Origin of the sequence: Saccharothrix sp. S26 (assembly GCF_021390395.1) — a bacterium.
Lineage (GTDB): Bacteria > Actinomycetota > Actinomycetes > Mycobacteriales > Pseudonocardiaceae > Actinosynnema.
Window position 1 is genome coordinate 1 of the sequence record NZ_JAJUWT010000012.1, and the last position, 56,484, is coordinate 56,484.

Genomic DNA, 56,484 nt, shown 5'->3' on the forward strand with positions numbered 1-56,484 from the left:
ACCCAGCCGCCGCCGCGGGTCGGCCAGGCACCCAACGGCCAGCCGCCGGGCGGAGACGCCCTCCTGGTCGCGCCGCAGGCCGACCGCCGTCCCCCTCCCAGTCCCCCGTATCCGGAGAGGCATCCCATGGCACAACCCGTAGACCGGCGAGCGTTCCTGCGCGCCACGGCCCTGGCGGCGACGGCTCCCCTCATCGTGTCCACCGCCACGGGACGGGCGGTGGCGGCCGAGCCCGCGCCGTCCGCCACGCCGCCACCGCCCGCGTGGCGGGTCCGACCGTTCGGGCTGGACGAGGTGGTGCTGGGCGACGGCGTGTTCGCCGCCAAGCGCGACCTGGTGCTGGACTACGCGCGCGGGTACGACGTGGACCGGTTGTTGCAGGTCTTCCGCGCCAACGCGGGTCTGTCCACGCGTGGCGCGGTGGCACCCGGCGGGTGGGAGGGGCTGGACGGCGAGGCGAACGGCAACCTGCGCGGCCACTACACCGGGCACTTCCTCACCATGCTGTCCCAGGCGTACGCGGGCACCGGCGACGAGGTCTACGCCGAGAAGATCCGCTACGTGGTCGGCGCGCTGGTCGAGGTGCGCGAGGCGTTGCGGCGCGACCCGGTCGTGCTGTCCACGCCGGGCCGGTTCGGCACGGCGGTGGAGAACCCGCGCGGCTCGTACCAGTACGTCGACCTGCCGCCCACCGTGCTCGGCGACTCCGCCGCGATCACCCTCTCGGCGTGGGTCAAGCCGGGGCACGACGCGAACTGGGCGCGGGTGTTCGACTTCGGCAACGACACCACCCGCTACCTCTACCTGGCCGTGCGCAACCAGAACGGCGTGCCGCGGTTCGCCATCACCACCAACGGGCCGGGCGCGGAGCAGGGCATCAACGGCGTCGCGCCGCTGCCGCTGGACCGGTGGAGCCACGTGGCGGTGACCATCGCGGGCACCACGGGCACCCTGTACGTCGACGGCACGCCGGTGGGCGTGAACACGGCGATGACGCTCAACCCGGCCGTGCTCGGCCGGCTGCGCAACAACTGGCTCGGCCGGTCCAACTACCCGGACCCGGTGTTCGCGGGCGCGCTGGACCAGGTCGACGTGTGGTCGCGGGCGCTGAGCGCGGACGAGGTGCGGCGGCTGCTCGACACCCCCGCCCGGGGCGACCTGGCGTCGTACAGCTTCGACGAGACCACCGGCGCGACGTTCGCCGACGCGTCCGGGCGAGGCCGGCACGCCACGCTGCGGCGCACGTGGGGCCTGCTGAGCCACCCCGGTTTCCTCGCCGCCTACCCCGAGACCCAGTTCATCACGCTGGAGTCGATGACCAGCGGCAACTACACCGTCGTGTGGGCGCCCTACTACACCGCGCACAAGATCCTGCGCGGACTGCTCGACGCCTACCTCAACACCGGTGACGAGCGCGCGCTGGACCTGGCGAGCGGCATGTGCGACTGGATGCACTCGCGGCTGTCGAAGCTGCCCAAGGCGACGTTGCAGCGGATGTGGGGCATCTTCTCCAGCGGTGAGTTCGGCGGCATCGTGGAGACCATCTGCGACCTGCACGCCATCACCGGCAAGGCCGAGCACCTGGCGCTGGCCAAGCTGTTCGACCTGGACCGGCTCATCGACTCGTGCGCGGCGGGCACCGACATCCTCGACGGCCTGCACGCCAACCAGCACATCCCGATCCTCACCGGCATGGTGCGGCTGCACGACGAGACCGGCGAGCAGCGGTACCTGGCCGCGGCGCGCAACTTCTGGGACATGGTCGTGCCGACCCGCATGTACAGCATCGGCGGCACGAGCACGGCGGAGTTCTGGCGGGCGCGCGGCAGCATCGTCGGGACGTTGAGCGAGACGAACGCCGAGACGTGCTGCGCCTACAACATGCTCAAGCTGAGCCGGGTGCTGTTCTTCCACGAACAGGACCCGAAGTACATGGACTACTACGAGCGGGCGCTGTACAACCAGGTCCTGGGGTCCAAACAGGACCGGGCGGACGCGGAGAAGCCGCTGGTCACGTACTTCATCGGCCTGACGCCCGGTCACGTCCGCGACTACACCCCCAAGGCCGGCACCACGTGCTGCGAGGGCACGGGCATGGAGAGCGCGACCAAGTACCAGGACTCGGTGTACTTCGCGAAGGCCGACGGGAGCGCGCTGTACGTCAACCTCTACAGCGCGTCGACCCTGAAGTGGGCGGAGAAGGGCGTCACGGTCACGCAGACCACGGACTACCCGGTGGAGCAGGGCTCCACGATCAGCGTGCACGGCGGTGGGCGGTTCGACCTGCACCTGCGCGTGCCGTCCTGGGCGACCGGGTTCCGGGTCGAGGTCAACGGCGAGCGCGTGCCGCGCGAAGCCGTGCCGGGCACGTACTTCACCGTGTCCCGGGCGTGGCGCGGCGGCGACACCGTGCGGGTGTCGATGCCGTTCCGGCTGCGGGTGGAGCGGGCGTTGGACGACCCGGCCACGCAGGCGTTGTTCCTCGGTCCGGTCAACCTGGTCGCGCGGGACGCCCGCCGCACGTTCCTGGAGTTCGGGCTGTACCGCAACGCGGGCCTGTCCGGCGACCTGCTGCCCAGCCTCACGCCGGTGCCCGGCAAGCCGCTGCACCACGTGCTCGACGGCGTGGAGTTCGCGCCGTTCTTCGAGGGCACCGAGGACCCGACGCACGTCTACTTCCGCCGCCGCGAGCCGCGCATCGCGTTCGGCGGCCGGGACAGCGGCGTGGCCAACCCGAGCCGGGCCGACGGGACCACGTTCCTGGACGAGGTGTGGGCCGCCGCGCCGTTCCGGGCCAAGGGCCACCTGGTCCGGCACGTCAAGGCGACCGCGGCCACGTGGGTGTCCGCCGGTCTGCTGACCGAGGCCGACGCGCGGACGGTGGTGGGCACGGCGCAGGACGCCACCTACGCACCGTGAGCCGACGCGGGGCCGGACGGCGGGGATCGCGGCACGCGCCGGCCGCGATCCCCACCGCGCTCAGGCCCTGAGCCGGTAGGCCCGCAGGACGGTCTGGTCGACCGTGTTGCCGTCCGTGTCGGAGGCGACGACCCGCAGCGAGACGTACCCGCCCGGCTTGCCGCGCGCCGGGACGAGCCGCGTCACGGGCACCCAGGTCGCGCCGTCGTCGAACGACGCGAACGCCTTCACCTCGCGCACGGTGGCCTTGCCCGCGCCGGCCTGCCGCGACGCGGTGAACCGGACCGGCAGCGGCAGCGCCGCCCGCGCGCTGTTGCGCAGGTCGAGCGGGATCTCGTAGCCCACCTGCAACAGCGGCAGCTTGCCCTGCGCCGTGCCCGCGCTGGTGAAGCCCCACGTGGTGCGCACGGCGGTGGACAGCTCCAGCTGCGGCGCGCCGCGGGCGGCGTCGAGGGACAGCTCGTAGCGGCCCGGTTCGGCGGGCACCTGCCACCGACCCCGGCGGGGGTCGCCGGTGGAGCCGAGCGAGACGCCGTCCCGCTTGAGCTCCAGGCCGCCGTACCCGGTGGCGGCCCAGGACTCGACGGCCGTGGCGGTCGCGAACGGCGAGACCTCCGCCTCGATGCCGTCGCCGGTCCGCGTCACGCCCCCACCGGCCGCCCACCGCACGAGCGACGCCCCGTCCAGCCGCGGCCCGGCGACCGCCGCGTTCCAGTCACGCCGGTACTGCCGGCCCGGTCGGAAGGCAACGGGTTCGAGGTCCGACCAGATGCCGACCAGCGGGTCGCGCGCGTCCACGCCGAACATGCGGCCGATGAACCCCTCCTGGTACCAGCCGACGCCGTTGCCGGCGCTGTAGTACTCGGTGCGGGCCACCGGCGCGACCAGCGCCTCGTCCAGCAGGACCCCGAGGCTCTTCACCGCCGCGCCGTCGAGCACCGGGTACAGGCGCTGGCGCACCAGCCCGTCACCCCCGGAGGACCGGTAGCGGGCCTTCACCTCGGCGAGATCCCGCCGCTCGACCCGGTACGCCTTGCCCGCGGGCAGCGCGCCCCGCTCCGGGAAGAACAGGTTGTAGCTGACCGGTGAGGAGTCGATCGCGCGCACCTCGACCTCGCCGCCGATCCGGGACAGCAGGTCCTGCGCGCCGTGGTCGGACGCCGACAGCACCGGCAGCGCGGTCTGCTCCTGGTTCGGGAACGGCAACGGGCCGAGCAGCAGCACGGCGGACGCGCCCGAGTCCTTCAGCTCCCGCACCATCGGGTAGAGGTCCTCGCCGGTGCTCTCCACGACGACCAGTGCGCCTTTGACGTCGCCGTCGCGCCGGGCCGTGCGGAACCGGTGCGTGCCCGGGGCGAAGTACGGGCTCGCGTCGGCGTACCGCACCGGCAGGTCGAACCCGCCCAACGCCACCCGCGGCCGCGCGGCCTTGAGCGTGGTCGAGTAGGTCAACTGCGGCAACGGCTCGCCGAACGACAAACCGTACACGGGCGTGGAGCCCTCGACCGGCCCCGTGACGCCGGAGCTCTTGCCCGGCTCCATGGGCACGCTCAGGTCGACGTCGCGGTGCAGCGGTCGCACGCTGTCGTCGTCGAGGTCGACGGTGATCGGCTTGCCGTCGGCGGCGTTCAGCTCGACGGTCACGGCGGCGTTCACCGTGACCTTGCCCGCGACCTCGGTGACCGACACCGGGGTGTACCAGCCCGCCAACGCGGAGTGCTGCTCGATGCGGCCCAGCACGGCGTAGTCGGAGACCGGCAGCTCGACCGTGCCGCGGCCCTCGGCGTCGAGCAGGAGCGTGCTGGACTTCCCCGACTTCAGGTCGACCAGCAGCAGGAACTCGTTCGACGGCGCCTTGCCGTCACGCCCGGTCACCGCGACGGTGAGCGGGTGGCGCTCCTCCTGCACGTACGCGCCGACCGAGGTGGTGAGCTCGACACCCTCCGCGGTCGCGCGGACGTGCCCGAAGAACGTGCCGACGCCCTTGCGCGGGTCGAGTCGCACGACCATCGGCGCGCTGCCGTGCGCGGGCACCGTGACGCTCGACGGCACGGTGAAGTCGTCGCCCAGGTCGTGCCGCACGGCCAGCGTCACGGGCCGGTCGCCGTCGTTGTGGTAGGTGACCGACTTCTCGACGACCGCCGTGTGCGGCCATTCGAGCAGCCCGAACGAGAGGCTGCCCACGTCCGCGCGGACCGGCTGCCCGACCGCGCGCCCCACGTCCAGCAGCCCGGTGCCGACGTGGTCGGGCGAGTCGGCGACCGGCTCGGCCGACGCCATCAACTGGGCCTTGAGCTGCGGCGCGGTCCAGGCGGGGTGGCGCTGCGCCAGGATCGCGGCGGCGCCGGCCACGTGCGGCGCGGCCATCGACGTGCCGGTCAGCCGCGCGTGCAGGTCACCGACCGCCTCGTCCGGCAACGTGCCGCTCGCCCGGGCCGCCACGATGTCCGTGCCGGGCGCGGCGAGGTCGGGCTTGACCGCGTAGTCGCCGATCCGCGGCCCGCGCGAGGACGACTCGTTCAGCTGCCCCTGCTTGGTGAGGTTCGCGACGGCCAGCGCCCCGTCCGCCGCGGCCGGCGCGGAGACCTTGCGGTAGGTGTAGTCGTTGCCCGCGGCCACCACGAACAACGTGCCGGTCTCCGCGGTGAGCCGGTCGACGGCCTGCGACAGCGGGTCGGAGCCGTCGCTCTGGTCGCCGCCGAGGCTCAGGTTGACGACCTTGGCCCCGACCTCGCGCGCGGCCCACTCCATGCCCGCGATGACCGCGCTCTCCGGGCAGCCCCACGCGCCGCACACGCGCCCGACGGCGAGCTTCGCGCCCTTCGCGACCCCGCTGTAGCGGCCGCCGCGCCCGGCGACGGTGGCGGCGACGTGCGTGCCGTGGCCGACGTCGTCCTGGATGCCCTCGCCGGTGAAGTCCCGGGCGGCCACGACGACGTCCGCGAGCTCCGGGTGCCCCTGGTCGTAGCCGGTGTCCAGCACCGCCACCGTGACCCCGCTGCCGTCGAACCCGGCCTGCCAGGCGTCCGGCGCGCCGACCATCGGCACGCTCTGGTCCAGCGTGATCCTGGCCTTGCCGTCCAGCCAGAGCTTCCCGTCGGCCCGCACGCCCACCCGGCGGTCCGCCCACCGCCGCGCGGCCTCCGACTTCACGATCGCCGCCGACGCCCGAAACCCCGCCGACAGCAGCGGGATGCGGTCGGTCGCCGCGTCGTCGTAGCCGAAGTCGAGCAGTGCGGTGATGTCGAAGAACCTCTTGTCGAGCCGGTCGTGCGCCAGCTCGTCGAGCGCGTCCTCCGGCACCACGAACTGGTGGTCCCGCTCGACGTACCGGACGAACCTCGCCCCCGGCCGCCCCTCGACGCGGACCAGCGCCCCCCGCGCGTCCACGACCACCTTGTCACCCGTGATCAACGTGATGGTCCGGGCTGCTCCCCCGGCCACCGGCGCCGCCTGTGCCGCGGCCGGGCTCGACAGCCCGGCCGCGAGCAAGGCGACCACCAGCCAGCGTGCTCGACGCACGTGTTCCTCCCCAGTCGTGAAGCGCTTTCCCCGGGTGGAGACTCGCCGGCGCGCCGGGAGGTTGCACACCGGTGGGCCGAACCCGGCGTTCACAGTTGCGGGCAGCGCCGACGGGGTCAGATCGCGGAGCAGTCCGCCTTGTCCGTCCACTCCGTGCCGCACCGGTAGAGCGGGAACGGGGTGTTGTAGCCGTAACGCGCGCCGAGGGTGTTGTACTCGCCGACGTCGATCCGCTGGGCCACGTAGTGGTCGGTCGCGGTGCCGGTGACCGTCTCGCTGTAGGGCGGGCGGGTGGTCGTGGTGACGGAGGTGGTGGTCGGTGCGCCACCGCCGTCGATGCCCCAGAACCGGGCCATGTGGTAGGCCGCGCACACGTTGACGTCGAGCACGTAGGCGGCCGTGCTGCCGCACTGGGCGGTGCCCGTGCCCGGGTCGACGGGCTGGCCGTGGTCCATACCGGTGATCGAGTAGTGCTCGACCGTGCCGCCGTAGACCCGGTGCGGGTAGCCGGCCACGGTGTCGCTCACGTCCGGCGTCTGGTCGGTGCCGTTGACGTCGGTCCACTGCTCGACCAGCTCCGTGCCGTTGAGCGGCCGCACGGTGTTGTCCGCGGTGCCGTGCCAGATGGACACCTTCGGCCGCGGACCGGAGTGCGCGTACGCCGCGCGGACCTTGTCGCCCCACTGCGCGGGGGTGAGGTTCGTGCCGGGGTTCATGCAGCCGAACGCGGCGGCCACCGAGGTGGCGCACTGGTAGGGCAGCCCGGCCACGATGCCACCGCCGGCGAACACGTCCGGGTAGGTGGCGAGCATGACCGCCGTCATCGCGCCGCCGGCGGACAGACCGGTCACGTACGCCGACGCGGCCCCGTTGTCCTGCTTGGCCTTGTCCACCATCTGCTTGATCGACAGCGCTTCACCCGAGCCGCGGCGCGTGTCGCCCGGCTCGAACCAGTTGAAGCAGGAGTTGGCGTTGTTCTGCGACTTCTGCTGCGCCGCGACGACGGTGAACTTCCAGCGGTCGGCGAGCTGCGTCCACCCGGCGGCCGTGCCGTAGCCGGTGGCGTCCTGCGTGCAGCCGTGCAGGGCGACGACGACCGGGCGGCCCGCGGGCAACCCGGCGGGCACGTAGCGGAACATCTGCAGGTTGCCGGGGTTCGAGCCGAACGCCGTGACCTCCTGCAAGGTCGCGGCCGCGGCGGGGCGCGGCGTCGAGACGAGGTAAACGACCACGGCCGACAGGACGGCCAGCACCGCGACGAGCGTCGCGACCGGGCCCCGCAGCGCCGGGACAGGGTGACGATCCGACATGGGCGCATCCTCCACGTTGAGTGATGGCGGTCACGTGCGATAGGCCGACGCTAGGAGCCCTCGGTGCCGTTCGTCGCTGGTGGACCGCGCCACTCTTCCCGCCGCGCCCGTGTGGCACCGCCACACCGCGCGATCCTGCGGCGCCCCGACCCGGATACCAGACCATCCGAATCGGTTCCGATACTTTCGTAAACCGCAGAAGGTAGTGCCATCGGCCCTGCCGACGGCTCTACCTGCACTCTTGCGTCTCTATAGGTGAATCTCAATCCTTGACTCCCGCGATCATCAGCCTTAGTTTTCGAAAGCGTCAGCGAGTTGTATCGAAACTTTCGATCTGCCCGTGGCGCGCGACCGGCTCGAGAGCGGCGCCGGTCCGGCTCGACACCCTTGGAGGAAGTGATGTCCAGAACTGCTGTCACCGCTGCCGGCAGGCCGGTGGCACGAGGAGGACCGCGACGCGTCGCGGCGCTGGCCGGCGCGGTCGGGCTGCTCGGCGCGTTGGCCGTCGTCCTGCCGAGCGTGGCGAGCGCCGGCACCACGTTGGGTGCGTCCGCCGCGGAGAGCGGCCGCTACTTCGGCACGGCGGTGGCCGCGAACAAGCTGGGCGACTCCACCTACGTCGGCATTCTCAACCGTGAGTTCAACATGGTCACGGCCGAGAACGAGATGAAGATGGACGCGACCGAGCCCAACCAGGGCCAGTTCAGCTACGGCAACGCCGACCGGATCGTCAACCACGCCCGCAACCAGGGCATGCGCATCCGCGGCCACGCCCTGGCCTGGCACTCCCAGCAGCCCGGCTGGATGCAGAACATGTCCGGCACCGCCCTGCGCAACGCCATGCTCAACCACGTCACCCAGGTCGCCACCTACTACCGCGGCAAGATCTACGCCTGGGACGTCGTCAACGAAGCCTACGCCGACGGCAGCAGCGGCGGCCGCCGCGACTCCAACCTCCAACGCACCGGCAACGACTGGATCGAAGCCGCCTTCCGCGCCGCCCGCGCCGCCGACCCGAACGCCAAGCTCTGCTACAACGACTACAACACCGACAACTGGTCACACGCCAAGACCCAGGGCGTCTACCGCATGGTCCAGGACTTCAAGGCCCGCGGCGTCCCCATCGACTGCGTCGGCTTCCAGGCCCACTTCAACAGCGGCAACCCCGTCCCCTCCAACTACCACACCACCCTGCAGAACTTCGCCGACCTCGGCGTCGACGTCCAGATCACCGAACTCGACATCGAAGGCTCCGGCTCCAGCCAGGCCCAGCAGTACCAGGGCGTCGTCCAGGCCTGCCTCGCCGTCACCCGCTGCACCGGCATCACCGTCTGGGGCATCCGCGACAGCGACTCCTGGCGCGCCTCCGGCACCCCCCTGCTCTTCGACGGCTCCGGCAACAAGAAGGCCGCCTACACCTCGGTCCTCAACGCCCTCAACGCCGCCGGCACCCCGGGGCCGACCACCACGACCACCACGCCGCCGAACAACGCCAACTGCGCCAACGGCTACGTCGCCCTGACCTACGACGACGGCCCGGTCGCGGGCACGACCACCACGCTGCTCAACGCGCTGCGGTCGGCCGGCCTGCGGGCCACGTTCTTCAACCAGGGCAACAAGGTGACGTCGAACCAGACCCTCGCGCGCAGCCAGCGCGACGCCGGGATGTGGGTGGAGAACCACAGCTGGTCGCACCCGCACATGACGCAGCTGAGCCAGGCGCAGATGCAGTCGGAGATCTCCCAGACCCAGCAGGCGATCCAGTCCGCGACGGGCGTCGCGCCGAAGCTGTTCCGCCCGCCGTACGGCGAGACCAACGCCACGCTCAAGTCGGTCGAGGCCCAGTTCGGCCTGACCGAGGTGCTGTGGAACGTCGACTCGCAGGACTGGAACGGCGCGAGCACCGCCCAGATCGTGCAGGCCGCGTCCACGCTGCAGAACGGCGGCGTCATCCTGATGCACGACGGCTACCAGACGACGATCAACGCCGTGCCGCAGATCGCCGCCAACCTGGCGAGCCGCGGCCTGTGCGCCGGCATGATCTCGCCGTCGACCGGCCGGGCCGTCGCGCCGACGGACACCCCGCCCGGCACCACCACCACGCCGACCACGACCACGACGCCCCAGCCGGGCACCGGCTCCTGCACTGCGACCTACCGCACGAGCCAGCAGTGGGGTGACCGCTTCAACGGCGAGGTGACGATCCGGGCCGGTTCGTCGGCGATCAGCAGCTGGACCGCCACCGTCACCGTGACGTCGCCGCAGAAGGTGTCGGCCACCTGGAACGGCACGCCCAGCTGGGACTCCACCGGCAACGTTATGACCATGAAGCCCAGCGGCAACGGCAACCTCGCCGCGGGCGCCAGCACCACGTTCGGCTTCACCGTGATGGCGAACGGCCAGTGGGCCGCGCCCACGGTCACCTGCCGGACCCCGTGACGCGCGCCGGGGTGCCCCTCACACCGACGTGAGGGGCACCCCGGTGCGCTTGTGAGCGTCCGCTCAGGTCCGGGCCCGCACGTGCACGCGTTCGCCCTGCGGACCGAACAGGATCAGCAGCTCGACGGGTGCGGCATCGGCCGCGCCGAGCCAGTGCGGGACGCGGGTGTCGAACTCGGCGACCTCGCCGGGCGTGAGCACGAGGTCCTGCTCGCCCAGCACGAGCCGCAGCCGTCCGTTGAGGACGTAGAGCCACTCGTGACCCTCGTGCGTCTTCGGGTCGGGCACGGCGTCGTGCCGCGACCCCGGGATGACCAGCTTGAACGCCTGGGTGCCGCCGGGGCGGCGGCTCAGCGCCATGAACGTCATGCCGTGGCGGCGGACGGGACGCAGGTGGACGCGCGGGTCGCCGGTGGGCGGCGCGCCGACCAGCTCGTCGAGCGGCACCCCGTGCGCCCGCGCCAGCGGCAGCAGCAACTCGAGGTTCGGCCGCCTCCGGCCGCTCTCCAGCCGGGACAGCGTGCTCTCCGAGATCCCGGTGGCCTCGGCCAGCTCGGCCAGCGTGACGCCCCGTGCCCGTCGCACCGCCCGCAGGCGCGGGCCCACCGCGGTCAGCACCCGGTCCAAGTCGTCGTCCACCGGGTCAGCTTGCCAAGGCGGCGACGTCGCTTGCCACCGCAGCCCGTGCCGGCGCGTCCGCGGCGACATCGATCGCCGGCCGAAGTAGGCTGCCCGCGCTCTCCGGGAAAATTCCGGCGGGTGTGTCGATCCGCGGCGCGGCCCGTTCGACCCAGGGGTGGACGGGGTCCGAGAGAGGGCCCGCACGACGGCCAGGGAGACAGACCATGAAGTACATGCTGATCATGCGCGCCACGGACGAGGCCTTCGCGGGCATGGGCGAGATCGACTTCAACGAGATGCTGGAGACCATCGGCAAGTTCAACGACGAGCTGATCAGGGCCGGTGTCCTGGTCGCCGCCGAAGGGCTCGCCGAGGCCGAGGAGGGCGTGGTGGTCGACTACTCGTCCGAACCGCCGGTCGTCACCGACGGCCCGTACGGCGAGACCAAGGAGCTGTTCAACGGCTTCTACATCCTCAACGTGGCCTCCAAGGAGGAGGCGGTCGAGTGGGCGAAGCGGCAGCCGATCACCGGCCCCGGCTTCAAGACCGAGATCCGCCGGGTCACCACGATCGACGAGTTCCCGCAGGACAACGAGTGGATCCAGAAGGAGAAGGCGTGGCGGGAAGCCACCGGTCAGCTCTGAGCGGGACGACGGCGGGCGACCCGACCGGTCGCGGCGCGGTCGCCGCGGTCTGGCGGATCGAGTCGGCGCGGATCGTCGGCGCGCTCGCGCGCTACACCGGCGACTTCGCGCTGGCCGAGGACCTGGCGCAGGAGGCGCTGGCCGAGGCGCTCGTGACCTGGCCGCGCGACGGCGTGCCGCGCAACCCGGCGGGGTGGCTGCTCACCGTCGGCAGGCGGCGCGCGATCGACGCGTTCCGCCGCCGGTCCGCGCTGGACGAGAAGTACGCCGTCCTCGCCCGCGACCTGGGCGAGGGCGGCGCGGTCACGGGTGGCGAGGCCACCGCGGCCGACGACGTGCTCTGGGACCCGGACCAGATCGACGACGACGTGCTGGCGCTGATGTTCATCTCGTGCCACCCCGTGCTGTCGCGGGAGGCCCGGGTGGCGTTGACGCTGCGCGTGGTCGGCGGTCTGACCAGCGACGAGATCGCCAAGGCGTGCCTGGTGCCGACGGCGACGGTGCAGGCCAGGATCACCAGGGCGAAGAAGGCGCTGGGCGCGGCCGAGGTGCCGTTCGCGGTGCCGACGGGCGAGGAGCGGACCGCGCGGCTCGGTTCGGTGCTCAACGTCATCTACCTGATCTTCACCGAGGGGTCGACGGCCAGTTCCGGAGATCACCTGATCCGGTTCGACCTCGCGGGCGAGGCGCAGCGCCTGGCCAGGGTGCTGGCCCGGCTGGTGCCCGACCAGCCCGAGGTGCACGGCCTGCTGGCGCTGCTGGAGCTGACCGGGGCCCGCTTCCCCGCCCGCACCGGGCCGGACGGCGACCCCGTGCTGCTGGAGGACCAGGACCGCCGTCGCTGGGACCGTGCCGCCATCCGCCGCGGCCGGGCCGCGCTGGCCCGTGCCGAGCAGGCGGGCCGGGGCCTGGGCGCCTACGGACTGCAGGCGGCCATCGCCGAGTGCCACGCCGTCGCGCCGTCGGTCGAGGAGACGGACTGGGACCGGATCGTGCTGCTGTACGAGGCGCTGGGCCGGCTCGTGCCGTCACCGGTGGTCGACCTGAACCGGGCGGTGGCGGTGTCGATGGCACGAGGGCCGGCCGAGGCGCTGCCGATCGTGGACGGGCTCGCGGGTTCGGACGCGTTCGCGAACTCGTACCTGCTGCCGAGCGTGCGCGGCGAGCTGCTGCGCCGGCTGGGGCGTGCGGAGGAGGCGCGGGTCGAGCTGGAACGGGCCGTGGGGTTGTGCGGCAACGAGCGTGAACGGGCGGTGCTGGAGCGCAAGGTCGCCGAGCTCACGTCCGGGTGAGGATCATGGTGTTCCACCAGTAGCCGAGCTGGTCGAGCGAGTCCGGGTCGAGCGCCGTCGAGGACCGCAGCACGCCCGTGGTCGAGGTCTGCGTGTCGACCCACCAGACCTGGCCGACGCCGTCGGCGATGAAGCAGGTCGTGTACTCGCCGGGCAGGGGTTGGCGCTCGGACCGGTAGTAGGCGGAGTAGTGCGCGGGCCGGGTCAGCGGACGACAGCCCCCGTTGGTGTCGTCGCGCGGGATGCCGCGGGCTCGCACGAGGGCTTGGAAGTGGGCGTCCTGCGCGGCGCGGTCGGTGAACAGGTGGAAGACGGCCTCGTTCGGCGGCGGGAAGCGGAAGTGCGCCGAGTTCGCCTCGGTGCAGGTGACGGTGGCGGCGACGCCGGGTGCGGACGGCGTGGGCGCGCAGGTCGGGTTGCCCCGGTAGACCTCGGGGAGCCGTTCCAGCAGGACGGTGGCTTGCCGGTCGACCGTGGTGGACGTGGTGGACGTGGTCGCCGCGGTGGTCCGGGAGGTCTTGGACGTCTGCGCGGTGGCTGTCGTGGGCGTGGTGGTGCCGGTGGTCGAGTGCGCGAGGCGGCTGTCGCCCTTCCAGTCCACGGCCCAGACCAACACCACCGCCACGAGCAGCAACGCGACCACCCCGGCGACGATCGGCGCGACCCTGCGACCGGGCGACCTCGGGGCCGGCACGGGGGTGTTGGCGCCGGGGTGGGGGCGGGAGGGCCGCAGCGCCTGGCCGCCAGTGGACCGTCCGGCCGGCGGGGTGCGCGGCGCGGCGGCGAACGGCGACCCGGCGGGACGTGGCGCGGCGGACGATTCGCCGACCGGCGATGACTCGGCGACCGGCGGAGTGCGCGGCGGGGCGGCCGGCGGTGGAGCGGTGGCCCGCCAGGCACCCGCGGGCGGGGTCGGGGGTCCGGCGGTCGGCGGTGAGGTGCCGGCCGGCGGGGTCAGGGGCGCGGCGGGGTGGGGCGGGATGGCGAGGGCCTGGGCGGCGGCGGTGGCCAGGGTGCCGGCGGTCGGGTAGCGGTCGGTCGGGGACTTGGCCATGCCGTGGCGGATCACGTCGTCCAGGGCGGGCGGGACGGTCGGGTTCGTGGTGGAGGCGGCGGGTGGTGGTTGTTGCAGGTGGGCCCAGAGCAGGGCGGCCGGGCTGTCGGTCTCGAACGGGCGCTTGCCGGTCAGGCACGCGTGCAGCACGCAGGCCAGGGCGTAGACGTCCGCGCGGCCGTCCACCGGTCCGTCGCCGAACCGCTCCGGGGCCAGGTAGTCCAGCGTCCCGATCACCGCGCCGGACGCGGTCAGGTGCGTGCCGGTCGGCCGCACGCTGTGGGCGATGCCGAAGTCCACCAGGTACACGAAGTCGTCCGGTGTGACGAGGATGTTCGACGGCTTGACGTCCCGGTGCACCAGGCCGTCGGCGTGCGCGGCGTCGAGCGCGCCCGCGACCTGGGCGATGATCCGCACGGCCCGCGCCGGGTCCAGCGGGCCGTCCGCGATCACCGCCGACAGGTCGCGGCCCTCGACCAACCGCATGTCGAGGTAGAGCCGCCCGTCGATCTCGCCGAAGGCGTGGATCGGGATGACGTGCGGCTCCCGCAGCCGTGCCGCGATCCGCGACTCGCGCCGGAACCGGGCGCGGAAGTCCTCGTCGTCGTTGTGCACGGCGGAGAGCCGCTTCAACGCCACCACGCGGTCGTGGGCCGTGTCGAAGGCCCGGTGCACCTCGCCCATGCCGCCGCGCCCCAACAGCTCACCGACGCGATAAGGCCCGAACGCCTCCGCCATGACTCCCCCGGTCCGCCACACCACCACTGCCAGACCGACGCGGGTCGACGCCGGAGGGTTCCACGGGCGTGATCACGGTCCCGGTCACGCCCGTCACCGCGGGCCCGTCCGGGCGGCTACGGTCGCCAGTTCGCCAAGCCGAACTTCACCAGGTCGACCATTCCCCCGCCGCCGCCGAAGACGTGCCGCCGCGGGTCCAGCTCGTCGGTCTCCCGGCCGCTGTAGATGCCGGCGACCGCGGGCCCCTCGGCGGGCAGCCACAGCGGACCGCCGGACCAGCCCGGGCCGACGTCCGCGCGCAGCGCGAACTCCAATTCGAGGCCGGGGCTGTCGTCGTCGATGTCGCGGACGCCCAGGTCGAACTCCACCGCCGGTCTGCTGCCGAACGACCCGGGATAGCCCGACGTGAGATAACGCCGCCGGTAGTACTCGTCCTCGTCGCCGAACGACTTCGTGCCCATCCAGCCCAACGCGGTGCCCAGCGGGTTGTAGAGCTTGCAGATGACGTAGTCCTTGCCGCTGACCTCGCCGTGGGTGTTGAAGCCCCGGTAGGTCTCGACGAAGGAGCTGCCGAAAGGCCGGTCGCCCTCGCGGAACGCCGGGATGAACTCCATGCTCCACGGGCTTTGCCCCCACGGGGCGACGTGGCCGGCGGTGAGCATCAGGTTCGGGCCGACGAGCACGCCGCTGCCCCGGAACCCGTCGCTGCTGAGCACGATGCCGACGGTCCGCTGCGGGTAGGCCAGCCGGTTCGGTTCCTCGATCGCCCTGGGCTCGAAGAACAGCCGTCCGTCCGCGCGGAACGGCGCGAGCCTCGGCAGGTGTTCCAGCGGCACCCACGGCGGCCGGTGGCCCGCCGTCCCGGCCACCGCCTCCACCCGCGCGTCGGCCGAGGTCAGCTCCGTCTGCTCACGTCCGGGCAGTGCGGTGTGCAGTTCCTCGTCGTCGTTGGCGACGATCCGCCACATCCCGGGCGCGCCCGGCACCTCCACCGCGCCGAAGTCCATCCTGGGCGGTGACGCGGAACGCACGAACGGCCCCGAGTTCGAGTCGAGCATTTCCCGGAGCTCCTCGGGCATCTCCCGCGTGGCGGCGACCGGCGCGGCTTCGGCCAGTTCGTCCAACGTCATGAAGCCATGCGACTCCCCATGCGTGTTTTCCATTTCGACCACTCTTTTCGTGGGCAGGATTCTTCCGGCCCGTCCTGCATCGGCGGATCGGGCAGCTCAGCCCAAACTACGACTCGCCGCCGTTCGCCGTACAGCGCACTCGACCAAACAGCCGGTCGACGTCCCGGACGATCAGGCACGCCAAGCCGTGACGGTGGCCGCGGCCCACGCTTCGACGCGGTCCGGGAAGCCCTCGGCCGGGAACGTGCCGTCCACGGCGACGTCGACGATCGTCACGGCGAAGGCCGTCGGCGCCTCGCCGAGTGGCGCGACCGGGACGCGGGCCACCACGTCCGCGAGACCCCGGCGGGCGTTCGCGCGGCGCAGACCCGCGGTCAGGCGCGTCACCGCGGCGAGGCCCCCGTCGAGGTAGGTGTGCAGGGTCGCCCACGGGCGGGCGCGGTCGTGGGCCGGCAGGCGGTCGGGGTGCTGGAGCAGGAAGCACGAGACGGTGACGCCGTGCAGCGGTCCCCACGGCGGGCGGCGGGAGTGGTCCAGCGCCAGCACGACGTGGAACAGCTCCTCGCACGAGTCCGGCGCGCCGCACCCGGAGCAGCGGGTCATGGGTCGAACCTACGAGCTCCAGCCGCTGGAACGTCAAGCGCGCGGGTTGAAGTCGGACGTGGCGGCCAGTTCGGCGAACAGCCGCCGTTCGGGCTCGTCGAGCGTTGCCGGCACCACGATCCGCACCTCGGCGCACAGGTCACCGGCCTCGCCGCCGGGATCGGGCAGGCCCTGGCCGCGCAGCCGCAGCCGCCGTCCGCTCGACGTGCCCGGTGGCACCCGGATCGTCGTCGGCCCGCCCGGCGTGTCGATCTCGACGGTGCCGCCCAGTGCTGCCTCCCACGGTGCCAGGGGCAGGTCCACCAGCAGGTCGCGGCCCTCGACGCGGTAGCGGTCGTGCGGTGCGAGCCGTACCACCAGGTACAGGTCACCGGCACCGCCCACGCCGGGCTCGCCCGCACCGGGCAGCCGGATCCGCCTGCCCTCGGTGACGCCGGGCGGCAGGTCGACCCGCAGGGTCCGCGGCCCGGGCAGGGTGAGCGAACGCCGCCCGCCCCGGTACGCCTCCTCGACGGTGAGCACCAGCTCGGCCTCGTGGTCCGCGCCGCGGACCGGCCGCCCACCCGACCACCCGCCGCCGAACAGGCCGTCACCGCCCAGGCCGAACGAGGTGCCGAACCCCGGCCCCGCGCTCACCCACACCTGGTCGCCGACCGGCCGCGCGGCTCGTCCCGGCCGGTCGGCGCGGGCGGCCCGGCCGGCGTCGTACCGGCGGCGGCGCTCCGGGTCGGACAGCACCCGGTATGCCTCGCAGACCTCGCGGAACCGCTCGTCCGCGCCGGGCTCGGCGTTGCGGTCCGGGTGGTAGCGGCGGGCGAGGGCGCGGTAGGCGCGCTGGATCTCGTCCTGGCTCGCCCCTCGGGGCACCCCGAGCGTCGCGTAGAAGTCACGGCCGGCCACGGCCCATCACCCCGCGCGGGACGGTCCGGTGCGCATCACCACGGCCCTCCTCGCCCTTTCGTCACGTGACCGTGCGGCTGACATCCCGCCAAACGCGCCGGCCCCGTCGCCGTGTTTCCCCCCGCCGAAACTTCACCCGAGCGGAGTATTGCCGGTGGTCGTGCCGGTCCCGGCGCCGGCGTTCGCGGCTGACGTGAAAACTTCTCACCCGTTCGCCGGAAACGCGAGGCCATTGCGCTGAGTAATTTCCAAGGCACGGTCCCTGCCATTGATCGACCCACGAAAGGTGGAAGATCATGAACCGTGTTGTGAAACGACTGATCACCGCGGCGAGCGCGCTCGCCCTCGCGCTGGTCACCGTCCCGGCGACGGAGGCCGCCGCCGCGCCCGGCGACTACTGGACACCGGAACGGATGCGCGCCGCCGTTCCGCTCGACATCCGCACGGCCCCGCTGTCCGCGGTGCGGCCCACCGTCCGGGCGGGTGAGCCCACCACCGTGGCGCCGCTGGCCTTCCCCAACGGCGGCAGCGCGTGGACCGGCGGCGGCGCGGTCGTGAAGACCGCGGGCCGGGTCTTCTTCACCTACCAGGGCCGCAACGCCTCGTGCAGCGGCAACGCGGTCACCAGCGCCAACAAGAGCACGGTCGTCACGGCCGGGCACTGCGTGAAGCTCGACGGCGCCTACCACACCAACGTCGCGTTCGTCCCGGCCTACGACAACGGCAACGCCCCGTACGGCACGTGGAGCGCCCGCGCCACGTTCGCCACGCCGCAGTGGCACGCGAGCGAGGACATCAACTACGACATCGGTGCCATCGTCGTCGGGCAGCTGAACGGCCAGTCCCTGACCGACGTCGTGGGCGCGCAGGGCATCGCGTTCAACCTGCCGCGCGCCGACAACACCTACGCGTTCGGCTACCCCGCCGCCGCGCCGTACGACGGGACGAAGCTCGTCTACTGCAGCGGTCGCACGTTCAACGCGTTCCTCAGCGACGGCATCGGCATGACCTGCAACATGACCGGTGGCGCGAGCGGCGGCCCGTGGTTCCGCTCGTTCTCCGAGGCGACCGGCACCGGCACGGTGAACTCGGTGAACAGCTACAAGATCAACCTGTTCCCCAACTGGATGTTCGGCCCCTACTTCGGCGCCGACGCGCAGAACCTCTACAACCAGGCCCAGGCCGCCTGACGACCGCCGGTGGTGGTGGGCCGTGCCGCCGCGGCCCACCACCGTCCCCGTGGCGATCTTCATCCGGGCGGGTGAGAAACTTCGGGCCCACCGGAGTCCAGGGGGACGACCATGCTCACGCACGCGATGAACGTGCTGCACATGCACCAGAAGGTCACCTTGATGGTGAACCGCTACGAGGTCTTCGCCGACAACGGCGGCGAGCCGGGCCCGCTCGTGGCGTTCGTCGAGCAGAAGCGGATGGCCTTCAAGGAGCAGGTCACCATCTACACCGACTCGACGAAGAGCCAGGTGCTCGCGGGCTTCCGGGCGCGCAAGGTGATCGACCTGGGCAGCGGCTACGACGTGACCGACGGCGCCGGGCAGCCGATCGGCCTGTTCCGCAAGGACTTCGGCAAGTCGCTGACGAACTCCACCTGGCACCTCGAGCAGCCGGGCGCGCCGACCGCCACGGGCCGCGAGCGCAACCACGGCATCGCCGTCCTGCGCCGCCTGTGGAGCTTCCTCCCGCTGGTCAACGACCTGCCGTTCCCGTTCCGCTACCACTTCGACTTCACCCGCGACGGCCAGCCGGTGTTCAGCGTGGACAAGAAGACGTGGGTGCGCGACCACTACCTGATCCAGATCGCGGACCCCCACGTCGACCGCCGCGTGGTGATCGCCCAGGCCGTGGCGCTCGACGCCCTCCAATCCCGCTAGGACCAGGGGCGGTGTGCGGCCCGACCGCCGGTCGCGTGACCGGCGGTCGGGCGTCGGTCACGCCCCGGCCGCGGCGACGGTGACCTTCTCCCAGTCGACGGGCTGCGTGGGCCATACCTCGGCCGTGCCGCCCAGCTCCAGGTAGATCAGCCCACCGAACGGCCCGGTGTCGATGTCGATGACGATGATGGCGGGCAACATGGGCGCCTCCTCGTTGACGGAAGAAGTCCGAGTCTCACGGTCGCACCCACTCCGCTCAATCGACCGAACGGCTCGACGCGCAGCACTGTGGGTGGGTGCGCCGGACCGCGGAACGCGGAACTCGCACCGCGCGGCCCGGTCGCGTGACGGCGGACCGTGATCGTCCCTGGCTTACATTGAGGTCATGAGTGGTGACGCGCCGCTGTCCGCGGCCGAGAAGACGTTGAGCGTGCTGGAAGCGCTGGCCGACCACTCGCGCATCGCCGACATCGCCGGTGCCTCCGGGCTGCCCAAGCCGACCGTGCACCGGATCCTGCAAACCCTCGTCCAGCGCGGTTTCGCGCGGGCCGACGGCAGGGGTGGTTACCTCGGCGGCCCGCGCATCCTCAGCCTCGCCGGCCGGTTCCTCCAGCGCCTCGACGTCGCCGAGCACGTCCGCCCGGCGTTGCGCGACCTGCAGGACCGGACGGGGTGGACGGTCCACCTGGCACTGCGGTCCGGCGACGAGGCGGTGTACGTGGCCAAGGAGGAGGGTGTGCGGCCCTACCACCTGGCCTCCCGCGTGGGCATGAGCCTGCGCCTGCACTGCACGTCCATCGGCAAGGCGATCCTCGCCGCCCTGCCCGACGACGAGGTCCGGGCGCTGGTCCGGCGCACCGGCCTGCCCGCGCGCACCGAGCACACGATCACCGACGAGCCGGCCCTGTTCACCGAGCTGGCCGCGGTCCGGCGGCGCGGGTACGCCGAGGACCACGAGGAGAACGAGTCCGGGGTGCGGGCGGTCGGCGCGGCCGTGCTCGACCACACCGGCGAGGTGGTCGGGGGCGTGTCGGCGGCGGCGCTGGTGGACCTGGCCGAAGCGCCACCGGACCTGCCGCAGCTCGTGGTGCGCGCCGCGGCCGAGGTGTCGCGCGCGTTGGGCGCGAGCTGAGCCGGACCTCCGTGTGACCGCCTTCACAAAGCGGGCGAGCCGTGTCATCGTGGAGACATGGCGATGGAACCCCATTCCGTCAGACGGAACGTGACGGCGAGCGAGCTCGTGAAGCTCGCGGTCCGGATCCTGCTCGACGCCGGGACGAACCTCGTGGACGCCAAGGCCGTCGCGGGGTCGCTCGTGGAGTCGAACCTGACCGGCCACGACTCGCACGGCGTGCGCAGGCTCGTGGACTACGTCGCCCGCATCCGCGACGGCCGGATCGACCCGCGCGCCCGCCCCGACGTCGACCACCCGCGCCCCGGCACGGTCGTGGTCCGCGCCAACCGCGCGCTGGGCCGCGTAGCCGCCGGTGTCGCGGCCCGCGAGCTGCGCGCCCTGACCCGCACGCACGGCAGCGGCGTCGCGGTGATCCAGGACTGCAACCACGTCGGCAGGCTCGGCGAGTACGTCGGCTTCCTGGCCGAGCACGACCTGGTCGCGCTCGCGTTCGGCAACGCCGACCCCACCGTCGCCCCGTACGGCGGCCGGGCCCGGCGGCTGGGCACCAACCCCCTGGCCTGGGCCGCGCCGCGGGCCGCGGACCGCCCGCCGATCGTGGTGGACTGGGCCACGTCGGGCGTGGCCGAGGGCAAGCTGGCGGTGGCCCGCGCCCGCGGCGAGCGCGTGCCCGAGGGCCTGGTCGTGGACGCGGACGGCCGACCCACCACCGATCCCGGCGACTTCTACGCGGGCGGCGCGCTGCTGCCGTTCGGCGGGCACAAGGGCTACGGCCTGAGCGTGCTGATCGAGGTGGTCGGCGGCCTGCTCACCGGCATGGGCGTGAGCAGCCTGCCCGGCTACCGCGGCGGGTTCGGCACCGTGCTGGTCGCCGTCGACATCGGCGCGCTCACCCCGGTCGAGCGGTTCCGCGAGCAGGCGGAGCTGTTCTGCCGCGAGCTGGCCCGCACACCGACCGCCGAGGGCAGCCGCGAGGTGCTCGTGCCGGGCGAGCCTGAGGCACGCACCCGCCGCGCACGGCTGCGCGACGGCATCCCGATGGACGAGCGGACCTGGCGCGAGCTGCACGCCCTGCTCGGGGACGAGGAGGCAACGACATGACCGAGGCCGCCGACCGCGCCGGGACCGGGCACGACGCCACGCCCGACCGACCGTCCGACCCGCCGTCCGACGCTGGGCAGCTGCGCCGCGTCGTCGGCGCGTCCGTGGTCGGCACCGCGTTGGAGTGGTACGACTTCTTCATCTACGGCTTCGCCGTCACGCTGGTGTTCAACGAGCTGTTCTTCGTCACCGACGACCCGGCGACCGGTGTGATCGTCGGGTTCGCCACCTTCGGCGTCGGCTTCGCGGTCCGCCCGCTGGGCGGCTTCGTGTTCGGCCACCTCGGCGACCGCATCGGCCGCCGGTCCACGCTGGTCGTCACGACCCTGGTCATGGGCGTCTCGACCGGCTTGATCGGCCTGCTGCCGACCTACGACTCCATCGGCGTCGCCGCGCCGATCCTGCTGACCGTGCTGCGGATGTGCCAGGGCCTCGGCGCGGGCGCGGAGTTCGGCGGCGCGTCCACGTTGCTGGCCGAGCACGCGCCCGCCCGCAGGCGGGGGTTCTTCACGTCGTTCGCCCAGACCGGGGTCCAGCTCGGCCTGCTGTCGGGCACGCTGGTGTTCCTGCTGGTCGAGACGCTGCCGCGGCAGACCGTGCTGGACTGGGCGTGGCGCATCCCGTTCTGGCTGAGCTTCGCGCTGATCGCGGTCGCGCTGTACGTGCGGCTGCGGGTCGACGAGTCGCCGGTGTTCCAGCGGATGGCCCGGCAGCGGACCACGGTGAAGCTGCCCGTGTTCGACGCCCTGCGCCGCTACCCCCGCAACTTCGGCATCGGCATCGGCGCGCACATCTGCGACACCGCGATCGTCTACATCTACGCCACCTACAGCCTGGCCTACCTCACCAAGTCGCTGGCGCTGCCGCGCTGGGTCGGGCTCACCGGCGTGGTGCTGTTCGGCGTGGTCGTGATCGTGCTGCAACCGGTCTACGGCGCGTTGTCCGACCGGATCGGGCGACGTCCGCTCAACCTGTTCAGCGTGGTGTTCACGGCGGCGTTCGCGTTCCCGTTCTTCCTGCTGCTCGACACGCGCGAGCCGGTGCTGATCTGGGTGGCGCTGGTGGTGGCGACGGCGCTCGGCCTGGCCCCGATGATCGCCGTGCAGCCCGCGTTCTACGCCGAGCTGTTCGGCGCGCGCGTGCGCTACACCGGGTTCGCCGCGTCCCGTGAGATCGGCGCGGCGCTGGCCGGGTTCTCCCCGCTGGTGGCCGCCGCGCTGGTCGCCCGCGCCGATGGGCGGGCGTGGCCGGTGGCGCTGTGGATGATCGGCACGGCGGCCGTGTCGTTCGTGGCGTTCCTGCTGTCGGCGGAGGGCAAGGACGTCGACATCACCGCCGCCGATGCCGCCGGGGTGACGCCGCGGTGAGCCACCCGCGCCTGTCCGCGTCCCGGCTGCCCGCCTGGCTGGCGGCCGACCTGCCCGACGGCGGGGTCGGCATCGTCCACCTCGGCCTGGGCGCGTTCCACCGGGCGCACCAGGCCGTGCTGACCCAGGAGGCGATGCGCGTCGAGCCCGGGCCGTGGGGCATCTGCGCCGTGGCGCAGCGCAACGGCCGGCTGGTCGACGCGCTGGTCGAACAGGACCACCTGTTCACCGTCACCGAACGAGGCCCCGAGGACGACCGGCTGCGCGTGGTCGGCAGCGTGCGGGAAGCGCTGCTGGCCCCCGAGCAGCCCGACCGGGTGGCGGCCGTGCTGGCCGAACCGGGCACCCGCGTGGTCACGGTGACCGTCACCGAGTCCGGCTACCGGCACGACCCGGCCACCGGGCGGCTGCGCGTCGAGGACCCGGACGTGGCGGCCGACCTCGCGGGCGGTCCGCCGCGCACGCCGGTCGGGCAGCTCGTCGGCGGGCTGCGCCGTCGTCGGCTGCTCGGGAACCCCGGGCTGACCGTCGTCTCGTGCGACAACCTGCCCGACAACGGCCGCCTGGTCGCCCGGCTGACGCGGGAGTTCTGCGCCCACCGCGGCGAGCACGACCTGGTCGAGTGGGTCGACGAGCACGTCCGGTTCCCGTCCAGCGTGGTCGACCAGATCGTGCCCGCCACCACCGCGGCCGACGTGGCGCACGTCGCCGAGGCGCTGGGCCTGGAGGACCGGGCCGCGGTGGTCGGCGAGCCGCACCGCCGGTGGGTGATCGAGGACGACTTCGCCGCCGGGCGTCCCGCCTGGGACGCGGTGGGCGTCGACCTGGTGCCCGACATCGCGCCGCACCAGGCCGCGAAGCTTCGGCTGGTCAACGGCACGCACACGGCGCTGGCCCACCTCGGGCTGCTCGCCGGCTGCACGAGCACCGCCGACGCGCTGGCCCGTCCCGAGTTCGCCCGCTTCGCCGAACGGCTGCTGCGCGCCGAGACCGGGCCGTCGCTGCGCCGCTTCGGCCTGGGCCCCGACGAGCGGGAGATCGAGGGGTTGCTGACCCGGCTGGCCAACCCGCGGCTGGGCCACCGGCTGGACCAGATCGCCGCCGACGCGCTGCGCAAGGTGCCGCAACGGCTGCTGGACCCGGCGGTGGACCTGCTGGTGGCGGGCATCGAGCCGCGGCTGATCAGCCTGGCCGTGGCCGGGCTGCTGCACCAGCAGGACTTCCCGGTGCTGGCCCTGCCGCTGCCGCTGCGCGAGTCGCGCGTGTTCCGCTCGCTGCTGGCCGACGCGGTGCGCCGGATCGACCAGGACGGGGTGGTGGTCACCCTGCGCCGGATCGGGAGGAGCTGACGTGGACCTGCGCGACACCGTGGCCGTGGTGACCGGCGGTGGCACCGGGATCGGCCGCGTCACCGCGCTCGCACTGGCCCGTTCGGGCTGCCGGGCGGTCGTGGTGACCTACTCGCGGTCGGCCGCCGAGGCGAGGGCCACGGCGGCGGAGCTGGCCGCGTTCGGCTTCCGGGCCGCGGCCGAACCCGTCGACGTGGCCGACGACGGCCAGGTGCGCGCCCTGGCCGCACGGGTGCGGTCCCGGTTCGGCCGGGTCGACGTGCTGGTCAACAACGCGGGCACGACCCGCGCCGTACCGCACCACGACCTCGACGCCCTCACCGACGACGTGGTCCACCACGTGCTCGACGTCAACGTCGTCGGCCCCCTCCGCGTCACGCGCGCGTTCGCCGCCGACCTGCGCGCTGCCCGGGGCGCGGTGGTCAACGTCGCGTCCATCTCCGGCTACCGGGCCGGCGGGTCGTCCATCGCGTACGGGGTGAGCAAGGCGGCCCTGCTCCAACTGACCCGCAACCTGGCCACCGCCCTCGCACCCGACGTGCGGGTCAACGCCGTCGCCCCCGGCACCGTGGCCACCCGCTGGCAGACGTCGCTGCACGGCGAGGCCGGCTTCGCCGAACGGGCGCGGGCCGAGCGGGAAACCGTGCCACTGCGCCGCACCGCCACCCCGGACCACGTGGCGCAGGCCGTGCTGGGGCTGCTGGCGATGGACCTGGTCACCGGCGAGGCGGTCATCGTGGACGGCGGCAAGCACGTCGTGTACTAACGCCGCGCCTCCGAGTGGTGACCCGCTGAGCGGCTTGGGGTGCGGACCAGACTGGTCTTCCCGACTCGGGTCCCGTCTTGAGCGGGCCATCGTCAACAACGTCGAGCCAGTGTTGCCGCCGACCTATTCCGGCTGGGGTGGACCCGGCGTCCGTCGGTAGAGGCACACGAGGGCGACACGTTCGCCGCTGCCCAGCGAACCGACGACGTTGCTTTCACAGGCGGACATCTTGTCCAGTCGCCAGCCGAGCGATTCGATGGCCTCCATCTGGTCGTTCATTCCGGTCATGGCACCGGTTGCGCGGCTGTTGGTGTTCGCCTCGATGAACTTGAACACCAGGATGTGCCTGCCTGCTTCGATCGCGTGCTTGGCCTGGTCGAGAGCACTCTGCTCCTTGGCCCTGTTGAGGAGTCCCATCGCTGATCATCTTCTAACGTGAAGGCCTCGTCTTGCCTTCCGTGCACCATACGCGCAGGTCGGGCGGGCGGCCGGGTGAGCTGCCTGGACGAGGTGGACGCGCACCGCCGTCCGCCGGCGCGACACCCGGGCCGGACGTCCACCGACGCGCTAACGGGTGTCGCGCTCGGCCGCTTCGGCGATGCGCTTGATGGTCGCCGGCCGCCGGTCCCAGACGTCGCCCGGGGCGGGGCTCTTGACCGGCACCGACTCGCCCTCGACCGCCGTCGCGCCCGGTTCCCCCGCCTCGTCGGCCACCCAGAACCCGGGCACCACGACCAGCGACCACACGAGCTCCGAGGAGGCGTCGATCACCGTGTCACGTTCGATCCGGTCTGCACTCACCAGGCCCCCGCGGTCGTGGGACGCCGGCCTATTGCCGGGCGGAGAGCTGCTCCGAACGCGGCCCTACAGCACGTAGACCTGACCGGTCTGCGCGCCTTCGACCGACCGCACGTAGGCCCGGGCGACCTTGTCGAGGTCGACCGACTCCATGCCGGGGAAGAAGTCGCCGTAGTCGCCGAGGCTCTCGGTGAACACCGTCGGGCTGACCGCGTTGACCCGCTGCGGCGCGATCTCGATCGCCGCGGCCCGCACGAACGCCTCCACCGCGCCGTTGGCCAGGGACGCGGCGGTGCCGGTGGGCACGGGCTCACGCGCCAGCACGCCCGTGATCAGCGTGAACGAGCCGCGTTCGGCGATGCGGCCCACGCCTTGGCGGACGAGTTCGACCTGGCTGAGCACCTTGCCCCGGAACGCGTCGAGGTAGTCCTGCGGGGTCATCTCGGTGATCGGCTTCCACGGCACGTCGCCGGCCGCGCTCACCACCGCGTCGACCCGGCCGACGCGCTCGTACAGCTGCGCGGTCTGCTCCGGGTCGGCGATGTCGAGGCGCAGGTCGCCGCTGGAGCGCCCGACCGTGACGACGTCGTGGCCGCGACCGGTGAGCGCGGTGTGCACGGCCACGCCGAGCGTGCCGCCCGCGCCGATGAGGACAATCTTCATGGTGATCACGCTAGAGCCGATCCCCGCCGTACGCGAAATCGGCCCGCGTGGTGACCGCTGGGCCCGCACCCGAAGGCGACCGGCGGTGCACGGTCTCGCTCGACGCCGTGATCCGCAGACCACAGTGGACGCGCGCGGGTGGTCGGGCGTTATTCGATCGCCGTCACCCGGCCCGGTACGGCACCATCGACGACGCCAAGGTGCCCCCGGAAGGAGTCGGATGGCTGCGCCAAGGTCCGAAAAACCCGTCAACAACCGCAAAAAGGCGGTGATGCTCGCCCTGCGCCTGTACGGCAGGGAGTTGCGACGACACCGGTTGCTCGCCGTGGGCGGGCTCGTGCTGCCCGCGCTCGGCAACACGTTCCTGCTGTACCTCGCGCCGCTGGCGATCGGCGCGCTCGCGGGCCGCCTCGCGGAAGGCGGTGACGCCGACTTCGGCGCGCTGCTGCCCTACCTGCTCGCCTTCGGCGGGCTGACCCTGTTCGCCGAGCTGCTGTGGCGCGTCGGCGTGCACTGCCTCAACCGCACCGACGGGCGCGGGATCGAGAACCTGTCGATCCAGGCCATGGACGCGCTGCTGGGCAAGGACGCGGCCTTCTTCCACGACAACTTCGCCGGCTCGCTCACCAAGCGGGTGCTGAGCTTCGCGTCGCGCTTCGAGGAGTTCGTGGACACGGTGGCGTTCAGCATCGTCGCCAACCTGGTGCCCCTCGGCTTCGCCTGCGTCGTGCTGTGGAACTACGACCCGCTGCTCGTGGCCGTGCTGCTCGGCCTCATCCTGTTCACGGGGCTCGTGGTCGCGCCGCTCATCCGACGCCGCCAGCGCCTGGTCGACGAGCGCGAGGCCGCCTACGCGCGGGTGTCCGGGCACGTCGCCGACACGCTGTCGAACATGGAGACCGTGCGGGCGTTCGCCGCCGAGGAGCGCGAGAGCGCCGAGCACCGCAGCCGGACCGCCGAGACCCGCGTGCTGGCGCTGCGGTCGTGGGACTACGGCAACCTGCGCATCGACACCGTGGTCGCGCCGCTGTCCGTGCTGACCAACGTGCTCGGCCTCGCGATCGCCGTCGGCGTCAGCGGCGGGCTCGGCGTGGAGGCGATCGTGGTCACGTTCGCCTACTTCGGCAACGCGACGCGGATCATGTTCGAGTTCAACCAGATCTACCGCCGGGTCGAGAGCGCGCTCACCGAGGCCGCGCAGTTCACCGAACTGCTGCTCGAAGAGCCGACCGTGCTCGACCCGCCGGACCCCGAACCGCTGCGCGTCGCCGACTCCGGGGTCCGGTTCGACCGCGTGGGGTTCGCGCACGGCGGCGGGCGACCGCTGTTCAGCGGGCTGGACCTGGACATCCCGGCGGGCACGCGGGTCGGGTTGGTCGGCCGCTCCGGCGGCGGCAAGACCACGCTCACCCGGCTGCTGCTGCGGATGATGGACGTGGACGAGGGCCGCATCCTGGTCGGCGGCCAGGACATCGCGCGCCTGCGCCAGGCCGACCTGCGGAGCCTGATCGCGTACGTGCCGCAGGACCCGGCGATGTTCCACCGGACGTTGCGGGAGAACATCGCCTTCGCCCGGCCGGGCGCGACCGACGCCGAGATCCTCCGCGCGGCACGTGCCGCGCACGTGACGGAGTTCGCGGAGGCGTTGCCCGACGGCTTCGACACGATGGTCGGCGAACGCGGCATCAAGCTGTCCGGCGGGCAGCGGCAGCGGGTCGCGCTGGCGCGGGCGATCCTGCGCGACGCGCCGGTGCTGTTGCTGGACGAGGCGACCAGCGCGTTGGACTCGGAGAGCGAGGTGCTGGTGCAGGAAGCCCTGTGGCGGCTCATGGAGGGTCGCACCGCGCTGGTGGTGGCGCACCGGCTGAGCACGGTCGTGCGGATGGACCGGCTGATCGTGCTCGACCGGGGCCGCATCGCCGAACAGGGCACGCACGCCGAACTGCTCGACGCCGACGGCGCGTACGCGAAGCTGTGGCGGCACCAGTCCGGTGGTTTCCTGGACGAGACCTCGCCCGACGACGTGGTCGAACCCACCGCAGTGGGCGCGCAACCGCACCGGCCCTGACCGCCGCCGGTCACGGTCCACTTCGGACTCGGCCGGGTGCCCCGGAGGAAGCTCACGGGGACACCCGGCTCCCGTGCTCAGTAGAGGAAGCTGCCGTAGGGTCCGTTGAGGATCGCGTTCTTCTGGCTCTGGCTGAAGTGCGTGTTCGGGTAGTCGTAGAAGGAGGCCGACATCGGCGTGCCGTCGGTGTAGCGGGAGTCCGGCAGGCCGAACGCGTGCCCGAGCTCGTGCACCATGCCGCCGTACCACCGGTTCATCGGCCCGTTCAGGCCCGCCGCGCCGTCCGCGTCGTGCCCGGACAGGATGACCCAGCCGTTGCCGCCACCGCCGCCCGCGCCGGGGCCCTCCGCGCTGATCTCGCCGACGTTGAGCCACCGGCGGTCCGGCGCGCCCAGGCCCCGCCTGCGCATCAGCTCCTGCTGCATGTTGAACACCGTCCACCAGTACCGTTCCGGCCCGTTGGGCGTGTTCTCGTACCAGCCGCGGACGTGCTCGCCGGTGATCACCTCGACCACCGGGGTGTTGAGCCGGAACGTTTTGCCCAGCTCCTGCTTGTAGTACCGCTGCGCTTCGAGCATCACGCGGGCGATGCCGTCCGGGTAACGCTGGTCGTAGGGCACGTCGGACGGCAGCAGCAGGTGCACCCGCACCGTCCCGGTCGGCGGCGCCAACGCCGGGCCGGCGGGCGTCGCGTGCGCGGCGGCGGGCCACGTCACCAGGCCGGCCAACAAAACCGCCAACAACGGCACGATCATTCTGGCTGAACGCGTCATCGAGTTCACATCCTCACTCGAACCAGTGTTTCCCGCGAACGGGTGGTGTCGAGATCGGCTCGGCGGCGGGCCGCGCTCGGCGGCACCGATCCCCTCAGCGCCGGCGGGTGTTCCGGAGCACCCCGCGCAAAAAGCACTGTGGCAGCCGAAAAGCTTTTCGGCAATGCCGGCGCTAACGGGTGGCCTGGAACTCCTCGAACAGCTCCGGGATGTAGGCCAGCAGCAGGTCCACGGTGCTGAACGCCCCGTTGACCGGGTCGAGCCGCGCGTAGGCGTAGGCCAGCTCCGACCCCTTGCGCGACGGCACGGACTCGCGCACGTCGGTCAGCCAGTCCACGAACGGCACCCGCTTGAGCACCAGCACGGGGTTGAGCAGCGCGGCGTAGATCAGCAACAGGTCCAGCACGGCCGGGCGATTGCGCAGCGTCCACCGGTAGAACTCCGAGAACAGGAAGAACCGGCGCTCCACCGCCGTCGGCCGCAGCCCGTGCACCTGCTCCGCCAGCGCGACGCCGTGCTCGGTCGAGGCCTGCTCGGCTTCGCTCCACGCCCGGTCGTGGACGTTGCGGACGGCCAGCTCGCCGCGGTGCAGCCGGGTCAGGTAGTCGGCCCACCGCGCCGAGCCCGGGTTGCCGAAGCCGTCGGTCGACCGGCCCAGCGCGAGCGCGACGCCGCGTTCGACGCCCTCCAGGATCGCCGCGTCGACGTGCGAGATCCACGTGCCGGGGGTGCCCAGCCCGTGGTCGCGGAAGAACTCGATCACGCCCTCGATGTTGCGCCAGCGGTCGGCCGCGCCCAGCCCCGCGGCCGGACCGCTCTGCACCAGCCGGAGGAACTCCAGCCGCTGCGCCATCGTCATCCGGTCGATCTCGGCGGCCGTGCAGTCCAGCGCCGCCGCGCACTCCGCCGGCGACCGGTCCACCGCCCTCGCCGGAACCGGCGCCACCAGCCCGGCCACCACCGCCAGCACGACAACCCACGCGGATCGCTTCACACCGGGGAACTTAACGCCCCCGGTCGGCCGAAGGGGTGGAAAACCACCCGTTCAGGCCCGTGGTCTCACCGCGCGGCTTCGGGGTCGGGTTCGAGGAAGCTGGTCGCCCAGGCCGCCACCGCGCCGGCCGCGCAGACCACCAGCGAGACGAGCATCGGGCCGGACGAGTCGCCGCCGACCACCGAACCGCCGACCAGCGCCCCGATCGCGATGCCCAACGTGACCGCGGACGCGGGCAGGGTGGCCGCCAGGTCGCGGCCGGGCCCGGCGAGGCTCACCACCCGGTGCTGGATCGACGGGACCACGCCGAAGCCGACGATCCCCCACACGAACAGCGCGATCGCGGCGACCACCGGGTTCGAGCCGAGGAACGTCAGCGCGGCGAGGGCGAGCACCAGCGCGATGCCGCCGAAGACGATCGTGGCGCTCGCGTCCCGGTCGGCCGCCGCGCCGCCCGCGAACGTGCCGCCGGAGACGCCGGTGACGTCGGCCAGGAACGGTTGCAGGTAGGTCAGGCCGGCGAACTGGCCGCCCATGACCAGGAAGGCGAGGCCGAGCAGGGCCAGCACCTTCGGCGCGAACGCGTGCCCGGCCTGCGCCCCGAAGCCGCCGATCCCGGAATCGGGCACGGGCGGGACGGCCACGAGCGCCGGCGCCAGCGCGAGCACCCCGGCCGCGACGATCGCGGCGAAGGACGCCTCCCAGCCCAGGCCCTGGCCGATCAGCGTGTCGACGGGCACGCCGAGCGCGGTGGCGACGGCGGTGCCTCCGAAGACGAACGAGATCGCCTTGCCCCTCTTCTCCGGCGGCATCACGCTCGCGCCGACCGCGAAGGCGACGCCGATGAACAGGCCGTGCAGCGCGCCGGTGAGCACGCGGGCGACCAGCAGCAGGCCGAAGCTCGCCGCGGCCACGGCCAGCCCGTTGACCAGGACGTAGGCGGCCAATGAGAGCTGGAGCAGCGGCCTGCGGGCGAACCTGATCGTGAGGGCGGTCAGCACCGGTCCGCCCACGGAGATGCCCAGCGCGTAACCGGTGACGAGGCTGCCCGCCGTGCCGATCGGGACGCCGAGGTCGGCGGCGACGAGGTCGAGGATGCCGACCACGATGAGCTCGGCGCTGCCCATCACGAACGTGCCGAAGAACAACGCGGTCAACGCCAGGGCGGTGCGCGGCCGGCCCGTGCCGGATCGCGTGGTTGCGGTCACGCGCGCGAACGTTGAGGAACGATCCCTAACACCGCAATGGCGAAGCCGGGCGCCAGATGGCCCTGACCCGAGGAAGCCCTGGTCACAGCGGTCGCACGACGGCTCCCACCCGTCCCGCCGCGCGGGGTGCGGTGCCGCGTGGACCGGGTCTGCCAGACCAACGCCGGAAGCCCGATCAGCCACCTCCACCCCTCCCCCGCCGCGGACTCGGGCCGTTCCGACGGCCAGGGCGCAGCCGCGACCCGACCCGGGTGCGATTCGAACGCGCGGTCACACCCGTCACCCGGCCGGGCAGCGGGTGCGGCAGGATCGGCGGCATGGTGATCCCTGCGGCCGACGACGTCCCCGGCGCGGACGTGAAGCGGGACGCCGTGGTGGCGTGCGCGGTCTACGTGGACGGGCTGCGGCTGCCCGGCGAGTGGTCACCCGCCGACGCGGTGGCCGAGGTGCGCGCCCGTGGCGCGGGCTTCGTCTGGGTGGGCCTGTTCGAGCCCGACGAGGACCGCATCCGGGACGTCGCCGACGCGTTCGGGCTGCACGAGCTGGCCGTCGAGGACGCGGTGCACGCCCACCAGCGGCCCAAGCTCGACCGCTACGACGGCAACCTGTGCGTGGTGCTCAAGACGCTGCGGATCGTGGAGCACGACTCGCCGACGACGGCCCACGAGATCGTGGAGTCCGGCGAGATCATGGTGTTCCTGGGCCGCGACTACCTCGTCACGGTCCGCCACGGCCACCACTCCGAGCTGGGTGACGTGCGCCGCCAGCTGGAGGCCCAGCCGCACCTGCTGGCCGCCGGGCCCGCGATGGTGCTGCACGAGATCGCCGACCGCGTGGTGGACGGCTACGGCGAGGTGATCGAGGCGTTCCAGGCCGACGTCGACCTGGTGGAGACCGCGGTGTTCGCGCCGCGCAGCGAGGTCAGCGTCGAGCAGATGTACCTGGTCAAGCGGGAGATCATGGAGCTGCGGCGGGCCGTGATGCCGCTCGCCGGGCCGCTGCGCAAGCTCAGCGACGGCTCGTGCGGCGCGTGGGTGCCCGACGTGGTGCGGTCCTACTTCCGCAACGTCGAGGACCACCTCACCGCCGCCGCGGAGCGGGTCGTCGCGTTCGACGAGATGCTGACCACGCTGGTCGACGCGACGCTGGCCAAGGTGTCGTTGCAGCAGAACAACGACATGCGCAAGATGTCGGCGTGGGTGGCGATCATCGCCGTGCCGACCATGGTGGCCGGCGTCTACGGCATGAACTTCGACCACATGCCGGAACTGCACTGGCAGTACGGCTACCCGCTGGTGGTGTCGGCGACCCTCGCTGTGTGCGTGGGCCTGTACCGGCTGTTCAAGCGCAACCGGTGGATGTGACGGCCCGGAGCCACGTGCGTCACCCCTTCTCGATCACGGCACTATGGAGCGCATGATGCGGCAGCTCCCCGCGAAGGACCGACCGGGCAAGGACGCCTGGCTCGGTCCCGTCTCGCTGTGCCTGGCCCTGCTCAGCTGGCCCATCCCGGCCGGCGGACCGGTGCTGGCGGTGGGCGCGGTGGCGTGCGGGGTCTGGTCGATGAGCACCAAGACCGAGTACCGCCTGGACTGGACCGCGGTCGCGGGCACCTGCGTCGCCGTGCTGCAACTGCTGCTCTCGCTGATGCTGCTGGCCATGTCCGCCGGAGGGCATTAGGCGGAAGCGCACCGCTGGGAAGAAAGCGGCTGGGCTCCGGCACGAAAACGCACCGGTCCCGAGGGCGGGGTTCCGGTGCTCACCCTCTCCTTCGGCACCACCGACCGCCTTCTTGAGCGTTCCAGCTCGGCTCCACCCGAACGGAGTATTCGGACGCGTCCGGGACACCCACTCGGCCGAAGGTTCGCACCCCCGGTCGGGGGTATCCCACAGCCCCTGGTCGAACAGCCATCGGAGGCCGCGATGGGCAGTCTGGCGGGAGCACCGGCTCCGACGCTCGGGGTCGAGGAGGAGTTCCTGCTGGTGGACGCCCGGACGGGGGAACCGGTGCCGCGCGGTGACGAGGTGGTCGCGGCGGCGAAGTCGCGGTTCGGGGTGGAGCTGGACGTCGAACTCGTCAAGGCCCAGGTGGAGACCCGCACACCGGTGTGCCACGACCTCGCCGACGTGCGCCGGCAACTGCTCGGCCTGCGCCTGGTCGCGGCGGAGTGCGCGCACGCCCTCGGCTGCCGCGTGCTGGCCGTCGGCGCGCCGCCCGTGGGCAGGCCGGACCTGCCGACCGGCGGCCAGGACCGGTACCGCCTGCTCGCCGAGGACTACCGGCTGCTGGCCGCCGAGCAGTCCATCTGCGGCTGCCACGTGCACGTCGCCGTGCCGGACCCGGAGGCGGCCGTGCAGGTGTGCAACCACGTGCGGCTCTGGCTGCCGGTGCTCACGGCGCTCAGCGCGAACTCCCCCTTCGTCCGCGGCCGCGACACCGGCTACGCGAGCTGGCGCTCGGTGGTCTGGTCGCGGTGGCCGGGCGCGGGTCCGCCGCCGTACTTCGAGTCGGCGGCGCACTACGACGCCACCTGCGACATGCTGCTCGCGTGCGGGGCCGCCCGGGACCGACGGATGATCTACTGGGACGTCCGGCCGTCCGCGCACCTGCCGACCGTGGAGGTCCGGGTCGCCGACGTGGCGGCCACCGTGGACGAAGCCGTGCTGCTGGCCGCGTTGGTGCGCGCCCTGGTCACCACCGCGCTGGCCGACCTCGGGCGCGGGCTGCGTGCCTCGCCCGTGCCCGCCGAGGTGTTGCGCGCCGCCACGTGGCGGGCGGCCCGCGACGGCATCGGCGGGCTGTCGCTGGACGTGCTGTCCGGCCGCCTCGTGCCCGCGCGACTGCTGCTCGACCGGCTCGTGCACCGCGTCCACGACCAGCTCGACGACGCCGACCTCGTGCGCCGGCTGCTGTCCACCCTGGACGGCGAGGGCGGCGGCGCGGACCGGCAGCGACGCGCGTTCGCCCGCGCGGGCCGCATGTCCGACGTGCTCGACCAGTTGGCGCGCGACACGCTGTCCGGGTCGGAGACGTGGACCGGCGGGCCGTTCCGGCGCACCGCGTGATCAGCCGCCGTCCGGGCCGGCCCTGGCCAGGCGGAACAACGCCGCCCGGCCGGCGAGCAGGAAGACGCGGGCGGCCTGGACGTCACCGGAGGCGGCCTGGTCGCCCGCGTCGCGCATGAAGCCCAGCGCGGCCGACACCGGGCTGTTCGGCGTCCGGTCGGCCACGTCCCGCAAGCGGTCCAGCACGGGGGCGACGGTCGCCGCGAACCCGGCCAGCACGCGGTTGATCTCCTGGCGCGCGTCGGCGTGGCGGGGGTCGAGGCGCAGCACCGCCTGCACCGCGCAGTCGACCGCCACCCGCAGCACGGCGACCGGGTCGTCCTCCACCGGAACCCTTTGCTCACTCACGGAAAGTCAGGGTAGATCACGATCCGTGACCCGGCATGCGTTCACCGCGTTCGAGGGACGGCAGGTGTGCACCCGCCTCGTTCGGGGTATCCGATGACGCCAAGAGCCGTTTGACCAGATAGGCGGCTGCCCGCACTGGGGGACGACCATGACGCAGCCGAACCAAGCACTCGCACCGAGAATCAGCGTCGACCTGAGCGCGCCGGTGCCACCGCTGGCCCAGATCCGGCAGTGGCTGGCCACCGCCTTGGCCGACCTGGCCGACGACCTGCTCCAAGACCTGCTGCTGCTGTGCACCGAACTCGTGTCCAACGCCTACGACCACGCGTGCGCGCCACGTCGGCTGCGCGTGCACCGGTCGCGGGACCGCGACGCCCTGCGGATCGAGGTGGACGACGGCAGCCCCGACCGCCTGCCGGTGACCGGGACGTCACGCCTGGGCGCCTTCCGCGGCCGGGGCCTGCTCATGGTGGACACGCTGTCGCGCCGCCGGTGGGGCACCCAGCTCGGTGCGGAGGGCAAGACGGTCTGGGCCGAGCTGCCGCTGTCCTGATCAGGGGCCCGCAGGCGGCACTGCGCGGAGCGCGCGGCCAGGGTCGGCAGGAAGTGGGGCAACTTCGCCCGGTCGGCCGGCCGCCGGTGGACGTCGGCCACGGCGGCGCGCACGACCCGGGAGTCGACCTCGTCGCCGAGACGGCGGCCGACCTCCTCCGCCGCCGCCTGGTCCACCCGCGCGACGGTCCGACGACGACATGCCGGGCCGGCGGTCCGCCCGGGACCGCCGGTGCGGCGGGTCAGAAGCTGTCGGCCTCGGTGAGCTCGTGCTCGAACGCGTCCGCGGTGGCGACCAGCAGCATCAGCGGGCGTTCGAACTCCTCCCGGACGCTCAGGTCCTCCAACGGCACGGTGTGCTTGAGCAGCGCGACGCCGTCCACCACCGCCGCGCCGCCGACCAGCGACGTGCCCGCGAGCTCCAGCAGCCGCTTCAGGTCGATCGCGTCGGCCCGGCCGACGGGCGAGGAGATCTCGACCCACGCCACGCCGTCCGACTCCGGCACGTGGTGCACGGACACCTGCTGGGTCCGGTCCGCGGCCGGCTCCAGCCGGAAGCGCAGCCAGCTGTCGTTCTCCTCCAGCACCTCGTACCGCGTCCGGACATAGTTGATCACGTCGATCCAGCTGGTCACCGTCGTTGCCCTTCGCCCTGCTCACGCGCCGCCCGGTCGCTCCACACGGTATCGGAACCCGCCCGCGACACCGCGCGGGTCGGGTGCGACCGGCACGGCGACGGGGCCGCGGGCGGGTGGCCGCGGCCCCGCGTCGCACTGGACCGCCTACCGCCAGGTGATGTCGGACGGCGAGTAGAAGCAGTTCTTGCCGTCCGCGCCCTCACCGATCTTCTTCGGCTCCGAGCCCTTCGGCACGCCCTGGTACTTCTCGCAGATCACCGCGCTGCCGTAGACGGTGATCCGGGAGAACCGCGCCGTGTCGCCCCAGTTGGTGTTGATGCCCGCCAACACCTTCGTCGACCGCGCCGTGACGCCGTCCATCACCACGTGCCGCTGGTAGGACGTCGCGCAGTTGCCACACGCCCGGTACAGCTTGCCCGCGCCGTTGACCTGGAAGTTCCGGATGGTCAGCGTGCCCGCGCCGTTGTGCTGGAACACCTTGTCCGACGCCGACTTCGCGCCGCCGCCGTCGACCAGGTACGTCGCCGAGGAGCTGGAGGACTTGAAGGTCGCCGCGTCCTCGCCCACGTCGTTCCACCACACGTTGCGGATCGTGCAGGAGCCCTCGCAGTGGATGCCGTCGCCCGCCGGCGCGTCGATGATCACGTTCTCGATCGTGCCGCCGTTGGCCACCACGAACATCGGGTCCTGGCTCTCGCCCTGACCACCGTCGCCGATGCCGTAGTACTTCTTCATCCCGCCGTTGAAGTAGGTGCCCACGTTGCGCGTCGTGGTCTGGTGCACGCTGCCGGTGTCCGACGGCCACGGACCACTGCCGTCGCCACCACCCGGGTTCGACGTGGTCGTGGTGGTGGTCGTCGTGGAAGTCGTGGTCGACGTGGAGGTCGTGGTCGAGGTCGGGCCGCCGCTGCTCGACGTGAACGTCCACTGCTTGGTGGCCGCGCTGTCACAGGAGTTCTGCTGCACCGGCGCGCCGGCCGAGGTGGAGTTGTCCTGGGTGTTCATGCACTTGCCGCCGTTGGTGTTGACCACGCGGTAGTTGCTGCCGCTCGCGGTGAACGACCAGGTCTGGGTGGCGGTGCCGGCGCACGACTGCTGCTCGATCGCCTTGCCCGCGGAGGTCGACGCGTCCCGGACGCCGAGGCACAGGCCGGCCGCGGAGGTGATCTTGAACCCGCCGCTGACCGCCGTCACCGTCCACTGCTGGCTCGCGGCGCCGCCGCACGACGCCTGCTGGAGCTGCACACCGCTGGCCGCACTCGCGCCGGGCACGTCGAGACAGAGGCCGCTGCCCGCGTTCTTGATCGTGTACGTCCCGGCGCCGACCGCCGCGTCCGCGGGCGTCGCGCCCGGCCAGGCGAGGAGGCCGGCGGCCAGCGCCGTGGCACCCGCCGCCGCGGCCAGGCCCAGGCGCCATCTCGTGCCACGCGGTGGTGCGTGCCGCGTGGATCGACGGTGATCCGCTGTACTCATCAACAACTCCACTTCTCACTTACCGGGACGCCGGGGTCGGCGGTCGCCGATTCCGGCTACGCGTTTCCCGACGCGTTGTTCACAATGGTGAAAAGGCAGGGAAATCGCTTTCCAGCGGGATGTTAGAGGCCGTGGAAGCAACCGGTCAACGACGGTTTTCGACCGCGTACGGGGCCCAAGCGTCGAATACGGTCGAACGACGAGGTGGCAGCGGTCCGGAGTGATCAACGACGACCTGCGCGCAAATGGGGCCGGTCATATTCGTGAACAACCGCGCCCGGTTCCGGTCACACTCGTGAACAAATGGACGGGCAATGCGCCCGCCCGCCGGCTCAGCGCCCGTCGTCGGACTCGGGCATCTCCGCGCCGCACCGGGCGCACACCGGCCGCACCGGCCCCTCGGCCAGCGATCCGCACTCCGGGCACACGCGCGACAACCAGCACACCGGGTCGCCGACCGGCTCCGGGCCGCCGTTCTCCTCGGACTCCACCGTCGCCCCCAGCCTGGCCCCGCCCTGAACAGGACTCGAGAATACCGCTTTTGTTACGGTCGCCACCATGCACCTCATCCGGTCCACGGACATCGCGCTGCGCGTCGTGATGCTCCTGGCCACCGACGGCGGTCGGCTCACCGTCGACCAGCTCGCCGACGCCCTCGAAGTGCCGCGCCACCACCTGGCCAAGGTCGTGCAGCGCCTGCAACGGCACCGCTTCGTGGCCACCGCGCGCGGCCGGACCGGAGGGGTCGGGGTGCCGGCGGCGACGCTGGACGCCTCGGTCGGCGCGATCGTGCGGGCGTTGGAGGGCGACGGCGAGGTGGTCGACTGCGAGGGGCCGCCGTGCCCGTTGCGCGGCGGCTGCCACCTGCGCAGCGCGCTGCGCGCGGCCCAATCGGCGTTCCTCGCCGTGCTGGACGGCGTGACGGTGCGGGCGCTGGTGGCCGAACCCGCCGGTCCCGTGCTGCTCGGCCTGGTGCCGCCGCCCCGACCGGTCGGCGCGCCGTGACCCGCGACCTGGCCGGCCGGGACGACGCGGTGACGGTGGTGACCGAGTTCTACCGGCGTGCCTTCGACGACGCGCTGCTCGGCCCGATCTTCCGGGACGTGGCGCGGCTCGACCTCGCCACGCACCTGCCGGTGATCGCGGACTTCTGGGCCACGGTGCTGTTCCGCGCCGGCACGTACCGCCGCAACCTGCTGCACGTGCACCTCGACCTGCACGAGCGCGTCCCCCTGACGGCGGCGCACTTCACCCGCTGGCTGGCGTTGTGGGCCGACACGGTGGACGAGCTGTTCGCGGGTGAGAAGGCGGACCTGGCCAAGTCGCAGGCGGAGCGGATCGCCCGGTCGATGGTGCGCAGGCTGCGCCGCGGTGACGCCAGCGAGCTGGTCACCATCCGCCGGCGGGACCGGGACGACGAGCGCTGACCGGCTCCGACCGCGGCCGGTTACGGTGTGCTGTCGGCTTCCGAACAGAGGTTTCGCCCATGATCAGGTTGGACCGCCTGGTGAACGTGCTGGGTGGCTACGGCGTGCGGTTGGCGTGCTGCCCGGTGCCGCGGTCGACGCAGTTGCGCAGCGTGGTGATGCGCGAGGCCGACGACGCGCGGGCGGTGGGCGGTGACGTGTTCCTGGCCGTGGGCGCGGAGTCGGTGGACCAGGCCGTGGCGTGGGCGGTGGCGGCGAAGGCGGCCGTGGTCCTGCTGCACGGCGAGGCCGAGCGCGAGGCCGCCGCGATCGGCGAGGCCGAGGGCGTCGCCGTGATGCTGGTCGACCCGGCGGTGTCGTGGAGCCAACTGGCCGGCGTGGTCTACGGGCTGGTGCTGGAGGGGCGGGAGACCGAGTCCGGTCGCGGTCCGACGGACCTGTTCGCGCTGGCCGACAGCCTGGCGGGCGCGGTCGGCGGTTCGGTCACGATCGAGGACCGGCTCTCGCGCGTGCTGGCCTACTCCAGTTCGCAGCAGGGCGCCGACCCGGCGCGGCTGGAGACGATCCTGAGCCGCCAGGCCCCGCCGCGGCTGCGCGAGGTGTTCGAGGAGCGCGGTGTGTTCGCCTACCTCGCCTCTTACGACGAGCCGCTGTTCGTGGAGGAGGACCCGGAGCACGGGTTGACCGGGCGGATGGTCGTGGCCGTGCGCGCCGGTCGCGAGCTGCTGGGTTCGGTGTGGGTGACGTGCGGCGTGCCGTTGACCGGGGTGCGGTGCACGGCGTTGGCCGACGGCGCGCGCACCGTGGCGCTGCACCTGCTGCGGTCGCGGGCCAGCGCGGACCTGGAACGGCAGGTGGAGTCGGACCTGGTGATCCGGCTGCTGGAGGGCACCGCCGACGCCGCCACGGTGGTGAGCAGGCTCGGGTTGCCACAGGGTCCGTCGCAGGTCATCGCGGTCCGCGCGCACATCGCCGCCGAGCGGCACGCCGCGCTGCTGCTCGCGTTCGAGCGCGCCACCACCGGTTTCGGCTGGTCACGGCCCGGCCGCAGCACCTTGTCGGGCAACACGCTCTACACCGTCCTGCCGGGTGAGCCGGTGGCCGCCGCGCGGGAGTGGGTGACGCTGCTGCGGAACGCGCTGCCCGCGCAGGTGACCGTGACCGCCGGCATCGGCGGTACCGCCGCGGCGGCCGACCTGCCCGCAGCAGGCAGGAGGCCGACGAGTGCCTGGCGCTGCACGAGGCCCGCGCGCCGGGCGCCGTGCCGCCCGCCTACGACGAGTCGTGGGACGACATCCTGCTGCAACGCCTGCGTGCCGCCGCACGGGCGGGCCGCACCCCCGCCCGCGGCCCGGTCGCCGAGCTGCGTCGCCACGACCACGACCACGCCACCCACTACGTGCCGACGTTGCGGGCCTGGCTGGAGGCCCAGGGTGACCTGGCCCGGGCGGGCGAGCGGCTGGGCGTGCACCCCAACACGATCCGGTACCGGCTGCGCAAGATGGCCGAGGTGACCGCGCTCGACCTGGAGGACCCGCGCAAGCGGCTGGCCATGATCATCGACCTGGCCGCCGCCGAGTAGCTGTCGGTTCACGACAACACCACCCGCCCCGATTGTCGGCGATGGACAACAGCCCGACGGGGTACCTGGGCGATGCTGGCTTCGACGAGCAGTTCGGGTCCGGGTGTGGAGGTGGTCATGGTCGACGTCGGGCGCAGCGACGGCGGGCCGCGGTCGGCGGTCGTGGTCGGCGCGGGCATCGTGGGCCTGTCGACCGCGTGGTTCCTGCAGGAACGCGGCGTCGAGGTGACCGTGCTCGACCGCACGGGCGTGGCCGCGGGCGCGTCGTGGGGCAACGCCGGGTGGCTCTCGCCGGGACTGACGATCCCGCTCAACGAGCCGTCCGTGCTGCGCTACGGCCTGCGGTCGCTGCTGAACCCGGCCGCGCCGCTGCACATCCCGCTGTCGGTCGACCCGGGGCTGTGGTCGTTCCTGCTGCGGTTCGCGGCGAACTGCCGGTGGTCGTCGTGGACGCGGGCCGTGCGCGCCAACCGGTCGCTCAACGCCGAGTGCGTCGAGGCGTTCGACGTGCTGACCGCCAACGGCGTCGAAGCGCCCACGGTCGACGCGCCGATCACCGCCGGCTTCGAGAACGCCCGGCAGGCACAGGGCCTGCTGCACGAGCTGCGCCGGATGGCCGACGCCGGTCAGCCCGTCGAGCACGCCGAGCTCGACCACGACCGGCTGCGCGAGCTCGTGCCGCTCGCCTCGCCGTCGCTGACCACGGGCGTGCGGATCGACGGCCAGCGGCACCTCGACCCCGGCGGGTTCGTGCGGGCGCTGGCCCGGTCCGTCGAGGCCCGCGGCGCGACGATCCGCGTGCTGGAGACCGTCGACATCCACTCCCACCGCCAGGGCGTCACCATCCACACGCGTCAGGGCGAGGTCGTGTCGGCCGACGTCGCGGTCGTGGCCACCGGCGCGTGGCTGTCGCGGCTGGCGGGCAGGTGGGGCGTCCGCGTCCCGGTCCGCGCGGGCCGCGGCTACTCGTTCACCGTGCCGGTGGACCGCCCGGTGCCCGGCCCGGTGTACCTGCCCGCCGCACGGGTGGCGTGCACGCCGTACCAGGGCGCGCTCCGGGTCGCGGGCACGATGGAGTTCCGCGACCCCGACGCGCCCGGGGTGGTGTCCCGGTTGGAGGCGATCATCGCCTCGGCCCGGCCGCTGCTCGACGGCGTGCGCTGGGAGGAGCGCCGGGACGTGTGGGTCGGCCCGCGGCCGGTCACGCCCGACGGCCGCGCGCTGATCGGCGAGGTGCTCGCCCGAGGGGTGTACGTCGCGGGCGGGCACGGCATGTGGGGGCTCGCCCACGGTCCGATCACGGGCAGGCTGCTGGCCGAGCAGATCACCACCGGCAAGCAGCCCGACGCGTTGCGCCCGTTCGACCCGCTGCGCTGAGCCGGTTCGCATGGACCGCACCCGCGACCCGCTCGACGGCGACGAGCGCGCCGAACTGCACTGGTTGCGCGCGGAGAACGCGTTCCTGCGCGTGCAGCTCGAGATCCTGACCCGCATCGCCACCGGCTACGCCCGCGACGTCGACGCGCTCCTGCGCCGGCGCACGCCCGGCTGAGGCCACCAGCCAACCATCCCGTCCGAGGGGCCGGCGCCGCCGGACGACCCGGCACCGCGGACACCCGAGCCGTCAGGGCGGCCCGCACCTCCCCCGGCCGCCCTGACGGCACCCACCTCACGACCACCCGAAGGCCACCATGACCAACCGACGCACCTGGCTGACGCCGCACGCCCACGAACGGCTGCGCGACGAACTGGCCGAGCTGAGCCGCACCGCGGACACCGACGAGTCCGCCGACCAGGACGACCGCGCCACGCTGCGACGCCGCCGGCAGGACCGCATCCGCGAGATCCAGCACCTGCTCGCGAACGCGGTCGTGGGCGAGGACCCACCCGACGACGGCATCGCCGAGCCCGGCATGGTGCTCACCGTCCGCTACGACGACACCGGTGACACGGAGACGTTCCTGCTGGGCACGCGGGCCGCCGAGCACGGCGACATCGAGGTCTACTCCCCCGACTCCCCCCTGGGCACCGCGCTGACCGGCGCCCGTCGGGGCGAGCAGCGGGCCTACCGCGTCCCGGCCGGCGGCACCATCCGCGTCACGCTGCTCGAAGCCGTCCCTTATGGACGGCACCCGGCCGCGAACCCCGGTGCCGCGCAGGGGATCGGCTAGCCGGACCACCCGGGAAGGCGCGTCCACGTGGGACGGCCGTCGCCGCGGGCCCGGCCGGTCACTGATCGGCGAGCAGCCGGGCCCGGGTGCGGATCCACGACGGCAGCGTCGCGTCGTCGGCGAGGTGGTTCAGGGCGCGCCTGCCCACCGCGGTGTCGAGGTTCGCCAGGCGCTCGGCGGCGTCGAGGCGCAGTGCCTCGTCCTCATCGCGGTCGGCCGCGAACCGCTCCAGCAGCTCGGCCCGGTCGCGCCGGGGCAGCGCGTCGATGAGCCGGAGCCTGGGCCTGCCGGAGACGCCGCTGACGGCCAGCCCGCGCACCAGGTCCGCGCCCTCGTCCCGCCGCGCCTTGCGCGCGCTCAACGCGGCCTTGACCCGGTCCTTGTCCGGCACGAGGTCGTCCACGGCGATCGACCGGTACGCGGCGAACTCCGCCTGCACCTGACCGGCCCGGCCCAGCTCGGCGGCGGCCTTCAACCGCTCGGCGGTCGCGCCCGCCCCGCGCGCGATGGCCAGCACCCGTTCCGCACCCACCGACGGGTCCGCCTTCAACGCGTCCACGGCGAAGGTGAACCGGCTCTTGGCGTCGAGCGCGGGAGAGTCGGCCAGGACGGCGTACATCGCGACCAGCTCGTCACGCCGCACGTGGGGGGCGGCCAGCGTGACGGCCTTGACGCGCGCGGCGGGGTCCTGGTGCTCGTTGCGCACCAACGCCGCCAGGTGCGGGCCCGCGTCCTCGGGCGCGACGACCATGAGCTGCTCGATGGCCCACAGCTTCTCGCCGTCGTCGGGGTGCAACGACTGCACCACGTCCACGAGGATCCGCCGGGCGGCTTCCTGGCCGCGGTTGCGCAACGCAGCCCGGACGCGCCTCTCGGCCGGGAAATCCCGGCCGGCGACCAGGTCGGTCAGCAGCGTGGACGGGCGTCCCACGCGGTCCACGAGGAACAGCGTGGCCGCGTACCGCACGTCCACGTGAGCGGACGCGTCGCCGAACAGCTCCTCGCACACGGCGGTCAGGCGCGGCAGGTCGTGACCGGACAGCAACTCCATCGCCTGTTCGCACACCTCGGTCGACGTGGCGTGCCGGAGCAGGCGGCACACGAGGTCCGTGCCGCGGGCGCGGTCCAGCTCCACCGCCGCACGTGCCGCGCGCAGCCGTTGGTGGTCGGTCGCCTCCCACCCGGTGACGACCCGCCGCGCCACGTCGAGGGCCTCGCCCGGCCGGTGCGGCGCGAGCAGCCGCACCGCCGCGAGCCGCGCCTCCACGTTCTCGGCCTCGGCCAGCCCGGCGAACACGGCCAGCCCCGATTCGGGGTCGCGCTGGTGCAGCAGGGCCCCGGCGGCCGCTTGCGCCTGCGGCTCGACCCCGGGGTCGGCGAAGAACGCGGGCGCGACCTCGGCCGCGACCCGCGGCGCGACCTCGATCAGGAACCGCAGCGCCTGGAACCGGTCGTCGTTGCGGGCCCGGTTCAGCACCGCGTCCCGCAGCACCGCCACGGCCCGATCGGCGTCGAGGTCGTACAGCCACCGGGCCCGGTCCTGCCACGCGCCGACGTCGGCGGTCCGGCGCAGCTCGGCTTCCAGCCACCGCACCGCCTTGCGCGTCACGTCCTCGGGCAGGGCCACGCCGTGGTTGACCAGCTCGGCGAGGAAGCCGACGTTGCCCGCCGCGTACGGCCACCACAGCAACCGGCGCAGCACCGGGCCCAGGTCGTGGCCCTCCTCCGCCCAGTGCGCGGCCAGGAACACCTTGATCTGCGCGTCCGGCCACGGCCACCGCAGCCGCGGGAACAGCTTGCGCACCGTCGGCCGGGGGTGGCCGCGGGCGATCCGCGCGGCGGCGAAGTACTCCTCGAAGGTGTGGTGCAGGTAGTCGAACCGCTTGCCGTACTGGATGAACAGGCCGCTGAGCCGCAGGACGTCGGTCACGCACTCCGCCCACGTGCGGTCGTCGACCGGGGTCGGGCCCAGCCACCGCACCACGGCTTCCAGCGGGGTCGCGCGCACGCCGCCGATCAGCGCGTCGTGGGCGACGTCGGCCAACGCGTCGGTGAGCCGCCAGGCGAACCGGACGAACGCCTCCTCCGCCGCGCCGCCCCACCCGGCGACGCGTCCGCGCACCGTCGCCATCGCCTCGGAGTTGTGCACCTTCCGCAGCTGCACCTCGATGAACCGCCGGTACAGCTGGGTCTGGTTGGCGGGCAGCTCCCCGCCGCCGGTCTCGGTGTAGAGGTGGCACAGCATGGTCGCGAACAGCGGCACGTGCGCGAGCTTGGCCAGCTTCGTGCGCGTGATCCGACCCAGCAGGTCGTCGGCCGCGGCCTCCGGTCGGGGGTGCCCGTCCTCGCGCAGGTAGCGGACCGCGAACTCGCGCAGGTCGGCGTCGGAGAACAGCTCCAGCCAGTAGGTCGGCGAGGTCTCCCGGTCGGCCAGCGGCACCAGCTCGTGCGGGTTGAGCGGCCTGCTGGTGACCAGGAACCGGTGCGTGCGGTCCTCCCGGTGCTCGCGGATCTGCCGGATCACGCGTTCGCGCACGTCCGGCGGGAACACCTCGTCCAGCCCGTCGACCAGCACGAGCCACGAGACGCCGGGCAGCGGCTCGGCCTGCAGCAGGCGCACCAGCTGGTCGTGCCCGAGCTTGAGGCCGAACGCCCGCGCCACGCCGTGCGCCAGCGCGTCGGACAGCGCCTCGCCGTGGGCCAGGTCCTCCGCCCGGACCGGCACCGGGACGTACTCGCCGTCGCCGTGCTCGACCCACCGCCGGGCGCTCTCCGCCGTCAGGGTGCGCACCAGGCTCGACTTGCCCGCGCCCGGTCCGGCGATCACCTGCGCGCCGGGGAAGTCGGTGAGGCGGTCGGCGGGGATGACCTCGGCCGGCTCGTCGTCACCGGACTCCCGCTGGGACGCGGTGCGCTTGAGGTGGATGCGCGACAGCGGCGGCGCGCGGTGGTGCGCCCACTGGTTCTCGTGCGCGCGGTCGGCGGCGGCGAGCGCGGAAAGGTAGAGCCGCAGGGCGGGGCCCTGGTGCCGCCAGTTCCCCGCCACGAGCTGCTCGGGTTCCAGCAGGTCCAGCCACGCGGTGTTGGCGCGGCCCGCCCGCGCCACGGCGGCGTCGACCTCGACGAGGGGCTGGACCGCGCCGGCCACGTCGAACACCCCGCACACCGCGCCGGTGCGCCAGTTCAGCACCGGCGCGCCCGGCGACCGGTCCACGTGCCGCAGCAGGAACGGTTCGGCCTGCTCCGCGCCGACGCACGCGTACGGGCCGTCACCCGGCACGGCCCGCAACTCGGGGCCGGTCGCGCCGGCGGTCAGCACCAGGCCCGGCGCGACCCGCACGCCCTTGCGGCCGCCGAGGTCGACCACGGCGTTGGCCAGGGCGAGGTAGAGCCGGTGCGAACCGTCGACCTGGATGTCGTTGTGCACGTCCCGGACCTGGACGACCGTGCCGACCACGAAGCCGGAGACGTTGTTGCTGTGCACCCGCGAGACGTTATCGGGCCGCCGCCGATCACGGGGACCGCTTCGACGCACCGGGCGCGGCGCCACGTGCGTGCCGAGCCGCGACCCCACCGCTAAGTTGGTCCGTATGCGCAGGTCCGGAATCGTGCAGCACACACGCGACCTCGGGCGTCACGACCACGTCTGCTGGTCCTACGACGACCGGGCGGACATCGGGCTGCACGTGGCCGAGTTCCTCCTCGACGGGCTGGAGCGGGGCCAGCGCGTCCGCTACGTGGGGTACGGGAACGCCGAGGCGCTGACCGAGGCCGTCCTCGCGGTCGACGGTATCGGGGCGGCCCTGACCGACGGCGCGGCCGAGGTGACGTCGCTGGACGCGGTGGGTCCCGGTGGCGCGGTCATCGACGCCCGGGGCCAGGTCCGCTCCTACGCGGCGGCGACCGACCAGGCCCTGGCGGCCGGGTACCGCGGGTTCCGGGTGGCCACCGAGGCCACGTCGCTGGTGCGCGGCCCGGAGCAGCTGACCGCGTTCCTGCACTACGAGCACCTGGTCGACCAGTACATGGCCGGGCACCCGTTCACCGCGCTGTGCGCCTACGACCGGACGCGGCTCAGCGAGCAGGTGCTCGAACAGCTGGCCAGCGTGCACCCCAGCACCAACCTGCCCGGCGCCGGCTTCCGGCTGCACGCGTCGGCCCGACCCGGCCACAGCGCCCAGCTCAGCGGGGAGATCGACATGTTCAACCGGGACGTGCTGGTGCAGGTGCTCGACCGGGTGCGGCCACCGGCGCACGGCGGGCGGCTCGTGCTCGACGCCGCCGACCTGACGTTCATCGACCACCGCGGGCTCATCGGCCTCGACGCGTACGCCCGCAGCCGGGACACCACGCTCGTGCTGCGCACCGCGTTCCCGGGCGCGGCGCGGATCGCGGACCTGCTCGACCTGCCCGGCGTCCGCGTGGAGCCGGTAGCGTGAGCGCCATCGACACCCAACGCGATCCCCTGTTCGTCCACCCGGCCCTGTTCTACGGCTCGGACGAGGAGTACCTGGCGGGCTTGGTCCCGTTCGTCACCGACGGCCTGGAGCTCGGCCACCCGGTCGCCGTGGCCGTGCCCGGCAAGCGGCTGGACCTGCTGCGCGACGCCCTGGGCGACGCCGCACGGGACGTGACGATGCTCGACATGGCCGAGGAGGGCCGCAACCCCGGCCGGATCATCCCCAGGGTGCTGCGCCGGTTCGCCGACGCCCGCCAGGACCGGCACGTGCGCATCATCGGCGAGCCGATCTGGGCCGGCCGGTCCGGCGTCGAGTACCCCGCGTGCGCCCAGCACGAAGCGCTGATCAACGCCGCGTTCACCGGCCGTGACGTGACGATCCTCTGCCCGTACGACACCTCGGCGCTCGACGCCGCCGCGATCGAGGACGCCCGGCAGACCCACCCGGTGCTCTGGGAGGGCGACCGGCGGTACGACAGCGAGCACTACGCGCCCGACCGCGTCGTGGCCCGCTACAACGCGCCGCTGCCCGTGGCCGACGAGGACGCGTTCACCGTCGAGCGGCCCGCGGACGTCTCGGCGGCACGCCGGTTCGCGGTGCGGCGGGCCCGCGAGCTGGGGCTGGCCGGAGCGCGGCTGGCCGACCTCGAGCTCATCGCGGGCGAGCTGGTCACCAACAGCCTCCTGCACACCTCCGGCCCGTGCCGGCTCGGTGTCTGGGCCGAGGACGGGCACCTGGTGTGCGAGGTCCGCGACGGCGGCCGGCTGACCGACCCGCTGGCCGGGCGTCGACCCCCTCGGGCCGGTGGGACGTCCGGGATCGGGCTGCTGCTCGTCAACGACCTCGCGGACCTGGTGCGCTTGCACACCGCGGCGGACGGCACCACCGTGCGCGCGTTGCTGCGCCTGTAGGCACACCCGCCCGGCCGCGCCACCGGACGGCCCCGCGGTCGCCCAGGTCGGCAGGACCGTGGTGGTACCCCGGGCGGCGTCACCCACCAGGACGCGCACCGGCCCCCGCTACTCGGTGATGCACTTGACCCAGTACTTGCCGCCCTCGTGGTGGACGCCGTGGGTCTCGGCGGCGAAGCCGGGGAACTGCCGGTCGAACGCCTCCAGCACGCGCAGGTAGTTCAGCAGCGGCCCGTCCGGTGAGCCGACCCGCTCACCCGGCACCAGCACCGGGATGCCGGGCGGCGTGGTGGTGACCTGGGTGGCGACCACGCGGTCGGCCAGGTCGTCCAGGCCGACCAGCTCCGTCCGGCCGCGGATGAACCGCTGGTAGGCCTCGGAGGGCGTCATCACCGCCGTGGGCGGCGTGGGGCTGGTGAACGCCTCGTTGAGCAGCGCCACGACCTTGCTGTCGGCCAGGCTGTGGTGCATCTGCTCGCACAGCTGCGGCAACGTCAGCTTCCCGTACCGCTCCGGGTGCGCCTTGACCAGGTCGGGCAGCACCTCGGCCAGCGGCGCGCCCTCGTCGTGCAACTGCTTGAAGTCGGTGAGCGCGTCGAGCAGCGTGCCCCACTTGCCCTTGGTGATGCCCATGGAGAACAGCACCAGGAACGTGTAGACGTCGGTCTTCTCCACCACGATCCGGCGGGTCTCCAGGTAGGCGGTGACCACCCGGGCCGGGACGCCGAACGCCGACACGTCGCCCAGCGCGTCCACGCCGGGGCAGGTGATCGTCACCTTGACGGGGTCGAGCAGGCAGAAGCCGGGTTCGAGGTCGCGGAAGCCGTGCCACCCCGCGTCGGGGTCCAGGGTCCAGCAGCCCGGTTCGGTGCGCAGCAGGTCCAGCGGTGCCTCGTGGAACGGGATCCGCGCGCCGGTGGCCGGGTCGGCGACCTCGGTCGGCTGCCACACCCCGAAGAACCACGGCGGCCGGTCCCCCGCGTCGGCCAGCCGCCGGCCGAGCCGGATCATGGCCTGCCGGAACCGGACCGCCTCGGTGATCGCCTCGGTGGTCAGCCAGGTGCCCGCGGGGCCGTCCATCATGCCCGCCGCGACGTCGCAGGAGGCGATCATCGGGTACAGCGGCGACGTGGTGCCGTGCATCATGTACGTCTCGTTGAACCGGGACCGGTCGAACGGCGCCTTGCCGCCCGACCGCACGTGCAGCATCGCGGACTGCGACAGCGCGGCCAGCAGCTTGTGCGAGGAGTGGGTGGCGAACACGGTGGGCCGCTCGGCCTCCGGCAGCCCGTCGCCGTCGACCGCCATCCCGTAACGGCGCGCGTAGAGCGGGTTGAACCGGCCGTAGGCGAACCACGCCTCGTCGAAGTGCAGCAGCCGGGTCGACGCGCCCAGCAGCTCGGTCACCCGGACGGTGTCGTAGCACAGGCCGTCGTAGGTGGAGTTCGTGACGACCGCGTACGCCGCGTCCCGGCTCACCGCGTCCGCCGCGATCGGCGTGCGGTCGACCTGCGCGCGCACCGCCTCGGGCGTCAGCCGCTCCGGCGGGATGGGACCGGTGATCCCGTAGCCGTTGCGCGTGGGCACCAGGTAGACCGGGCGCGCGCCGGCGAGCGTGACGCCGTGGTTGATCGCCTTGTGGCAGTTGCGGTCCAGCAACGTGATCTCGTCGTGGGCCACCGAGCTGTGGATGATCATCCGGTTGGACGTGGACGTGCCGTGCAGCACGAAGTAGGTCTCGTCGGCGCCGAAGATCCGGGCGGCGTTGCGCTCGGCCTCGCCGACCGGGCCGGTGTGCTCGAACAACGAGCCCAGTTCGCCGACCGACACGGAGATGTCGGTGCGGAACAGCCGTTCGCCGAAGTAGTCGAAGAACGACCGCCCGATCGGCGACTTCAGGAACGCGATGCCGCCCGCGTGCGCCGGCGTGTGCCACGAGTACGGGTGCGTGTCGTCGAAGCGGCGCAGCTCGCGGAAGAACGGCGGCAGGATGTGCTCCAGGTACTGGCGCGCGGCGAAGTCGACCCGACCCGCGATGAAGTCCGGGGTGTCCTCCAGCAGCCAGATCCAGCCGTTGATGACCTCGGAGACCCACAACGGCGTCTCGTCGCTGTAGTCGCCGGTGGTCAGCAGGAACACCGGCAGCCGCGAGGAGAACCGGTCCAGCAGCATCCGCAGCACCCCGCCCTCGACGGCCGGGCCGGTGTCGGAGGACGGGAGCGCGCCGCCGACCAGCTCCCAGCTCACGACGGCGGCGGCCAGGTCGGCCTGCGCGGTGATCGCCGAGGCCGCGTCGGTGGTGGAGTGCACGACCATCACCTCGTGGCCGCACTCGCGCAGGTGGGCGCAGACCTGCTCGACCTTGGCGGCCGGCACGGTGTTGTCCTCGGCCGCGCGTTCGGTGGCGATGAGGATGGTTGACCCGGTCATGAGGATCATCAACTCCCTGCACGCGGGGACTACCGCGAGCGTAGGAGCGGTGGAGCGGGGCGGTACGCCCCTATCACCGGATCGTGCCGCCGGGTCACCTGACGGTGGAAGAAGCGCTTCGCTCAGTCGAGCGGATAGGCCATCTCCACCCCGGCCAATGTCACCCCATCGGGGAGCGGGACCGAGGTGCGGTGGACCTCGCGGAAGCCGAACGACCGGTACAGCGGCACGCCGGGCAGGGTCGCCATCAGCACCAGCGACCGGAAGCCCGCCGCCTTGGCGTCCCGGGCGCACGCGGCGAGCGTGGCGCGACCCAGCCCCCGGCGGGTCCAGTCGTCGCGGACGAACATCGCCCGCACCCGGGCCGGCTCGGTGGCCGGGTCGAGCAGGCGGCCGTCCTCGGGCCGGTCACCCGACCCGGTGTAGAGCTTGTCCCGCTTGCTCCACCCGCCGCACGCCACCACGTCACCGCCCACCTCGTGGACGAAGTACGTGCCGTCCTCGATCAACGCCAGGTCCGGCTCGGTGAGGTACCGCGCCGCGCTCGCGGTCTCGCGCTCGTCGTGGAAGCGCGGGAACAGCTCCAGCACCGACCGGCGCATGAGCGCGGCGATCGACGGCACGTCCGACCGCGCCGCCCTGCGCTGCACGGGCACAACACCCACCGCGTCCTCCCCACGATCAGGGGAGATCATCCCACTCGTTCGCGGGCATCGGCCGCCGGGGAGCGTCGGCGACGCACCGCCGGCGCACGATCCACTACGGGCGTGGGCGGTGGCGGGTCCACTTGCGGCCGTCACGTTCGGCTCGCGGGGTGGTGGCGGCGACGCAGCGCGGGCACAGCCACAGGTTCCGCTCGGCGGTCTGGGCCAGCCACACCGCGTCCGCCCACGGCACGTGCCGGAACCGGCCGAGCCGGCTGCGGCTCAGGGCTTGGCCGCACAGGGTCTGGTTGGTGCCGGCAGTCCACGCGTGCACGTCCCCGGACGGCTGGCGGACGCCGTCCTCGTCCACCCACTGGCTCGACGCGGCGACGTTCGGCTGGGCACCCATGCGCGCGGTGTACCCCGTCGCGACGCGACCCATTCGTCCTCAGTGGACGGTCAAGCACCTGCCGCGCGCGGCGCGGGCACGAGCGCGGCGACCGTGTACGGGGCCAAGCGCCGCGCGAGGTCGCCCGGCGACTCCGTGCCCGTCCGATCGACCGGTCGTGCGCCGCGCATCAGGCCGTGGACCCAGCGGGCGACCGCCTTCGGCGACGGCACGACGTCCGGCCCGAAGTGCGCCTGGACCAGCACGTCCTCGCCGCTGTGCGTCTCCACCGCGGCCGACCAGCCGCGCTCCTCGTCCCACAGCAGCGCCACGTCGCGGTCGGGGAAGCCGGGCAGCCTGCCCTCCAGCGCGAGGTACGCGGTGGCGGGCCGTTCGGCCTGCACGTACGAGCACTCGCCGCTGAGCCCCAGTTCCTCGGTGACCCGTCGCACGTAGCCGCGCAGACCGAGGGTCAACGCGTCGTCGAAGTCCAGTTCCATCGCGCACCGCCGCCTTCTCCCCCGTTCGACGGGGTGTCGAGGCGCCGACTGTTTGACGCTCCCGCCGAATACCCCGACCGGGTGAGGGACGAATCCCCTCCGGACGACTGTTTCGATTAAGGTGACGGGCCGCTCACCGGGACCGGACCCACCGGTTCGGTTGACCATGGTGTTCCCGGTCACGCACAGTGTGGGCGTGCACAGGGCGTTGGGGATCCTGACGGTGGTCGCGTACGTGACGCTGCCGCTCGGTTCGGAGAGCTTCGAGCAGTTGCTCGTGCCGACGCTGCTGGTCGGGCTGGTCTACAGCGCGTTCGCGATCTTCGCCTTCCCGTTCGCGCAACGGCGCGGCACGGCGGCCGCCGCGGTGTACGTCCTCGTGCAGTTGCCGCTGGGGTTCGTGCTGTTCGCGCTGTCGGGCGCGGCGGTGGGCGGGGTGCTGCTGCTGGTGGTGCTCGTGGCGCAGAGCGTGCTGCTGCTCCCGCTGCCGGCCGCCGCCGCGGTGGCCGCGGTCATCCCCCTCATCCACGTGCGGATGGCGTGGCCCGACGGGCTGCGCGAAGGTCTGGCCACGTTGGCCGTGACCGGCTTCACGGTCGTCATCACCGAGCTGCTGGTGCGCGAGCAACGCGCCCGCGCCGAACTCGCCCTGGCCAACGAGCGGCTGCGCGGGTACGCCGCCCAGGCCGAGCAGCTCGCCACCACCCAGGAGCGCAACCGCGTCGCCCGCGACATCCACGACGGGCTGGGCCACCACCTGACCGTCGTGCAGATGCTCCTGCAGGCCGCCCGCGCGGTGATCGACACGGCCGACCGCGACCGGCTCGACGGGATGCTGGCCAAGGCGCAGGACCAGGCCAAGCAGGCGTTGACCGAGGTCCGCCGCTCGGTCGCCGCGCTGCGCGAACCCCGACCCGAGCCCCTGGTGGACGCGTTGCGCGCGTTGGCGTCCGAGGTGACCGAAGCGGGGGTGCCGACCGACGTCGAGGTCCGCGGTGCGCCCCGCGGCAGCCGAGCGGAGGTCGAGGAGTCGTTGTTCCGGGCGGCCCAGGAGGCGTTGACCAACGTGCGCAAGCACGCCGACGCGACCGCCGCGACCGTCGTGCTCGACTACGGGCGCGCCGACGCGGTGCGGTTGCAGGTCAGCGACGACGGCCGCGGCATGGTGGAGCAGCCGGGCGGCGGGTTCGGCCTGGTGGGGCTGGAGGAACGGGTGGCCGGGCTCGGCGGCCGGGTCTCGGTCGACTCGGCCGCGGGGCGCGGCGTGACGCTGACCGTGGAGGTGCCCGCGTGACCGACTCACCCGTGCGCGTCCTGATCGCGGACGACCAGGCGTTGTTCCGGGAGGCGCTGGCGACGTTGCTGGAGGTGCAGCCGGAGATCGAGGTGGTCGGCGAGGCCGGTGACGGCGAGCAGGCCGTGCGGCTGTGCGCCGAGCTGCGGCCGGACGTGGTGCTGATGGACCTGCGGATGCCGGTGCTGGACGGCATCGCGGCGACCGACCGGCTGCGCGTCGAGCAGCCGGAGGTGCGGGTGTTGGCGCTGACCACGTTCGACGACGACGCGGACGTGTTCGCGGCGGTGCGCGCGGGCGCGTTGGGCTACCTGCTCAAGGACGTCTCCTCGGCCCGGCTGGTCGAGGCGCTGGTCGCGGCGCGACGCGGCGAATCGGTGCTGCACCCGTCCGTGGCGGCCAAGCTCGTGGCGCGGGTGGCGCGGCTGTCCCCCGAGGACGTGCCGCCGCGCCGACCACCCGTGCCGCTGTCGGAACGCGAGCTGGACGTCGTGCGGCTGCTGGCCGAGGGCCGCAGCAACCGGGAGATCGCGGGCACCTTGTACCTGGCCGAGGGCACGGTGAAGAACCTCGTCACCGGCGTGCTGGCCAAGCTCCAGGTCCGCGACCGGACGCAGGCCGCGCTGCGGGCCAGGGAACTCGGCCTCTGCTGAGGTCATGTGACCTCACGCGTGACCTTCGGCACCTGACCGCGCACGCCGGCGGCCGCAGGATCTCCGTTGCACACAACGCAATCGCGACGGAGGAGCCGAGATGAGTCCGCACGAGACGATGACCGAGCCGGGGCGACGGCAGTGGTGGCGCTTCGCCCGGCACGCGGTGGAGATGGCCGTGTCCATGGTCGTGGGCATGGTGGTCCTGGAACCGGTCTGGTCGTTCGCGTGGCCGGGCCTGGCGGACAACCTCACCGCGCACGTGCTGGTGATGGCGACCGACATGGCGTTGGGCATGGGGTTGTGGATGAGGGTCCGGCGGCACGGCTGGGCGTACGTCGCCGAGATGTCGGCGGCGATGTACGCGCCGTTCGTGGTGCTGCTGCCGTTCCACTGGGCCGGCGCGCTGTCCGGGATGGCGCTGATGACCGCCGGTCACGTGCTGATGGTCCCGGCGATGCTGGTGGCGATGTGGCGGCGCCGCCACGAGCACGGGTGCTGAGCCGTGCGCACCGTCACGCGGGTCGCGGTGTTCCTGCTCGCCGCCCTGGCCCTGCCGACCGCGTTCGGCGCGCCGACCGTCCGTGCCGCGTTCGAAAACCTGAACGCGCCGCGGGCGGACGGCGCGACCCCGGCACCGGCACGGGTGGCGCACGACCCCGGCAAACCGACCGCCGTCGTCGTGGTCGGCGACCTCGGCGCGGTCGTGTCCGACACGCTCGCCCCCTACGAGGTCCTGGCCACGACCGGCGCGTTCAACGTCTACGCGGTCGCGCCGTCGGCCCGTCCCGCGCCGCTGACCGGCGGCCTCGACCTGGTGCCGGACCTGACGTTCGCCGGGCTGGACGACCTGCTCGGCGGCAAGGCACCCGACGTCGTGGTGGTGCCCGCCATGCCCGACGTCGGCCGGAGCACGTCCAAGCCGGTCACGGACTGGCTGACCCGGCAGGCGGCCGGCGGGTCGCTGCTGCTCGGCGTGTGCAACGGGGCCGGCGTGCTCGCCTCGGCCGGGCTGCTCGACGGGCGGGCGGCGACCTCGCACTGGCTGCGCCTGGAGACCTTCCGGGACGACTACCCGGCCGTCGACTGGGTCCGCGGCACGCGGTACGTGGACGACGGCGACGTGATCAGCACGGCGGGCATCCTGTCCGGTGTCGACGGCACGCTGCGGGTGGTGGAGCGGCTGGTCGGGCCGCAGGCGGCGGCACGTGCCGCGCAGCGGACGGGCTGGCAGCACTACCACCCCGGTTCGGCGGCCTCGATGGCGCAGGCCCACCCGCGGCCGGCGGACGCCGTCGTCGCGGTCAACACGGCGTTCGGTTGGGACCGCGACACCACCGGGGTGCTGCTGACCGGCGGGGTGGGCGAGATCGAGCTGGCGTCGGTGTTCGACACCTACGGGCAGTCGCTGGCCGTCCGCACGGTGGCCGTCGCGCCCGGCGCCGAGCCGGTGCGGTCACGGCACGGCTTGACCTTCGTGCCGCGGGCCGAACCGACCGCCGACCTGGACCGCCTGGTCGTGCCGGGTGCACGGGCGGCGCGCCTGCGGTTGGCCGACGACCTGGCCGACCCGGTCTACCCGCACCGGGAGGGCGCCTTCCCGTTCGACGGCGTGCTGCTGGACCTGGCGCGGACCACGGACGTGGCCACGGCGACGTGGACCGCGCGGGTGTTGGAGTACCCGGTCGACCACCTCGTGCTCGACGGTCCGGCATGGCCGTGGACGCGCACGCTGCGGCCGTTCGGCCTGGCCTTCCTCGGCGTCCTCGTGGCGCTCGGCCTGCTCCGGCTGTCCCGCGCCCGCCGAGCGGTCAGGTCGACACCAGCCGCAGCGCCGCCACCGCCGCGTCCACGGACGGGTGCAGCGGCAGGGCCGCGTCGACCTGGCTGATCTGCAACGGCCGCAGCACCGCGCGGGAGTTCACCACGATGGCGAACGGGATGCGCAGCCGGTTGGCCCGGTGGTGGCTGTTGACCAGCATCGCGATGCCGACCGAGCCCATGAACTCGACCGCGCCCAGGTCGAGCACGACGCCGGACGGGTGAGCCTCGAACACGGCGTCCAGCTCGGACACGACCGGCCGGTGCGTGGCCGCGTCCAGGGCGCCGGACACGGCCACGAGCAGGATGCCGCGGTCCAGTTCGGTGGTGGTGAGGCGGTGTGCGGGCTCGGTCATGGCGGGTGCTCCTCGCGGTCGGAGACCACGACACTGCTACCCGCCGACCGAACCCGCAAAACGGGGGCCGCCCGCGGCTCACCCGGCCAGGGCGAGCAGGGCGCGGTTGCGCTCGGGGTCGCGCAGCAGGCGCAGGGAGTCCTTCTCCAGCTGCCGGACGCGCTCGCGGGTCAGGCCGAGCTCCTCGGACAGCTCCTGGAGGCTGCGGGCCCGCCCGTCCGACAGGCCGTAACGCTGGGTGACGATCCGTGCCTGGCGCTCGGGCAGCGTGCCGACCAGGGCCCGCAGCTCCTCGGCCAGCTCCTGCTGCTCGACCGCCTCCTGGGCGTCCACGGCCTCGGCGTCCTCGATCAGGTCGGCCACGGACGCGCCGCCGTCGTCGCCGACCGGGGCCTCCAGGCTGAGCGCGGTGCGGCTGGCGGCCAGCAGGCCGACCACCCTGGTCACCGGAATCTTCGCGGCCCGCGCGATCTCCTCGGCGGTGGGC

The 56,484-nt window shown here is 73.1% G+C and carries 52 protein-coding genes and 1 pseudogene (1 of these 53 only partly in view); 28 read left to right on the forward strand and 25 right to left on the reverse strand.

Annotation, left to right across the window (positions count from 1 at the left end; all coding sequences use genetic code 11):
* Positions 1–126 precede the first annotated feature (126 nt).
* Entirely contained in the window at positions 127–2,919 is a 2,793-nt protein-coding gene (locus LZG04_RS20210) for a beta-L-arabinofuranosidase domain-containing protein (protein WP_233819272.1), read from the forward strand.
* A gap of 60 nt (positions 2,920–2,979) precedes the next feature.
* Here the strand turns inward: LZG04_RS20210 and LZG04_RS20215 are convergent, their stop codons facing one another.
* Positions 2,980–6,441, reverse strand: a complete 3,462-nt coding sequence (locus tag LZG04_RS20215; RefSeq protein ID WP_233819274.1) for a S8 family serine peptidase — start codon at positions 6,439–6,441, stop codon at positions 2,980–2,982.
* 116 nt (positions 6,442–6,557) lie between these two features.
* Positions 6,558–7,751, reverse strand: a complete 1,194-nt coding sequence (locus LZG04_RS20220) for a PHB depolymerase family esterase (RefSeq protein ID WP_308199199.1) — start codon at positions 7,749–7,751, stop codon at positions 6,558–6,560.
* Positions 7,752–8,150: 399 nt separating this feature from the next.
* Between LZG04_RS20220 and LZG04_RS43040 the strand changes: the two genes are divergently transcribed.
* Positions 8,151–10,190 carry an endo-1,4-beta-xylanase gene (locus tag LZG04_RS43040; RefSeq protein WP_374202839.1) on the forward strand — a complete coding sequence of 680 codons (2,040 nt, stop codon included), beginning with the start codon at positions 8,151–8,153 and terminating at the stop codon, positions 10,188–10,190.
* Positions 10,191–10,253: 63 nt separating this feature from the next.
* Here LZG04_RS43040 and LZG04_RS20235 read toward each other — a convergent pair whose 3' ends face one another.
* Positions 10,254–10,829, reverse strand: coding sequence for a helix-turn-helix domain-containing protein (locus tag LZG04_RS20235; protein WP_233819276.1), 576 nt, complete (start codon positions 10,827–10,829; stop codon positions 10,254–10,256).
* Between the two features lie 206 nt (positions 10,830–11,035).
* On the opposite strand from LZG04_RS20235, the gene LZG04_RS20240 reads away from it, so the two are divergent.
* Complete coding sequence (locus LZG04_RS20240; protein WP_233819278.1) at positions 11,036–11,455, forward strand: YciI family protein; 420 nt, start codon at positions 11,036–11,038, stop codon at positions 11,453–11,455.
* A complete protein-coding gene (locus tag LZG04_RS20245) occupies positions 11,452–12,747 on the forward strand; it encodes an RNA polymerase sigma factor (protein ID WP_233819584.1) in 1,296 nt (431 codons plus the stop codon). Before LZG04_RS20240 ends, LZG04_RS20245 begins: the two co-directional genes overlap by 4 nt.
* Here the strand turns inward: LZG04_RS20245 and LZG04_RS20250 are convergent.
* The 4 genes from LZG04_RS20250 to LZG04_RS20265 all read right to left on the reverse strand — a co-directional run bounded on the left by LZG04_RS20250 (position 12,734) and on the right by LZG04_RS20265 (position 17,172).
* Positions 12,734–14,539 (reverse strand): serine/threonine-protein kinase, encoded by a 1,806-nt coding sequence (locus LZG04_RS20250; RefSeq protein WP_233819280.1) that lies wholly within the window; start codon positions 14,537–14,539, stop codon positions 12,734–12,736. The genes LZG04_RS20245 and LZG04_RS20250 overlap by 14 nt on opposite strands.
* Positions 14,540–14,655: 116 nt before the next feature.
* The gene (locus LZG04_RS20255) at positions 14,656–15,669 is read right to left on the reverse strand and encodes a hypothetical protein (protein WP_233819282.1); all 1,014 of its coding nucleotides are present in this window, start codon (positions 15,667–15,669) and stop codon (positions 14,656–14,658) included.
* A 171-nt stretch (positions 15,670–15,840) separates the two neighbouring features.
* Positions 15,841–16,272, reverse strand: a complete 432-nt coding sequence (locus LZG04_RS20260; protein WP_233819284.1) for a DUF5946 family protein — start codon at positions 16,270–16,272, stop codon at positions 15,841–15,843.
* A 33-nt stretch (positions 16,273–16,305) separates the two neighbouring features.
* Positions 16,306–17,172 (reverse strand): DnaJ C-terminal domain-containing protein, encoded by an 867-nt coding sequence (locus tag LZG04_RS20265; RefSeq protein WP_233819286.1) that lies wholly within the window; start codon positions 17,170–17,172, stop codon positions 16,306–16,308.
* Between the two features lie 296 nt (positions 17,173–17,468).
* Here LZG04_RS20265 and LZG04_RS20270 point away from each other — a divergent pair, with 296 nt between their 5' ends.
* Together LZG04_RS20270 and LZG04_RS20275 are read left to right on the forward strand one after the other, a co-directional pair.
* Positions 17,469–18,362, forward strand: coding sequence for a serine protease (locus LZG04_RS20270; RefSeq protein WP_233819288.1), 894 nt, complete (start codon positions 17,469–17,471; stop codon positions 18,360–18,362).
* A 111-nt stretch (positions 18,363–18,473) separates the two neighbouring features.
* Entirely contained in the window at positions 18,474–19,061 is a 588-nt protein-coding gene (locus LZG04_RS20275; protein WP_233819290.1) for a hypothetical protein, read from the forward strand.
* A 57-nt stretch (positions 19,062–19,118) separates the two neighbouring features.
* Here LZG04_RS20275 and LZG04_RS20280 read toward each other — a convergent pair whose 3' ends face one another.
* Positions 19,119–19,262 (reverse strand): hypothetical protein, encoded by a 144-nt coding sequence (locus tag LZG04_RS20280; RefSeq protein ID WP_233819292.1) that lies wholly within the window; start codon positions 19,260–19,262, stop codon positions 19,119–19,121.
* A 184-nt stretch (positions 19,263–19,446) separates the two neighbouring features.
* Here LZG04_RS20280 and LZG04_RS20285 point away from each other — a divergent pair, with 184 nt between their 5' ends.
* The 5 genes from LZG04_RS20285 to LZG04_RS20305 all read left to right on the forward strand — a co-directional run bounded on the left by LZG04_RS20285 (position 19,447) and on the right by LZG04_RS20305 (position 24,779).
* Complete coding sequence (locus LZG04_RS20285) at positions 19,447–20,193, forward strand: IclR family transcriptional regulator (RefSeq protein WP_233819294.1); 747 nt, start codon at positions 19,447–19,449, stop codon at positions 20,191–20,193.
* A 90-nt stretch (positions 20,194–20,283) separates the two neighbouring features.
* Positions 20,284–21,297, forward strand: a complete 1,014-nt coding sequence (locus LZG04_RS20290) for an Ldh family oxidoreductase (RefSeq protein WP_233819296.1) — start codon at positions 20,284–20,286, stop codon at positions 21,295–21,297.
* Positions 21,294–22,664, forward strand: coding sequence for an MFS transporter (locus tag LZG04_RS20295; RefSeq protein WP_233819298.1), 1,371 nt, complete (start codon positions 21,294–21,296; stop codon positions 22,662–22,664). The genes LZG04_RS20290 and LZG04_RS20295 overlap by 4 nt, the downstream gene beginning before the upstream one ends.
* Complete coding sequence (locus tag LZG04_RS20300) at positions 22,661–24,013, forward strand: mannitol dehydrogenase family protein (protein WP_233819300.1); 1,353 nt, start codon at positions 22,661–22,663, stop codon at positions 24,011–24,013. Before LZG04_RS20295 ends, LZG04_RS20300 begins: the two co-directional genes overlap by 4 nt.
* Before the next feature lies 1 nt (position 24,014).
* Positions 24,015–24,779 carry an SDR family NAD(P)-dependent oxidoreductase gene (locus tag LZG04_RS20305; protein ID WP_233819301.1) on the forward strand — a complete coding sequence of 255 codons (765 nt, stop codon included), beginning with the start codon at positions 24,015–24,017 and terminating at the stop codon, positions 24,777–24,779.
* 123 nt (positions 24,780–24,902) lie between these two features.
* Here the strand turns inward: LZG04_RS20305 and LZG04_RS20310 are convergent, their stop codons facing one another.
* The 3 genes from LZG04_RS20310 to LZG04_RS20320 all read right to left on the reverse strand — a co-directional run bounded on the left by LZG04_RS20310 (position 24,903) and on the right by LZG04_RS20320 (position 26,240).
* Positions 24,903–25,196 (reverse strand): hypothetical protein, encoded by a 294-nt coding sequence (locus LZG04_RS20310; protein WP_233819303.1) that lies wholly within the window; start codon positions 25,194–25,196, stop codon positions 24,903–24,905.
* Positions 25,197–25,346: 150 nt separating this feature from the next.
* Positions 25,347–25,550: a hypothetical protein gene (locus LZG04_RS20315; RefSeq protein WP_233819305.1), complete on the reverse strand. Its 204-nt coding sequence runs from the start codon at positions 25,548–25,550 to the stop codon at positions 25,347–25,349.
* 93 nt (positions 25,551–25,643) lie between these two features.
* Positions 25,644–26,240 (reverse strand): short chain dehydrogenase, encoded by a 597-nt coding sequence (locus LZG04_RS20320; RefSeq protein ID WP_233819307.1) that lies wholly within the window; start codon positions 26,238–26,240, stop codon positions 25,644–25,646.
* Between the two features lie 220 nt (positions 26,241–26,460).
* Here LZG04_RS20320 and LZG04_RS20325 point away from each other — a divergent pair, with 220 nt between their 5' ends.
* Positions 26,461–28,308, forward strand: coding sequence for an ABC transporter ATP-binding protein (locus LZG04_RS20325; RefSeq protein ID WP_233819309.1), 1,848 nt, complete (start codon positions 26,461–26,463; stop codon positions 28,306–28,308).
* 77 nt (positions 28,309–28,385) lie between these two features.
* On the opposite strand, the gene LZG04_RS20330 is transcribed toward LZG04_RS20325, so the two are convergent.
* The 3 genes from LZG04_RS20330 to LZG04_RS20340 form a co-directional block, all read right to left on the reverse strand.
* Positions 28,386–29,081, reverse strand: coding sequence for a hypothetical protein (locus LZG04_RS20330; RefSeq protein ID WP_233819311.1), 696 nt, complete (start codon positions 29,079–29,081; stop codon positions 28,386–28,388).
* Between the two features lie 172 nt (positions 29,082–29,253).
* Complete coding sequence (locus tag LZG04_RS20335) at positions 29,254–30,075, reverse strand: hypothetical protein (RefSeq protein WP_233819313.1); 822 nt, start codon at positions 30,073–30,075, stop codon at positions 29,254–29,256.
* A gap of 65 nt (positions 30,076–30,140) precedes the next feature.
* A complete protein-coding gene (locus LZG04_RS20340) occupies positions 30,141–31,283 on the reverse strand; it encodes an MFS transporter (protein ID WP_233819315.1) in 1,143 nt (380 codons plus the stop codon).
* 317 nt (positions 31,284–31,600) lie between these two features.
* Between LZG04_RS20340 and LZG04_RS20345 the strand changes: the two genes are divergently transcribed.
* From LZG04_RS20345 to LZG04_RS20355, 3 genes are all read left to right on the forward strand, one after another.
* Positions 31,601–32,647 carry a magnesium and cobalt transport protein CorA gene (locus tag LZG04_RS20345; RefSeq protein ID WP_233819317.1) on the forward strand — a complete coding sequence of 349 codons (1,047 nt, stop codon included), beginning with the start codon at positions 31,601–31,603 and terminating at the stop codon, positions 32,645–32,647.
* Positions 32,648–32,699: 52 nt separating this feature from the next.
* Positions 32,700–32,963: a hypothetical protein gene (locus tag LZG04_RS20350; RefSeq protein WP_233819319.1), complete on the forward strand. Its 264-nt coding sequence runs from the start codon at positions 32,700–32,702 to the stop codon at positions 32,961–32,963.
* A gap of 243 nt (positions 32,964–33,206) precedes the next feature.
* Positions 33,207–34,349: a glutamate--cysteine ligase gene (locus LZG04_RS20355; RefSeq protein ID WP_233819321.1), complete on the forward strand. Its 1,143-nt coding sequence runs from the start codon at positions 33,207–33,209 to the stop codon at positions 34,347–34,349.
* On the opposite strand, the gene LZG04_RS20360 is transcribed toward LZG04_RS20355, so the two are convergent.
* Positions 34,350–34,697, reverse strand: coding sequence for a hypothetical protein (locus tag LZG04_RS20360; RefSeq protein WP_233819323.1), 348 nt, complete (start codon positions 34,695–34,697; stop codon positions 34,350–34,352). It abuts the gene before it with no gap.
* A gap of 148 nt (positions 34,698–34,845) precedes the next feature.
* On the opposite strand from LZG04_RS20360, the gene LZG04_RS20365 reads away from it, so the two are divergent.
* A complete protein-coding gene (locus LZG04_RS20365) occupies positions 34,846–35,250 on the forward strand; it encodes an ATP-binding protein (RefSeq protein ID WP_233819324.1) in 405 nt (134 codons plus the stop codon).
* A 241-nt stretch (positions 35,251–35,491) separates the two neighbouring features.
* On the opposite strand, the gene LZG04_RS20370 is transcribed toward LZG04_RS20365, so the two are convergent.
* From LZG04_RS20370 to LZG04_RS20380, 3 genes are all read right to left on the reverse strand, one after another.
* Complete coding sequence (locus LZG04_RS20370; RefSeq protein WP_233819325.1) at positions 35,492–35,884, reverse strand: hypothetical protein; 393 nt, start codon at positions 35,882–35,884, stop codon at positions 35,492–35,494.
* A gap of 147 nt (positions 35,885–36,031) precedes the next feature.
* Positions 36,032–37,360: a pectate lyase gene (locus tag LZG04_RS20375; protein ID WP_233819326.1), complete on the reverse strand. Its 1,329-nt coding sequence runs from the start codon at positions 37,358–37,360 to the stop codon at positions 36,032–36,034.
* Between the two features lie 332 nt (positions 37,361–37,692).
* Positions 37,693–37,851 (reverse strand): hypothetical protein, encoded by a 159-nt coding sequence (locus LZG04_RS20380; protein ID WP_233819327.1) that lies wholly within the window; start codon positions 37,849–37,851, stop codon positions 37,693–37,695.
* 67 nt (positions 37,852–37,918) lie between these two features.
* Between LZG04_RS20380 and LZG04_RS20385 the strand changes: the two genes are divergently transcribed.
* The 6 genes and pseudogenes from LZG04_RS20385 (at position 37,919) to LZG04_RS20410 (ending at position 42,540) form a co-directional block, all read left to right on the forward strand.
* On the forward strand, positions 37,919–38,365 hold the full coding sequence (locus tag LZG04_RS20385) for an Rrf2 family transcriptional regulator (RefSeq protein ID WP_233819328.1): 447 nt from the start codon (positions 37,919–37,921) through the stop codon (positions 38,363–38,365).
* Complete coding sequence (locus tag LZG04_RS20390; RefSeq protein ID WP_233819329.1) at positions 38,362–38,787, forward strand: group III truncated hemoglobin; 426 nt, start codon at positions 38,362–38,364, stop codon at positions 38,785–38,787. The genes LZG04_RS20385 and LZG04_RS20390 overlap by 4 nt, the downstream gene beginning before the upstream one ends.
* A 59-nt stretch (positions 38,788–38,846) precedes the next feature.
* Positions 38,847–40,369: pseudogene (locus tag LZG04_RS20395) on the forward strand (PucR family transcriptional regulator).
* A 117-nt stretch (positions 40,370–40,486) separates the two neighbouring features.
* Positions 40,487–41,746, forward strand: coding sequence for an FAD-binding oxidoreductase (locus LZG04_RS20400; RefSeq protein ID WP_233819330.1), 1,260 nt, complete (start codon positions 40,487–40,489; stop codon positions 41,744–41,746).
* Between the two features lie 10 nt (positions 41,747–41,756).
* Positions 41,757–41,921: a hypothetical protein gene (locus LZG04_RS20405; protein ID WP_233819331.1), complete on the forward strand. Its 165-nt coding sequence runs from the start codon at positions 41,757–41,759 to the stop codon at positions 41,919–41,921.
* Positions 41,922–42,060: 139 nt separating this feature from the next.
* Complete coding sequence (locus LZG04_RS20410; RefSeq protein ID WP_233819332.1) at positions 42,061–42,540, forward strand: GreA/GreB family elongation factor; 480 nt, start codon at positions 42,061–42,063, stop codon at positions 42,538–42,540.
* Between the two features lie 58 nt (positions 42,541–42,598).
* On the opposite strand, the gene LZG04_RS20415 is transcribed toward LZG04_RS20410, so the two are convergent.
* The gene (locus LZG04_RS20415; RefSeq protein ID WP_233819333.1) at positions 42,599–46,024 is read right to left on the reverse strand and encodes a hypothetical protein; all 3,426 of its coding nucleotides are present in this window, start codon (positions 46,022–46,024) and stop codon (positions 42,599–42,601) included.
* 106 nt (positions 46,025–46,130) lie between these two features.
* Between LZG04_RS20415 and LZG04_RS20420 the strand changes: the two genes are divergently transcribed.
* Positions 46,131–46,979 carry an MEDS domain-containing protein gene (locus LZG04_RS20420; protein WP_233819334.1) on the forward strand — a complete coding sequence of 283 codons (849 nt, stop codon included), beginning with the start codon at positions 46,131–46,133 and terminating at the stop codon, positions 46,977–46,979.
* A complete protein-coding gene (locus LZG04_RS20425; protein ID WP_233819335.1) occupies positions 46,976–47,911 on the forward strand; it encodes an anti-sigma factor RsbA family regulatory protein in 936 nt (311 codons plus the stop codon). Before LZG04_RS20420 ends, LZG04_RS20425 begins: the two co-directional genes overlap by 4 nt.
* 108 nt (positions 47,912–48,019) lie before the next feature.
* Here LZG04_RS20425 and LZG04_RS20430 read toward each other — a convergent pair whose 3' ends face one another.
* The 4 genes from LZG04_RS20430 to LZG04_RS20445 all read right to left on the reverse strand — a co-directional run bounded on the left by LZG04_RS20430 (position 48,020) and on the right by LZG04_RS20445 (position 51,873).
* Positions 48,020–50,341, reverse strand: coding sequence for an Orn/Lys/Arg decarboxylase N-terminal domain-containing protein (locus LZG04_RS20430; RefSeq protein ID WP_233819336.1), 2,322 nt, complete (start codon positions 50,339–50,341; stop codon positions 48,020–48,022).
* 122 nt (positions 50,342–50,463) lie between these two features.
* Entirely contained in the window at positions 50,464–51,006 is a 543-nt protein-coding gene (locus LZG04_RS20435) for a GNAT family N-acetyltransferase (protein WP_233819337.1), read from the reverse strand.
* 94 nt (positions 51,007–51,100) lie between these two features.
* Positions 51,101–51,394, reverse strand: a complete 294-nt coding sequence (locus LZG04_RS20440; protein WP_233819338.1) for a hypothetical protein — start codon at positions 51,392–51,394, stop codon at positions 51,101–51,103.
* A gap of 50 nt (positions 51,395–51,444) precedes the next feature.
* Positions 51,445–51,873, reverse strand: a complete 429-nt coding sequence (locus LZG04_RS20445; protein ID WP_233819339.1) for a DUF6292 family protein — start codon at positions 51,871–51,873, stop codon at positions 51,445–51,447.
* A gap of 196 nt (positions 51,874–52,069) precedes the next feature.
* Between LZG04_RS20445 and LZG04_RS20450 the strand changes: the two genes are divergently transcribed.
* The 4 genes from LZG04_RS20450 to LZG04_RS20465 all read left to right on the forward strand — a co-directional run bounded on the left by LZG04_RS20450 (position 52,070) and on the right by LZG04_RS20465 (position 55,711).
* Positions 52,070–53,167, forward strand: a complete 1,098-nt coding sequence (locus tag LZG04_RS20450; RefSeq protein WP_233819340.1) for a sensor histidine kinase — start codon at positions 52,070–52,072, stop codon at positions 53,165–53,167.
* The gene (locus tag LZG04_RS20455; protein WP_233819341.1) at positions 53,164–53,820 is read left to right on the forward strand and encodes a response regulator transcription factor; all 657 of its coding nucleotides are present in this window, start codon (positions 53,164–53,166) and stop codon (positions 53,818–53,820) included. Before LZG04_RS20450 ends, LZG04_RS20455 begins: the two co-directional genes overlap by 4 nt.
* Positions 53,821–53,920: 100 nt before the next feature.
* The gene (locus LZG04_RS20460) at positions 53,921–54,322 is read left to right on the forward strand and encodes a hypothetical protein (protein ID WP_233819342.1); all 402 of its coding nucleotides are present in this window, start codon (positions 53,921–53,923) and stop codon (positions 54,320–54,322) included.
* A gap of 3 nt (positions 54,323–54,325) precedes the next feature.
* The gene (locus LZG04_RS20465) at positions 54,326–55,711 is read left to right on the forward strand and encodes a DJ-1/PfpI family protein (RefSeq protein WP_233819343.1); all 1,386 of its coding nucleotides are present in this window, start codon (positions 54,326–54,328) and stop codon (positions 55,709–55,711) included.
* Here LZG04_RS20465 and LZG04_RS20470 read toward each other — a convergent pair.
* Together LZG04_RS20470 and LZG04_RS20475 are read right to left on the reverse strand one after the other, a co-directional pair.
* Entirely contained in the window at positions 55,632–55,997 is a 366-nt protein-coding gene (locus tag LZG04_RS20470) for an STAS domain-containing protein (RefSeq protein WP_233819345.1), read from the reverse strand. The two genes, LZG04_RS20465 and LZG04_RS20470, sit on opposite strands and share 80 nt — an antisense overlap.
* A gap of 78 nt (positions 55,998–56,075) precedes the next feature.
* Positions 56,076–56,484, reverse strand: the 3' end of a protein-coding gene (locus tag LZG04_RS20475; RefSeq protein WP_233819347.1) for an RNA polymerase sigma factor RpoD/SigA. It continues 596 nt past the right edge of the window; 409 of the gene's 1,005 nt are visible here — the last part of the coding sequence; its start codon lies beyond the right edge, outside the window; the stop codon is at positions 56,076–56,078.

What these genes read in the sequence shown, in the direction of transcription:
- LZG04_RS20345 (WP_233819317.1), top strand. Translation starts at nt 31,601, where the DNA reads ATGGTGATCCCTGCGGCCGACGACGTCCCCGGCGCGGACGTGAAGCGG.
- LZG04_RS20255 (WP_233819282.1), bottom strand. Translation starts at nt 15,669, where the DNA reads ATGACGTTGGACGAACTGGCCGAAGCCGCGCCGGTCGCCGCCACGCGG.
- LZG04_RS20410 (WP_233819332.1), top strand. Translation starts at nt 42,061, where the DNA reads ATGACCAACCGACGCACCTGGCTGACGCCGCACGCCCACGAACGGCTG.
- LZG04_RS20295 (WP_233819298.1), top strand. Translation starts at nt 21,294, where the DNA reads ATGACCGAGGCCGCCGACCGCGCCGGGACCGGGCACGACGCCACGCCC.
- LZG04_RS20240 (WP_233819278.1), top strand. Translation starts at nt 11,036, where the DNA reads ATGAAGTACATGCTGATCATGCGCGCCACGGACGAGGCCTTCGCGGGC.
- LZG04_RS20350 (WP_233819319.1), top strand. Translation starts at nt 32,700, where the DNA reads ATGATGCGGCAGCTCCCCGCGAAGGACCGACCGGGCAAGGACGCCTGG.
- LZG04_RS20210 (WP_233819272.1), top strand. Translation starts at nt 127, where the DNA reads ATGGCACAACCCGTAGACCGGCGAGCGTTCCTGCGCGCCACGGCCCTG.
- LZG04_RS20445 (WP_233819339.1), bottom strand. Translation starts at nt 51,873, where the DNA reads ATGGAACTGGACTTCGACGACGCGTTGACCCTCGGTCTGCGCGGCTAC.
- LZG04_RS20275 (WP_233819290.1), top strand. Translation starts at nt 18,474, where the DNA reads ATGCTCACGCACGCGATGAACGTGCTGCACATGCACCAGAAGGTCACC.
- LZG04_RS20260 (WP_233819284.1), bottom strand. Translation starts at nt 16,272, where the DNA reads ATGACCCGCTGCTCCGGGTGCGGCGCGCCGGACTCGTGCGAGGAGCTG.
- LZG04_RS20330 (WP_233819311.1), bottom strand. Translation starts at nt 29,081, where the DNA reads ATGACGCGTTCAGCCAGAATGATCGTGCCGTTGTTGGCGGTTTTGTTG.
- LZG04_RS20310 (WP_233819303.1), bottom strand. Translation starts at nt 25,196, where the DNA reads ATGGGACTCCTCAACAGGGCCAAGGAGCAGAGTGCTCTCGACCAGGCC.
- LZG04_RS20320 (WP_233819307.1), bottom strand. Translation starts at nt 26,240, where the DNA reads ATGAAGATTGTCCTCATCGGCGCGGGCGGCACGCTCGGCGTGGCCGTG.
- LZG04_RS20460 (WP_233819342.1), top strand. Translation starts at nt 53,921, where the DNA reads ATGAGTCCGCACGAGACGATGACCGAGCCGGGGCGACGGCAGTGGTGG.
- LZG04_RS20285 (WP_233819294.1), top strand. Translation starts at nt 19,447, where the DNA reads ATGAGTGGTGACGCGCCGCTGTCCGCGGCCGAGAAGACGTTGAGCGTG.
- LZG04_RS20325 (WP_233819309.1), top strand. Translation starts at nt 26,461, where the DNA reads ATGGCTGCGCCAAGGTCCGAAAAACCCGTCAACAACCGCAAAAAGGCG.
- LZG04_RS20400 (WP_233819330.1), top strand. Translation starts at nt 40,487, where the DNA reads ATGGTCGACGTCGGGCGCAGCGACGGCGGGCCGCGGTCGGCGGTCGTG.
- LZG04_RS20385 (WP_233819328.1), top strand. Translation starts at nt 37,919, where the DNA reads ATGCACCTCATCCGGTCCACGGACATCGCGCTGCGCGTCGTGATGCTC.
- LZG04_RS20355 (WP_233819321.1), top strand. Translation starts at nt 33,207, where the DNA reads ATGGGCAGTCTGGCGGGAGCACCGGCTCCGACGCTCGGGGTCGAGGAG.
- LZG04_RS20420 (WP_233819334.1), top strand. Translation starts at nt 46,131, where the DNA reads ATGCGCAGGTCCGGAATCGTGCAGCACACACGCGACCTCGGGCGTCAC.
- LZG04_RS20405 (WP_233819331.1), top strand. Translation starts at nt 41,757, where the DNA reads ATGGACCGCACCCGCGACCCGCTCGACGGCGACGAGCGCGCCGAACTG.
- LZG04_RS43040 (WP_374202839.1), top strand. Translation starts at nt 8,151, where the DNA reads ATGTCCAGAACTGCTGTCACCGCTGCCGGCAGGCCGGTGGCACGAGGA.
- LZG04_RS20430 (WP_233819336.1), bottom strand. Translation starts at nt 50,341, where the DNA reads ATGACCGGGTCAACCATCCTCATCGCCACCGAACGCGCGGCCGAGGAC.
- LZG04_RS20365 (WP_233819324.1), top strand. Translation starts at nt 34,846, where the DNA reads ATGACGCAGCCGAACCAAGCACTCGCACCGAGAATCAGCGTCGACCTG.
- LZG04_RS20270 (WP_233819288.1), top strand. Translation starts at nt 17,469, where the DNA reads ATGAACCGTGTTGTGAAACGACTGATCACCGCGGCGAGCGCGCTCGCC.
- LZG04_RS20280 (WP_233819292.1), bottom strand. Translation starts at nt 19,262, where the DNA reads ATGTTGCCCGCCATCATCGTCATCGACATCGACACCGGGCCGTTCGGT.
- LZG04_RS20375 (WP_233819326.1), bottom strand. Translation starts at nt 37,360, where the DNA reads ATGAGTACAGCGGATCACCGTCGATCCACGCGGCACGCACCACCGCGT.
- LZG04_RS20220 (WP_308199199.1), bottom strand. Translation starts at nt 7,751, where the DNA reads ATGTCGGATCGTCACCCTGTCCCGGCGCTGCGGGGCCCGGTCGCGACG.
- LZG04_RS20470 (WP_233819345.1), bottom strand. Translation starts at nt 55,997, where the DNA reads ATGACCGAGCCCGCACACCGCCTCACCACCACCGAACTGGACCGCGGC.
- LZG04_RS20250 (WP_233819280.1), bottom strand. Translation starts at nt 14,539, where the DNA reads ATGGCGGAGGCGTTCGGGCCTTATCGCGTCGGTGAGCTGTTGGGGCGC.
- LZG04_RS20440 (WP_233819338.1), bottom strand. Translation starts at nt 51,394, where the DNA reads ATGGGTGCCCAGCCGAACGTCGCCGCGTCGAGCCAGTGGGTGGACGAG.